Below are 57,671 nucleotides of genomic sequence, written 5' to 3' on the forward strand. Positions count from 1 at the left end.
AGTGCCGATCAATGCCGGCACTTTCAGGCCTTACTGCCAGAATGCCGGAGCACTGGCGCAGGCTGCTTTGATCAGTTGAACCGCTTGGTCGATATCCTGCTCTGTGGTGAAACGGCCGAGACTCAAGCGAATGGTGCGACCCGCCGAACGCGTGTCATGCCCCAGCGCCAGCAGCACATGGGACGGCGCATTGCTGGCGGAGTTACAGGCCGAGGTCGCGGAAAACGCGATCGAATGGCTCAACGCCGCAGAATTGAACTCGCCTTCGTTGAACGTCAGGCTGAGGGTGTGGGGAATGCGTTGGGTCGAACTGCCATTGAGCCGAACACCGGGGATGCTCAGCAGTTGTTCGAGCAAGCGTTCGCGCAGCCGCACAATCGTGGCTTTTTCGTCCTCGAACGCAGCGGCCGCCAAGGCGAAGGCGACGCCCATGGCGGCGATCTGGTGAGTCGCAAGGGTCCCGGAACGCAAACCGCCTTCGTGACCGCCACCGTGAATCTGCGCCTGCAAACGCTGTTGCGCGCGCGGGCCGACGTACAGGGCACCGATGCCTTTGGGGCCGTAGATCTTGTGCGCCGAAAATGACATCAGGTCGACAGGCAGGCGGGCAAGATCGATCACCACTTTGCCCGCGCCCTGGGCCGCGTCGACATGGAACAGCGCATCACGATCACGCACGATCTGGCCGATGGCCGCGATGTCATTGACCGTGCCCAGCTCGTTGTTGACCAGCATCAGCGACACCAGAAAGGTGTCCTCGCGCATTGCCTCACTGACCGCTTGCGGGGTAATCAGGCCCTCGGCGTCAGGCACCAGGTAAGTCACGGCGACACCGGTGTCCTGCAACTGCTTCGCCGTGTCGAGGATGGCCTTGTGTTCGATCTGGCTGGTAATGAGGTGGCCGCCGGATACGCCGCGAGCCTGGGCTACGCCCTTGAGGGCAAGGTTGTTCGATTCGGTGGCGCCGGAGGTCCAGACGATCTGTTCCGCCTGGGCGCCGACCAGTTCGGCGACCTGGCGTCGAGCCTGCTCGACCGTTTGCCGGGCCTGTTGGCCGAAGGCATGGGAGCTGGACGCCGGGTTGCCGAAGTTTCCGTTGAAACCCAGACACTCGACCATGACCTTGATGACCCGCTCATCCACCGGCGTGGTGGCGGCGTAGTCAAAATACAGAGGACGTTTATTCATAGAAAACTCGCAGAGCATGTTCCGGGATCAGGAGGCTCGTCACTGAACGATCAAGGCGCAGCCTCGTGAGCTGCGCAGACCGTTCAGAACGTTAGAAATACCTGATCGGAGGCCGTTAAAGAAGAACAACTTCATTTAAAAGTGCGTAGGAACGCTCCTGAAGTCGAGCTTAACAGGCATCGGCCAACCGGTTGAAGCGAAGTGTCAGCTAAAGCTCTCGAGCAACAACGGGTACAACGAAGCCACCAACAGCAAAGCCATGCCCCAGTTGAACAGGCGCAACCAGCGACGATCCTTCAACACATTGCGCAACAATGTGCCGCACCCGGCCCAGACGCCGACGCTTGGCAGGTTGATCAAGGCAAAGACCGCAGCAATCACGATCACGTTGGTGAAGTAGCCCTGCATCGGCGTGTAGGTGCTGATGGCACCGATGGCCATGATCCACGCCTTGGGATTGACCCACTGGAACGCGGCGGCGCCGAGGTAGCTGATGGGTTTGCTGTCGCCCTGTTCACTCTCGGAGACGGGGCCGGAATGGGCGATTTTCCACGCCAGGTACAGCAAGTACGCCGCGCCGACGTAACGCAGCACCGTATAGAGCAATGGATAGGTTTGAAACACCGCGCCCAGACCGAAACCGACCGCCACGACGAGCACGAAGAAACCGCAAGTGATGCCCAGCATGTGCGGAATGGTGCGGTGAAAGCCAAAATTCACACCCGAGGCCAGCAACATGGTGTTGTTGGGGCCAGGCGTTATCGAGGTGACAAGGGCAAACAGGGCGAAGCCCAGCAGCAGATCGAGCGAGAGCATGAGCGGCAGTCCAATCAGGGTCAGTCAGGTGTTGACCCTATCGCACGGCTCGGGAGAAACCCATGGACAGTTACGCGAAACTTCGAACGGTACAGTTTTCGATCAGCTTGGACGACCGTGAAGCTGTACAGCACGTTCGGCATTCATTTCGCCTTGTTTGTCGAAGCTGAACGATTTTTGCCGTTGGCCAAGCAATTCGGCTTTTTTCGCATGGTATTCCTCGAAGGACAAACCACGACGATTCAAGGCTTCCAACGCCAATTCCCGACTTTCTTCAGCGGTGTAAGGCCGTAATTCAGGGGAAACATGGCTGGCACATCCGGCGAGAACGGAGACCGCGAGCAGCAAGAAAGTGGCGATTAGAGGTTTCATCTGTGGCGTCCTGGCATCTGGGTTCGGGGCAATGAACACAGGCTACCCGCCCCCTTCGACGGGCAGAAATCAACGCTCTCGATAGTGGCTATCGAATTTGGCTAACGACGTTCAGCCAACCCGCTTCATATCTCCTAATGATCTATAAATATTAATTTAAGGTCTTTTACGGAATAACAACCACCCTTTATAACAACCCCATCGCCTCACTCACTGTTGCCCACGCAACTGTTTGCCAGGCAACAGTCATTCAACAAACAGCCCCCAAAATCGCACAGCGTCAACTGACCGATACGCTGCAAGCCGCGTAAAACGGGGCCTGCAAGGATTGGTACAGCTCTTGCTCAAGTCAGTGACTTCCCACTGCTCGCTGAGCAACTGTTTAAAAGGAACTGATCATGTCGCGTCCATTGAAAGTCGTTGCCCTCTCCGGCGGTACCTGGCGTCCGTCTCGCACGCTGGTGCTGACCCAAGCGCTACTGGCCGAGTTGGCCGAGCAATTGCCGATCGAGAGCAAGCTGATCGAACTGGGCGACATCGCCCGGCCACTGGGCGCTGCGTTGTCCCGCCAGGAATTGAGCGCCGAAATCGAAGCCGAGTTGCAAGCGATCGAGAACGCCGACCTGCTGATCGTCGCCGCGCCGGTTTATCGCGGTTCCTACCCTGGCTTGCTCAAGCACCTGTTCGACCTCATCGACCTCAATGCGCTGATCGACACGCCCGTGTTGCTGGCAGCCACCGGTGGCAGCGAACGGCATTCGCTGGTGCTCGATCATCAATTGCGGCCGCTGTTCAGTTTCTTCCAGGCCCTGACCTTGCCGATTGGTGTCTACGCCACCGAAGCCGATTTCGCCGATTACCAAATAACCAGTGAGCCCTTGAAGGCCCGCATTCGTCTTGCTGCAGAACGCGCCGCGCCGCTGTTTGGCGTGCCCCCCAAAAATCTGCTGAAAATCGCTTAAGGATTTCTTCATGGATGTTTTCTGGTTCCTGCCGACCCACGGCGACGGCCATTACCTGGGCACCACTCAGGGCGCCCGCCCGGTGACCCTCAACTATTTGAAACAAGTGGCGCAAGCCGCTGACAGCCTTGGCTACCACGGCGTGCTGATTCCCACCGGACGTTCCTGCGAAGATTCGTGGGTCATTGCTTCGGCGCTGGTGCCGCTGACCGAACGCCTGCGATATCTGGTGGCGATCCGCCCCGGGATCATCTCGCCAACGGTTTCGGCGCGCATGGCCGCCACGCTGGATCGGCTGTCCAATGGCCGCTTGCTGATCAACGTAGTGACTGGCGGTGACCCGGATGAAAACCGTGGCGACGGCATCTTCCTCGATCACAGCGAGCGCTATGAAGTCACTGACGAATTCCTGAAGATCTGGCGCCGCGTGCTGCAAGGCGAATCGGTGGACTTCGAAGGCAAACACCTGCAAGTGCAGAACGCCAAGGCGTTGTATCCGCCGGTGCAGAAACCGTATCCGCCGCTGTATTTCGGTGGTTCCTCCGAAGCCGCCCATGAACTCGCCGCCGAGCAGGTGGATGTCTACCTGACCTGGGGCGAACCGCCGGCAGCCGTTGCAGAAAAACTCGCCGATGTGCGTGAGCGTGCAGCGCGAAACGGGCGTACGGTGAAGTTCGGGATTCGCTTGCATGTGATCGTGCGCGAGACCGCCGAGGAAGCCTGGAAAGCGGCAGACAAACTGATCGAGCACATCAGCGACGAGACCATCGCCGCTGCACAGAAATCGTTCTCGCGTTTCGATTCCGAAGGCCAGCGACGCATGGCCGCATTGCATGACGGGCGCCGAGACAACCTGGAAATCTCGCCCAACCTCTGGGCCGGCGTCGGCCTGGTGCGTGGCGGTGCCGGGACGGCGCTGGTCGGTGACCCGCAGCAAGTGGCGGCGCGGATCAAGGAGTACGCGGACCTGGGCATCGAGAGTTTCATCTTCTCCGGCTACCCGCACCTCGAAGAGGCTTATCGCTTTGCCGAGCTGGTGTTCCCGCTGTTGCCCGAGCCGTACGCGAGCCTCGCGGGGCGCGGCGTCACCAACCTCACCGGACCTTTTGGCGAAATGATCGCCAATGACGTACTGCCCACCAAAGCCACGGCCTGACAAATCTCTCTGAAGGACAGGAATCTTGTGGCGAGGGAGCTTGCTCCCGCTCGGCTGTGAAGCAGTCGTAAACCGGTTGATGCGGTTTTTTCATACATGCCGCGCCGGCCTGTTCAGGGACTGCTTCGCAGTCCAGCGGGAGCAAGCTCCCTCGCCACAAAAGCTCTGTTCCCCCAGGGAATGTGCTTCGACGTCAAAAGAGGAACCCCGCGTGACTGCCAAGCCGCGAAGCGCCCTGTTGTCCCCGTTGCAGACCGCCCGCCAACTGGCCGCCGGGTTTGCCCTGACTGCTGTCGAGCGCGACGAGCGTGGCGGTACGCCCAAGGCCGAACGTGACGCGCTGCGCCACAGTGGTCTGCTCGCGTTAAGCATTCCTGTCCAGTACGGCGGCCTCGGCGCCAGCTGGAGTGACACCCTGGGCATCGTGCGCGAGTTCGCCAGGGTCGACAGTTCGATCGCCCATGTCTTCGGCTTCCATCACCTGATGCTCGCCACCATTCGCCTGTTCGCCAGGCCCGAGCAATGGCAGCCATGGTTCGAACAGACGGCGCGCAAGAACTGGTTCTGGGGCAACGCCCTCAACCCGCTGGACACCCGCACCGTGGTGAAAAACCTCGGAGGCTGGCGCGAGTTCTCCGGCAAGAAAAGTTTCTGCTCCGGCGCCAGCGACTCGGAAATGCTGATCGCCTCGGCCGTTGATGAAAGCGCTGGCGGCAAGCTGCTTATCGCCGCAATTCCCAGCGGTCGCAGCGGCATTACCTTGCACAACGACTGGAACAACATGGGCCAGCGCCAGACCGACAGCGGCAGCGCGACGTTCGAACGGGTGCGGGTCGAGGAATCGGAACTGCTGCTCGATCCGGGTCCGCTGAGCACACCGTTCGCCTGCCTGCGACCATTGATTGCGCAACTGACCTTCACGCACCTGTTCCTCGGCATTGCCGAAGGGGCTTTTGAAGAAGCGCGGCAATACACGCTCACCGAAACCCGGCCGTGGCACAAATCCAGCGCGCAAGATGTGCGTCAGGATCCTTATGTACTCGGCCATTACGGCGAATTCTGGGTCGCTCTCGAAGGTGTCCGGTTGCTGGTGGAACGCGCCGCCGAGTTGCTCGACAAGGCGTGGGCAAAAGGCCCGAACCTCAGCGCCGAAGAACGCGGACAGCTCGCCACCGTCATCGCCACCGCGAAAGTCGCGGCCACGCGCAATGGCCTGGAAATCTGTAGTCGCTTGTTCGAAGTCACCGGCGCGCGTTCGACCCACGCCTCCCTGCGACTGGACCGCCACTGGCGCAACCTGCGCACGCAAACCCTGCACGACCCGGTGGATTACAAACTCCATGAACTGGGTGACTGGGCGTTGAACCAGTCCCTGCCGATCCCGACATTCTATTCATAGCCTTCTATTCAGGGAGCCTGCCTGATGCAACTTCTGACACTACCGCCCTCGCCCGCCCTGGCCACGTCGATCCGCGCCACCGCGCAGGTGTTCGAAGACCCGAAATCCCAGGCCTTGCTCGCGCACATTCAGCAAGTCGCGCCGAGCGAAGCCAGCGTGCTGATCATCGGTGAAACCGGCACCGGCAAGGAACTGGTGGCACGGCATATCCACAACCTCAGTGCCCGGCGCAACCGGCCGTTCGTGGCGGTGAACTGCGGTGCGTTCTCCGAATCCCTGGTGGAAGCCGAGTTGTTCGGCCATGAGAAAGGAGCTTTTACCGGCGCCTTGAGCGCCAAGGCTGGCTGGTTCGAAGAGGCCGATGGCGGCACCTTGTTCCTCGACGAAATCGGTGATTTGCCGATGGCGATTCAGGTTAAGTTGCTGCGCGTGCTGCAGGAACGCGAAGTGGTGCGCCTCGGTTCGCGCAAGAGCATTCCCATCGACGTGCGGGTGCTGGCGGCGACCAACGTGCAGCTGGAGAAAGCCATCAACGCCGGGCATTTCCGCGAGGATTTGTACTACCGCCTCGACGTGGTCAGCCTGGAATTGAGCCCGTTGCGCGATCGTCCCGGCGACATCCTGCCGCTCACCCGCCACTTCGTCGAAGCCTACAGTCAGCGCCTCCGTTACGGCACCATCACCATCAGCAAAGACGCCGAACTGAAACTGCGCAGCTACAGCTGGCCGGGCAACATCCGCGAACTGGAAAACGTCATTCATCACACCTTGCTGATCTGCCGCAATGGCGTGATCGAACGCGATGACCTGCGCCTGTCGAACATGCGCATCGAGCGTCAGGACGATCACCACGCGGGCTTCGACGATTCCCCGGAAGCCTTGCTCGACCGGGCCTTTCAAAAGCTCTTCGAAGAACAGGCCGGCGCCCTTCACGAGAAAGTCGAAGACGCCTTGTTGCGAGCGGCTTATCGCTTCAGCCATTACAACCAAGTGCACACCGCCGCGTTGCTGGGCTTGAGCCGTAACGTCACACGCACGCGGCTGATCAAGATTGGCGAACTGGCGGTGAACAAGCGCCGGCCCACGCAAAACGTGCAAGGCGAGCGCCTGATGCAATTGTCGATCTAAGCACTTACCTCAAATGCACCAGATTGCAGTGCAACGCGTCGTCGTGGCTACGTTCCAGACTGTGCAGCACCTGGAACGAGCCGAAGGTCACGGTTTTCGCCTGATGCGCGCGAATCAGCTGCCAGAAATCCTGCTCGCCGCTTTCAAAGCTCTGAAACGCGGCTTCCCCCGCCTCGCGAGTTTGCCACTGCAGGTAATTGAGCACCCGCCGGCCGTCGTCGCTGGCCTGGATGCTCGCACTCAAAAACCCGCTGTAGCCTTGGGCCAGGCGCTCGGTCTGCTTTGACAATGCCGACACCAACGCGGGTTGCTGATGGGGTTCGATCTCGAATTCGATCAATTGAGTGAAGCTGCGATTTTTCTCTGGCGCTTGCATGAAGAGTCCCCACTGACGTGAAAGTCGGACCTTGCGATCCGAAGGCCTGCAGGGTAAAACCTCAAGTTAACTAGAGGTCAAGAGGCATTTTTCAAATGATCACCCCGGAGCATCTGCACAAGGAACTCACCGTCGGCCAATTGGCGGCGCGCAGTGGCGTGGCGGTCACGGCGCTGCACTTCTACGAGTCCAAGGGTTTGATCAAGAGCAATCGCAATCAGGGCAACCAGCGGCGTTATCCGCGGGAAGTGTTGCGACGGGTGGCGTTGATCAAAGTGGCCCAGCGGTTGGGGATTCCGTTGGCGGAGATTGGCGAAGCGTTGAAATCACTGCCTGATAACCGCGCGCCGACGGCGGCGGACTGGAAGGTGTTGTCGGCGCAGTGGAGCCGGGATCTGGATGAGCGGATCAATCAACTGACGTTGCTGCGGGACAAGCTTAATGGCTGTATCGGGTGTGGGTGTTTGTCGATGGAGGCGTGTCCGTTGCGTAATTCTGGCGATGTGCTGGGGGATCGGGGGCCGGGGGCGCAGCTGCTTGAATCGAGGACAGATCCACAATAGTGGTGCGGGTCAGGATGAACTGCCGAACCTCATCGGAGTTCAACGCCTTGGCCAGTTTCTGCAAACAGTGGCGCTGCTGCTCGTCGGGCACTCGGCTGCGCAAAAGGCGCTGACCTATAGTTATCCGACCGGAAATCGGCGAAGGAACACCTTCAATTCACAACAACAAGGGAGAACCGTCATGAGCGTCAAACCCATTCCAGAGGGTTATCACAGCATCACGCCTTATCTGGGCATTCAGAAAGCGGCCGAAGCCATCGAGTTTTACAAGAAGGCCTTTGGCGCCACCGAGGTTATGCGACTGGCCATGCCGGATGGCGGGATTGGACATGCCGAGCTGAGGATTGGCGATTGCCCGATCATGCTCGGCACGCCGTGCGATCAGGGGCCATTGAGCAATCCAGACAATTCGCCATCCGTGGGCCTGCATTTGTATGTGAACGATGTGGATAAGTCGTATACACAGGCGATTGCAGCGGGCGGCACGGTGGTGTCCGAGGTCAAGGACCAGTTTTATGGCGACCGCTCGGGGACGTTGAGAGATCCCTATGGGCATCTGTGGTTCCTGGCGACGCGCAAGGAGGATTTGACTCAGGAGCAGATTGAGCAGCGGGCGAAGGAGATGTTTCAGCAGGGTTGAATTCTTCCGTGTCTGGGCGGGCCTCTTCGCGGGCAAGCCCGCTCCCACAGGTTTTTGTGTCGTTCGCAAATGCCAGGAACAACACAAAACCCTGTGGGAGCGTGGCTTTCCCGTGAAGGCGTCATCCCTGACACCGCACATCCCTCGAACACATTTCATGAACAAACGCACCACGCTTCGCGCCTTGCCCCCGGCGCGCAACACTTTCAGGATGCGGGCAACTACAACAAGGACTCGCCCATGTTCGCCGGATTCCTGAAAGACCAACGCCACGTCAATGGCGTGGACATTGCCTACCGCATCGGCGGCAGCGGGCCGGGCCTGCTGTTGCTGCACGGTCACCCGCAGACCCACGTCATCTGGCACAAGATCGCTGAACAACTGGCCGAGCACTTCACTGTGATCGCCGCTGATCTGCGCGGTTACGGCGACAGCGGCAAACCACCGGCCAACGATCACCATACAAACTATTCCAAACGAGAAATGGCCAAGGACAGCGTCGAGCTGATGAAGTCCCTGGGCTTCGACCAGTTCTCGGTGCTGGCCCACGACCGAGGCGCTCGCGTGGCCCATCGCCTGGCGCTGGATCATCCCGACACCGTGCAACGCATGGTGCTGCTGGACATCGCCCCCACCCTGTCGATGTACGCGCAAACCAACGAAGCCTTTGCCCGCGCTTACTGGCACTGGTTCTTCCTGATCCGTCCCGCGCCGCTGCCGGAAACCCTGATCGAAGCCGACCCCGAAGCCTATCTGCGCAGCGTGATGGGCAGCCGCAGCGCCGGGCTCAAGCCGTTCACCCCCGAGGCCTTCGGCGAGTACGTGCGCTGCCTGAAACTGCCGGGCACCGCGCGCGGAATCTGCGAGGACTACCGCGCCAGCGCCAGCATTGACCTGGAACATGATCGCGCCGATATCAAGGCCGGTCATTATCTGCACTTGCCGTTGCTGGTTCTGTGGGGCGCCGAAGGGACGGTCGGGCGCTGTTTCGAGCCGCTCAAGGAGTGGCAACACGTGGCCACCGACGTGCGTGGCAAGGCCTTGCCTGCCGGCCATTACATCGCCGAAGAAGCGCCCGACCTGCTGCTCGCCGAAGTGCTGGGTTTCCTGCGCTGATCGCTGCGTCCCGCTGCTATGCTGGCGGCTCATGCCGCCAGTGTTCGTTCTGCCATGACCACCAAGAAAGACAACGTGCCCCTACCCGAAGACCTGCGTGTACTCCTCACCGTGATCCGCAAGAGCGGTTTCGCCGCCGCAGCCGATGAACTGGGCCTGTCGCCCGCCTACGTCAGCAAGCGCATCCAGATTCTCGAAACCACCCTCGGCACCCGCCTGCTGCATCGCACCAGCCGGCGCATCGCACTGACCGAGGACGGTGAACGGGTCCAGCGCTGGGCGCTGCGCATTCTTGATGATTTCCAGCAACTGCACGACGAACTCTCCGACGCCCACGACAGCCCTCGCGGGCGTCTGCACCTGTGCAGCAGTTTCGGTTTCGGCCGCCATCACGTGGCACCGGCCGTTTCATTGCTGGCCGAACGTTATCCCGACCTGGAGATTCGCCTCGACCTGTTCGACCGCGTGGTGGACATCGTCAATGAAGGCTTCGATCTGGAGATCCGTGTCGGCGACGACATTCCCGGCCAGCACATCGGCCGACGGCTGGTGAGTAATCGACGGGTCGTCTGCGCGGCGCCCGGTTACCTGCAACGTCAGGGCGTGCCACAGACGTTGAGCGAACTGGAGCAGCATCATTGCCTGGTAATCAAGGAGCGCGACAACGCCTTCGGCATCTGGAACCTGGAACGCAACGGGGTTCAAGAAAGCGTGCGGGTCAGCGGACCGCTGTCGTCCAATAACGGCGAGATTGTCTTGCAGTGGGCGCTGGACGGGCGCGGCGTTGTGTTGCGGTCGTTGTGGGATGTGAAACCGTTGCTGGACCAGGGTCGGCTGGTGCAGCTGTTGCCCGAGTACAGCCAGAGCGCCAACGTCTGGGCGGTGTACCCGACGCGGCTGGCGTATTCGGGGAAGTTACGCGCGTGTGTGGAGTTTTTGCAGGAGCATTTCAAGGGATTGTCGGTGTAGCCGAAGCCTCAACTGGGAGTTGTGCCTGGCAGAGATCAACTGTGGGAGCGGGCTTGCTCGCGAAGGCGTCCTGTCAGTCAACATCAGCTTTGACTGACACACCGCCTTCGCGAGCAAGCCCGCTCCCACAATTGGATTTGTGTTTCAGCTCAGCCAAGGGTTGGCAGCCAGGTGAGCACGCTCGAAGGCTTTGATTTGTTCGCTGCGCTGCAGTGTGCTGCCGATGGCGTCGAGGCCCAGCAGCAACGCGGTTTTGCGCAAGGTATCGATCTCGAACGGGATGACCCGACCGTCGTGGAGGCGTATCTCCTGATCTTCCAGATCGACATTGATCAACGCGCTGTCCGGTTCACTGACCACTTGCCCCAGCCGCTGTGACACCGCCTCATCGAGGGTAATCAACAACACCCCGTTACGCTGGCAGTTGTCATAGAAAATCCCGGCAAAGCTACTGCCGATCAGCGCCCGGATCCCCATCTGCTTCAAGCCCCACACCGCATGTTCGCGGCTCGACCCGCAGCCGAAGTTCGGCCCGACCACCATGAAACGTGCGCCCTGCCATGCCGGTTTGTTCAGCACGAACTGGGGATTCAGCGAACCGTCCGGCAAGAACCGCAGGTCAAAAAACAAGCCACGATCCAGCCCTGCGCGGTCGATGCCCTTGAGAAACTGCTTGGGCATGATCACGTCGGTGTCGATATTGGCGGCGAGCATCGGCGCCGCCTTGCCGGTGACCTGAGTGAAAGGTTGCAGGCTCATGCGCGGTCTCCAAAGTGACGGATGTCGGTCAAGCGGCCGGTGATCGCGGCGGCGGCGACCATCGCCGGGCTCATCAGGTGCGTGCGCGCGCCCGCACCCTGGCGGCCTTCGAAATTGCGGTTGGTGCTGGAGGCGCAGCGGTCGCCCGGCGCCAGCACGTCGTCGTTCATCGCCAGGCACATCGAGCAGCCGGACTGGCGCCACTCGAACCCGGCTTCGATAAAGATCGCCGCCAGGCCTTCGGCTTCAGCCTGATTGCGCACTTCGGTGGAGCCCGGCACGATCATCGCCCGCACGTGCCCGGCGACGTGTTTGCCGCGCACCACGCTGGCGGCATCGCGCAGGTCTTCGATGCGCGCATTGGTGCACGAGCCGATAAAGGCGTGGCTGATGACAATGTCGCTGAGCGGCATGCCGGCTTCGAGGCCCATGTAATTCAGGGCGCGGCGCATGTCCTGACGCAGGATCAGGTCGCTGATGTCTTGCGGGTCCGGCACGCGCGCGCCAATCGGGGAGGCCTGGTCCGGGCTGGTGCCCCACGTCACCATCGGTTCCAGGGTGCTGGCGTCGACCCGGACTTCGCGGTCGAAGTGCGCGTCCGCGTCGCTGTGCAAGGCGCGCCATTTCTCCACTGCTTGCTCCCACAACGCGCCTTTGGGTGCGCGAGGTTTGCCCTTGAGGTAGGCGAAGACTTTCTCGTCCGGGGCCATGAATGCGCCTCGCGCACCGGCCTCGACGGCCATGTTGCAGATGGTCATGCGCGCTTCGACGCTCAAGGCATCGATGGTCGAACCGCGAAACTCGATGGCGTACCCGGTGGCACCCGACGCGCCGATCTGGCCGATCAACGCCATGATTACGTCCTTGGACGTCAGCCCCGGCGCCAAAACCCCATCCACCGTCACCCGCATGCTCTTCAAGCGCTTATAGACCAGGGTCTGGGACGCCAGCAGATGCTCGATTTCCGAAGTGCCAATACCGAACCCGAACGCACCGAGGGCGCCATACGTGGTGGTGTGGCTATCGCCCGCAGCGATGACCATGCCCGGCAGAATGAAGCCCTGCTCAGGCGCGATGACGTGTTCGATGCCCTGGCGTTTGTTGAGGATGTCGATCAGTTCGATGCCGAAGTCCCGGCAGTTTTCCGCCAGGTACGACACCTGCCGCGCACCACCGGGGTCCGGCATGGCGGCGATGCGCACCGGGGCGGTGGGGTTGACGTGATCGACCACCGCCAGCGCGGTCCCGGCACGCCAGACTCCGCGCTTGGCCTCGCGCAAACCGCTGAATGCCTGGGGGCTGGTGTATTCGTTGATGACCTGGCGATCGATGTACAACAGGACGTGGCCCTGGTCATCGAGGCGACACACCGTGTGGGAATCGATGTGTTTGTCGTAGAGGGTTCTTGCTGGCGTCATTGAGTGGCTCGCTCAGGCTCGCGGGTGAAAGGCGTCTGAGCTCCATCTTAGGGAGTGGGCCCTGCTCATCAATGGCCGGAGAGTGATCCCGTGAACCATGGTTCGTGTTGGATCGGTTTCCCTGCTACCCCAAGTGAATACAAATCCCCTTGTAGGATTGAGCCTGTGTGGCGAGGGGATTTATCCCCTCGCCACAGAGGCTCACTCTCACAGGGGTTATGTGTGTTGGCAGGAACGCGAAACATTTACTTTCACATTGCCCTTCGGGATTTCTGTCCCTCATCCGTCCTATAGAGATGCAGTCAGTCCGCGTAGGCAAAAGCCACGGGCCGGCCTTTCATGGACCTCATCGCTGGGAAGCCCGCAGCAGAGGCCCTCTCATCGATACAAGATCTTTAATCATGTCGAAGAAATCCCGCTCAAAACTCTGGTTTCTGGTCCATAGCTGGCTGGCCTTGCCGATCTGGTTTTTCGTGCTGATCGTCTGTGTCACCGGCACGCTGGCGGTGGTCAGCCAGGAAATCGTCTGGCTGGCAAACCCGCAAATGCGCGCCAGCCAACCCACGGATGATGCACCGCTACTCAGTTATGACCAGATCATCGCCGCCATCAAGAAGGCGGAACCGAACACGCTGGTCGAAGGTATCAGCCGGCCCGACGAGTCGCACTTCGCGCTCGATGTCGATGTCAGCTACCCCGATGGCCGCTCGGTGAAGGTTTACGTCAACCCGTACAGCGGCGTGATTCAGGGCACCGCCCCCCAATTCAATTTCCAGGCGTTCACCCGTGCGTTGCATGGCTGGTGGCTGGTGCCGTTCACCAATGGCTACAGCTGGGGCTGGTATCTGGTGTCGTTCCTGAGCCTGCCTTTGCTGGCGTCTTTGGTGACCGGGCTGGTGGTCTACAAGCGTTTCTGGAAAGGCTTTTTCCGGCCGACGCTGCGTATTCGTCATGGCGCGCGGATTTTCTGGGGCGACTTTCACCGCCTGAGCGGCATCTGGTCGATCTGGTTCATCGCGGTGATTTCCATCACCAGCACCTGGTTCCTGATTCAGGCGTTCATGTTCGACAACCAGGTCTCGATTTCCACCGCGCCCGTGGCGCTTGTGGTCCCGCGTGAGAGCGTTCCGGTGAGCACCGACGGCTCGCCAGCGTCGATGATCAGTCTCGAAGCCGCGATTGCCCAGGCAAAGGAACGCATTCCCGGCCTGGAAGACAGCTTCGTCAGCATGCCCGCCAATGCCTACAGCTACCTGACGGTCGGCGGTCGCAGCTGGTATCCGTTGATGTTCCAGACCGCCGAAATCAACCCGTACACCGGCGATGTCGCCGCCACCCGCCTGCTGTCGGACCGTTCCGGCCTGGAGTTGGTAACCGAATCCATGCGGCCGCTGCACACCGGTGATTTCGGCGGCATCTGGATCAAATTGATCTGGTTCTTCTTCGGTCTGATCCTGAGCATGATGGTGCTGAGCGGCCTGTTGATCTGGACCAAACGCACCGCCCTGGCCACGGCCAACGCCCTCAAACGCAAAGACAAACGTCCGCGCACCGCCGCCGTCACACGCCGTGAAACCACGGAGGTCAGCCAATGAGCCTGTTCGCCGCTGAGAAACCCTCCTCGAAACTGAGCCGCTTCTGGCACAAATGGCGCTTCCACATCAACGTCCTGCTGTTGCTGGTGCCACTGGGGTTCATGCCCAAATACTTTGCCGACGCGGCGCTGTTTCGCGGTGACACCGGGCTCGGTGAGCGGGAAATCGGTGAAGTGCAGGTCGGGCCCTGGAGCCTGCGCCTCGCCGAACTGCGCAATGAAGCCCCGACCCTCGATGGCCCGGCCGGCCACATGAAGAGCTTCAACGCGGCGTTGTGCGACAGCTGCCGCGACCAGGTCAAGGCGACGTACCTGCGCATAGGCAAACCGCGCAGCTTGCGCGCCGCCGGGGTGATTTTCTTCGGCACGCCGTACCGCATGGGCGCCATGCTGCCGATCCCCGACAAGACCAAAACCGACGCCGAACTGTGGATCACCATGGAAGGCTGGGACGGCGCGATGCATCAAGCATCGATCCCCCTGAGCCAGGCATCCCCCGCCACCCTCGCGTGGCTGAACAAACAAGGAGGCAAACCATGACGCTACGCTCTCTGAACGCGGCTTTGCTTGTGCTCTGCGCCGGTTTCAGCGCCAGCGCCCTGGCCCACAACCCGATGTGCGAATGCAAAGCCATCGACGCCGAACAAATCAAATGCACCGGCGGTTTCTCCGACGGCAGCGGCGCGCCAGGCGTGACGCTGGATGTGATCGGCTACGACGAAACCATCCTGGTGCCGGGCAAGCTCGGCGCCGATTCGACCCTGACCTTCAAAAAGCCCGGTGCCGAATTCTACGTGCTGTTCGACGCCGGCCCCGGCCACGTCGTCGAGATCGACCAAGCGGACATCGAAGCCCCATGAGTACGCCTACTACCCACGTCGTCCGCCCGGCCGGTGCCGGCCATGAAACCCTGTATGTGTTGCTGTTGTGCCTGATGATCCTGGCGGTGGCCGGTTCGGTGGTTGCCTGGCGCCATGAGTCCCAGGAAGTCAGCAGTGTTAACAGCCATCAGCTGGATGCGCGCCGCGACTTGAGCGCATCCGAGCAAGGGATCTACGCCGACCTGCGGGTGACCCTGGACGAAATCCACTTGCTGCGCCAGGAACAGCAGGCGCTGCCGACACCCGCAGCGCTTGCCGATGAAGGCTTTGCACCGTTTGCCCAGGACGCCAGTTCCGTCAGTCGTGGCGGCCATGCCTGGCAGTTGCTCAACGCCAAGGCTTACTTCGGTCAGAGCCAGACACCTGCCGTGGCCGGCTCGTTTCTGATGCGCCTGACTGCCGGCGACGATGCGCCGGACGTCTGGCTCAACCGCGGCAAAGCCCTAGCAGCCCCGACCGATCTCACTGACGCCGCGCTGGAAAGCGCCGGCTGGCAGCAGATCGTCGCGCAATTCGATGCCGGCGTGACCCGCCAGCACCGGCACTGAACCCTCGCCTTCACCCGAGAGAAGACCGCTTTCCCATGCCTAGTTCATCTCAACATTCTTTCCTGCGCCCGCTGCTGGTCGGCCTGCTCGCCTTGCTGCTGACGCCACTGGCCAGCGCCGACGAAACCAAGCGCCTGCGCATCGGTATAACCCTGCACCCTTATTACAGCTACGTGGCCAACATCGTCGGTGACAAGGCCGAGGTGGTGCCGCTGATTCCGGCCGGTTTCAACCCGCACGCCTACGAGCCACGCTCAGAAGACATCAAACGCATCAGCGGGCTCGACGTAATCGTGCTCAACGGCGTCGGTCATGACGACTTCGCCGACCGCATGATCGCCGCCAGCGAAACGCCGAATGTCCCGGTGATCGAAGCCAACGAGAACGTACCGCTGCTGGCCGCCACCGGCGTCGCCGCACGCGGTGCCGGCAAGGTCGTGAACCCGCACACCTTTCTGTCGATCAGCGCCTCGATTGCCCAGGTCAACAACATCGCCCGGGAACTGGGCAAGCTCGACCCGGCCAACGCCAAGACCTACACCCAGAACGCCCGCGCCTATGGCAAACGCCTGCGGCAGATGCGCGCCGACGCCCTGGCGAAACTGACCCAGGCACCGAACGCCGAATTGCGGGTCGCCACGGTTCACGCTGCTTATGACTATCTGTTGCGTGAATTCGGCCTGGAAGTGACCGCTGTTGTCGAACCGGCCCACGGCATCGAGCCGAGCCCGAGCCAGCTGAAAAAGACCATCGATCAACTGCGTGAACTGGACGTGAAAGTGATCTTCTCGGAGATGGATTTCCCGTCCTCCTATGTCGACACCATCCAGCGTGAATCCGGGGTCAAGCTGTACCCGCTGTCGCACATTTCCTATGGCGAATACACCGCCGACAAGTACGAAAAAGAAATGGCCGGCAACCTCAACACGGTGGTTCGGGCGATTCAGGAGTCGGGGCAATGACGGCTAAAGAAACCATCAGCGAATCCCCTGTGGGAGCGAGCTTGCTCGCGAAGGCGTCCGGTCAGTCAACATCATCGCAAAATGACACACCGCAATCGCGAGCAGGCTCACTCCCACAGGGTTCGGGGCCGACGCTGGATTTTGCAGAGGTCAGTCTGACGCTGGGGCGCACGACGATCCTCGACAACGTGACCTTCCAGGTCCAGCCCGGCAGCGTGCATGCGCTGGTGGGCCCGAACGGTGGCGGCAAGAGTTCGCTGATCAAGACCCTGCTCGGGCAGATGCCCCATCAGGGTCGATTGAGCCTGCAATGGCCGGGCACACCCGGAACCATCGGCTACGTGCCTCAGGCACTGGAATTCGATCGCGGATTGCCAATGACCGTCGACGATTTCATGGCCGCGATGTGTCAGCGCCGTCCCGCGTTCCTTGGTTTGAGCAAGCATTACGCAGCCGCGATTGGTGAAGCGCTGGAACGGGTCGGCATGCAGGACAAACGCAAGCGCCGCATGGGCGCGCTGTCCGGCGGTGAGCGTCAGCGCGTGTTGCTCGCTCAAGGGCTGATCCCGGCGCCGCAGTTGCTGGTGCTCGACGAACCGATGTCGGCCCTCGATGAGGCCGGCATCCAGGTGTTCGAACGGCTGCTCGGCGACTGGCGCCAGAGCGGCATCACCGTGCTGTGGATCGAGCATGATCTGGAAGCGGTCGGACGTCTGGCCGATCGCGTCACCGGGCTTAATCGCCGGGTGCTGTTCGATGCCACGCCCAAACAGGCGCTGACCCCGGATCGCTTGCTGACCCTGTTCTCGACCCATCCACGGAGCGCTGCCTGATGAGTTATGAAGCCTTTCGTTTGATGGTCCAGGGCTGGGCGTCCTCGGGTTACCTGCCCGAAGCGTTGGCCTACGGCTTTGTGGTCAACGCGCTGCTCGCCGGCTTGCTGATCGGCCCGGTACTGGGCGGCTTGGGCACGCTGGTGGTGGTCAAACGCTTCGCGTTTTTCTCCGAAGCGGTGGGTCACGCGGCACTGACCGGCGTGGCCATCGGCATCCTGCTCGGCGAACCTTACACCGGGCCTTACGGCAGCCTGTTCGGTTACTGCCTGCTGTTCGGCATCCTGCTTAATTACCTGCGCAACCGCACCGGGCTCGCGCCGGATACGTTGATCGGCGTGTTTCTCTCGGTGTCGCTGGCGCTGGGCGCGAGCCTGCTGCTGATCCTCGCGGGCAAGATCAACGTGCACATCCTCGAAAACGTGCTGTTCGGTTCGGTGCTGACGGTCAACGGTAATGATCTGCTGGTGCTGGCCATCGTCGGCTCACTGGTCATGGCGCTGGCCTTGCCGCTGTACAACCGCATCATGCTCGCCAGTTTCAACCCGCAACTGGCGGCGGTACGCGGTGTGGCGGTGAAGACCCTGGATTATCTGTTTGTGATTCTGGTGACCCTGATCACCGTGGCCGCGGTGAAAGTCATCGGCGCGATCCTGGTCGGTGCGCTGCTGGTGATTCCGGCCGCGGCGGCACGCTTGCTCAGCCAGTCGCTGAAGGGTTTCTTCTGGTGCTCGGTGTTGATCGCCACGGTCAGCACGCTGTGCGGGATCCTCGCGCCAATCGTCTTCGACCTGCCTATTCCGTCCGGTGCCGCGATCATTCTGGTGGCCGGTATCGCCTTCGCCCTCGCCGCCATTGCGCGTGGCGTCGTCCCAAGCCTGAAAGGGAATCTCGGATAAATGTCTTTTTCTCTGCGTCAATTGACCCTGGCCGTCGCCCTGAGCGGGCTGGTCACTACCACCTTTGCGGCGGACACAAAACCACTGCGCGTGCTGGCGTCCTTGCCCATCACTTACGGGTTGGGCGAAGTCCTGCTCAAGGGCACCGACGTCAGTCTTGAGCGTGCCGCGCCGGCAAACCTGCCGGGCAGCCGCCAGACTGCGTACTTCACCGGTCGTGGCGCTCCGGCGCTGGCCAAACTGGCGACCGACGCCGATGCGGTGATCGGTCTGCGTTCGCTGTGGGCGGATGATCCGCTGTACCCGATTTCCCGGCGCAGCAATATTCGTATCGTCGAAGTCGACGCCGCCCGCCCGGTGGACGGCGCCCTGCCCGGCATCGCCGTGCAGCCGGGCAACAAGGTCGACGGGTTGAACAGCCAGCCGTGGTTTTCCAGCAACAACATGGGGCGGATGGCAGATGTGATGGCGGCGGACCTGGTGCGCCTGGCGCCCAAGGCCAAGCCTGCGATCGAGGCCAACCTGGCGGCGTTGAAGCAGCGTTTGCTCAAGCTCAGTGCGGACAGCGAAGCGCGATTGGCCAGCGCCGATAACCTAAGTGTGATGAGCCTGAGCGATCACTTTGGCTACCTGATCGGCGGGCTGAACCTGGAGCTGATCGGCCTCGATGCGCGGCCGGATGCCGAGTGGACACCTGAAGCGCTGAAGCAATTGGGCGCGACGCTGAAAGACAATGACGTGGCGGTGGTGTTGCATCATCGCCAGCCGTCGGAGGCGGTGAAAGCGGTGATTGCCGAGGCTGGCAGTCGGTTGGTGGTGTTGAGTGTCGATGCGGCGGATCCCGTGGCGGAGCTGGAAGGGAATGTGGATCTGGTGATCAAGGGGTTGAGCGGGGTTTAACGTCAGTTAGTCCGCGTTATCGTTCATCGCGGGCAAGCCCGCTCCCACAGGTTCAATGTGCCCTTGCGAACAATACAAATCCTGTGGGAGCGGGCTTGCCCGCGATGACGGCCTGACAGGCGAGACACATCCCGGACATGAAAAAAAGCCCGCTGACTGTTTCCAGTCCAGCGGGCTTCTTTTTGCGCCGTGACTTAGTTCGCCACAGCCGCCTGCTCGTCCATCTTCTGGCGCAAGCTCAGCGGGCGCATATCGGTCCAGGTTTCTTCGATGTAGGCCAGGCATTCCTTTTTCAGGCCGCTCTTGCCCACGGTGCGCCAGCCGGCTGGCAAGGCTTTGTAGTCGGGCCAGATCGAGTATTGCTCTTCGTGGTTGACCACGACCTGAAAGAGGATGTCCTCGCGGTCGAATACTGACGTCATGGTGTGTCTCCATCGCTGTAGGGTGGGCTGCACTGCGTGTGCAGCCGGTCTGTAGAAGGAACGTTCCAGAGGTGGAAAAATTTAGAGGCTTACAGTGGCAGCAGCCATGGCCCGGCCAAAAATCTCCGCTACTCGATCGATTTCCGCAGCGGTAATCACCAGCGGCGGCAGGAAACGCACCACGCCGCCATGACGCCCGCCCAGCTCAAGAATCAACCCGCGCTTGAGGCATTCACGCTGCACCAGTGGTGCCAGGCGCCCAAAGATCGGCGGATGACCCAGTGCATCAGGTGTGCCCGTCGGATCGACCAGTTCAACGCCGAGCATCAAGCCGCGACCGCGAATGTCGCCCAGTTGCGGGAAGTCCCGCTGCAGAATGCGCAGGTGCTCGCTCAATCGCTCGCCCATCGCGGCGGCGTGCTCGCAGACCTTGTGTTCGGTCAGGTAACGCATCACCGCAGAACCCGCGGCCATGGCCATCTGATTGCCGCGGAAGGTCCCGGCATGGGCGCCCGGCAGCCAGGTGTCGAGCCAGTCGCGGTAAACCACGACTGCGAGCGGCAGACTGCCACCGATGGCTTTGGACATCACCACCACGTCTGGAATAATCCCGGCATGCTCGAAGGCGAACATCTTGCCGGTGCGGGCAAAACCGCTCTGGATTTCATCGACGACCAGCGCCACGCCGGCCTGTTCGGTGATACGTCGCAGGCCGCGCAGCCAATCCAGATCGGCCGGGATCACCCCGCCCTCGCCCTGCACTGCTTCGACGATCACGGCCGCCGGCAATTGCACGCCGGCCTCGGGATCATTCAGCAGGTTTTCCAGGTAGCTGAGGTTGACCTTCACCCCTTGCGCGCCGCCGAGTCCGAACGGGCAGCGGTAATCGTAGGGATACGGCATGAACTGCACGCCGTTGCTGAGCAAGGCGCCCAATGGCTTTTTCGGCCCCAGGCTGCCCATCAGGCTCAGCGCGCCCTGGCTCATGCCGTGATAACCGCCCTGAAACGACAACACAGTGCTGCGCCCGGTGGCGGTGCGCACCAGTTTCAGCGCGGCTTCCACCGCGTCGGTGCCGGTCGGGCCACAGAACTGGATCTTCGCTTGCGCGGCCAGGGCCGGTGGCAGCAGACCGAACAGGTCCTGGACGAACTGGTCCTTGACCGGCGTCGTCAGGTCGAGGGTGTGCAGCGGCAACTCATCGGTCAGCACCTGCTGAATCGCTTCGATCACCACCGGATGGTTATGCCCCAGGGCCAAGGTCCCGGCACCAGCCAGGCAGTCGATGAAACGGCGGCCTTCGACATCTTCAACATAAATGCCCTTGGCGCGTTTGAGCGCCAGGGGAATGCGCCGCGGGTAGCTGCGGGCATTCGATTCCTGCTGGTTTTGACGGGCCAGCAGCGGCGATTCGTTGAACTGATAAAGCGTCTCGGCCGGCGCCGGGGTGATCCGGGCCGACTGATCTTCCATAAGGCTGGTAGCGACTGACATCTCTCGACCCCTCAATAAGGTTTTCCTGTTCTGGAAACGCATCAGGGTGCCGAGGATTTAGACCCTCGATCAGCTTTCTATGAGGGCGGTGTCAGCGCTTTGTGCATGGGGATGGCGTGGAGCCCGGCGACGGTGAAGGTTTCGGCGCAAGGCCGGTAGCCCAAATGACGGTAAAAAGCCTCGCTGGTGCGGGTGCTGTTGAGCCGTGCCTGAGCCAGCCCCTGATGGATCAACCAGCCTTCGAGGTCGTGAACCAGCGCCTCTCCGGCACCGCGACGAAACCATTCCGGCTGCACGTAGCAGAACGCGACCTTGCCACTGATTGCCGCCATGGCGACACCGACCGGTTTGTCCTGCAACAGGGCGATGTTCAGGTACAACCGTTGGTCGGCCAGCCAGGGCTGCACGTGTTCGATGGTTTTGTTGTGGGTCCAGGTGGCGACGGTTCGCGGGTCGTTGCGGTGGTCGAGCGCGCAGCCGACGCGAATGGAACGCTCGACGATCCGGCTGATGATGCCGGCGTCGGCGGGGGTTGCCTTGCAGATGTGAATCGATGCATCCATGGCGCTGTTACCTCAATCCATTGAGAAAAAGCTGCCGGGGACGATAGCGCCGTTCGAACCGCACGACTAATGGAGAGAAGTTACTTTTGATGTGCAACACAGAACTTCATGTGGGAGCGGGCTTGCCCGCGATGAGGTCATAACTGCCAACATCCATGTTGACTGTTACACCGTCATCGCGGGCAAGCCCGCTCCCACAGGTTTTTGGGGTGTTGGTTAGAGGGGTTGCAACGGCATGGTCAGCTCAACCCGCAACCCATCCGGGCGGCTGTCGAAATGCAAGGTGCAGCCGCACCGCTGGACAATTGCCTGGACAATCGCCAGGCCCAATCCGCAGCCGGTGCTCTGGCCGTTGCGCCAGAAACGTTGGGTCAGGTGTTGCAGATCGTCTTCAGCAATGCCCGGGCCGTGGTCGCGGACCAGAAAGCGTGCGCGACTGCCGGTGGTTTCCAGGCTCAGCTCCACCGATCCGTCCCCCGGGGTATGGCGCAGGGCGTTGTCCAACAAGTTACGCAATGCGGCGATCGACAGGACCGCGGGCATTTGCACCGGTGCATCGGAGAACTTCGCCGGCATTTTCAGCTTGATGCGCCGACGATCACCGCTGGCCGCATCCTGAATCGCCAGTTTTGCCACTTGCTCGGCGCTGCATTGCACGCCGTCATCGAACGACAGACTGCCCTCGACCCGCGCCAGCAACAGCAATTGTTCCAGCGTGCGGTGCATGCGGTCGGCGCCCTCTTCGGCCCGGGCCAGGGACTGATCCCGGGCCGCGCCGTCGGTCATGCGCGCCACTTGCAGGTGGGTTTTGATCGCCGTCAGCGGGCTGCGCAATTCGTGGGCCGCGTCGCCGGTCAAGCGGCGTTCGCGCTCAATGGTCTTGCCGATGCGCTGGAACAGCTGATTCTGAGTGTCCAGCAACGGTTGAAGCTCGCTGGGCAGCGGCTGGATCTGCAAGGGTTCCAGCGAATCGGCACTGCGGCGCATCAAGGCATCGCGCATCCGGTTCAGCGGTGCCAGCCCCTGACCGATCCCCAACCACAACAGGCACAGGCAGCCAAGCAACGCCACGCCCACCGGCACCGAAGCGGCCAGCAGGATCGACATGTTCAGCGCCTCACGCTCGATCTGCCGGTCAGCGGTGGTGATACGCAAATCACCGCGGGCCAAGGTAAAGCTGCGCCACGGCGCGCCGTCGATCATCTGATCGTGGAAGCCCATTTTCTCGGCTTCGAGAGTTTGTTGCGGGTCAGTGTGACTGCGGGCGAGGATTTCGCCGCGCAACGAGCTGACCTGGCAGGCCATGCCACCCGGAATATTCAATTGCTCAGCGCTGAAGTGGGTGCCCTCGCCCTTGCTCGGCAACGCCGGCAATTGCTCCATCAGGCCGGCGACCATGCGCGCCGACGCCACCAGCCGCTGGTCGAGGGAAAACATCATCTGGTTGCGCAGATCGCTGAGCATCCAGGCTGCGGCCAGGGCCCAGATCAACGCAAAAGCGGCGCCGAGCGTCAGGCTCAGGCGCAAACGCAGGCTCATCACTTTTTCAGTTCCTCGCCGCCATCGGCCGGCCCCAGGCGATAACCCAGGCCGCGCACGGTCTCGACAATGCCATTGCCGAGTTTGCGCCGCAGATGATGGATATGCACGTTGAGGGCGTTGCTTTCCAGCTCATCGTTGAAACCGTAGACGCTGTCCTTCAACTGTTCGGTGGACAGCACCCGGCCACGGTTATGCAACAAGGCCTGCAACAGCGATTGTTCACGACGCGAAAGGTCGACGGACTGACCGCCGAGCATGGTTTCCCGGCTGCTCGGGTCGTAGGTCAGACTGCCATGCTCGATCAGGTTGACGCTACGACCCGCCACTCGTCGCAACAACGTGTGCAGGCGCGCGGCGAGTTCACGCAGATCGAACGGCTTGAGCAGGTAATCGTCGGCGCCGGCCTGCAAGCCATCGACGCGGTCGGTGACCGAGTCCCGCGCAGTAAGAATCAGCACCGGAATCTCCAGGCCACTGTGACGCAACTGCTGCAACAGCTTCAGGCCATCCTCATCGGGAAGGCCAAGGTCGAGCACCATGACGTCGAACTCAGCCACCTTGAGCATTGCTCGTGCAGACGACGCCGTGGCGACGTGCTCGACGGTCAGGCCTTGCGCGGTCAGGCCCGCAACAATGCCGCTGGCGATCAGCTCATCGTCTTCGCAAACCAGTACATGCATGGTGAGCCCCGTAGAAAAAAGGCAATTAAGCCGTTGGCCGATTAAGCGGACATTATGCCGCAAGCGCCATAGCCACAAGGCCGTCGCGGTTAATCATCGGTTAATCGCCGCCTCACATTGTGCACCTCACTTGCACAGGGATAAGGCTTACCCATGCGTCGACTGTTTTTGTTTTTTGTTCTCTTGATCTCGGGTGTGGCCCAGGCAGGGACCAATCCGTTCGATACCAAACCTGAATTCCTGCCAGTGGAAAAGGCCTTTGTCTTTACTTCCGAGCGGCTTGAATCGGGTGAAACACAGCTCTATTGGCAGATTACCGACGGCTATTACCTTTATCAGAAACGCCTGAAATTCGAGGGGTTGCCCCCGGAGCAGCATCCGCCATTACCTGAAGGCGAAGCCCACAGTGATGAGTTCTTCGGCGAACAACAGGTCTATCGCCAAGGCCTGGAGCTGAAGATTCCGGCGGGCGCCACCGGTCAGATCAAGGTGGGCTTCCAGGGCTGTGCCGATGCCGGTTTGTGTTATCCGCCGCAAACCCAGGTCGTGGATCTGGGCGGCAGCGTCGCGGTCACCACCAACGAAGCACCGGATCAAGCCCTGGCCAGCGGCCTGCAACAACGGGCGCTGGGCTGGAGCTTGCTGGTGTTCTTCGGTCTGGGCCTGTTGCTGGCCTTCACCCCTTGCTCGTTGCCGATGTTGCCAATTCTAGCCGGGTTGATCGTCGGCAGTGGTGCCACGCCCAAACGTGGTTTCGCCCTGGCGACCAGCTACGTGGTGAGCATGGCGCTGGTGTATGCGGCGATGGGCGTGCTGGCTGCGTTGCTCGGGGCGAACCTTCAGGCGCTGTTGCAGAACCCGTGGCTGCTGGGCAGTTTCGCGGCGATCTTTGTCCTGCTGGCGTTGCCGATGTTCGGTTTCTTCGAGCTGCAACTGCCGGTGGCGGTGCGTGATCGGCTGGAAAATGTGTCGCGCAACCAGCGTGGCGGCAGTTTGATCGGTGCCGGTGTGCTGGGTGCCTTGTCGGGGTTGCTGGTCGGCCCGTGCATGACCGCGCCCTTGGCCGGCGCTCTGCTCTACATCGCACAAAGCGGCAATGCGCTGCATGGTGGGCTGATTCTGTTCGCCATGGGCATCGGCATTGGTGTGCCGTTGTTGTTGCTGGTGACCGTGGGTAATCGCTTCCTGCCCAAACCCGGCGCCTGGATGAACCTGCTCAAAGGCATCTTCGGTTTCCTGTTCCTCGCCACTGCGCTGTTGATGCTGCGTCCGGTGCTGGATCAATCGCTGTGGATCGGTTTGTGCGGCGCCTTGCTGCTGATCGCCGCCTACAGTGCCTGGAAACAGTCGGAAGGTTTCGGTCGCGTCGCCCATCTGTTCGGCGCCAGTGCGCTGTTGCTCGGGATCTGGGGCGGTCTGCTGCTGATCGGCGCCGCCGGTGGCGGTGATGATTTGCTCAAGCCGTTGCAGGTCTACAGCGCCTCAGCTTCTTCCGGTAATGCCGCTCGCCCGACCGGCCATGAGGCGTTCACCACGATCAACAGTCCGCAAGCGCTGCAACAGGAACTGGACGCCGCCCAGGCCAAAGGCCAATGGGTGTTGCTGGACTACTACGCCGACTGGTGTGTGTCGTGCAAGGTCATGGAAAAACAGGTGTTCGGCAAAGCCAAAGTGATGGAGGCGCTGAGCGATGTGCGCTTGCTACGGCTGGACGTGACCGCCGACAATGCCGCCAGCCGCGAACTGCTCGGCCGTTATAAAGTGCCGGGGCCACCGAGTTTTCTGTGGATCGGCGCGGACGGCCAGGAGCGTCGCAGCCAGCGCATCACCGGCGAGGTTGATGCCGACACCTTCCTGCAACGTTGGACCACCACCCGAGACGCCCGTTAATGCTGACCTTTACCCTCGGCACCTTTGCCATCGCGCTTAACCATTTGCTGCTGATCAGTGCTTTGGCGCTGGCGACATTTGTCGGCTGGCGGGTGGCCAAGCGTGGTGGCGAAAACCCGGAGTCGGCGCTGTTCAGCCTGTTTTTGCTGGGCATGCTGGCGGCGCGGGTCGGTTTTGTGGTCGCCTATTGGGCCCACTATCGCAACGATCCGTGGCAGATCATCGACTTGCGCGATGGCGGTTTCCTCGCCTGGCCCGGGGTGATCGTGCTGCTGCTCACCGCGTTGTACCGCGGCTGGCGTCGCCCCGGTTTGCGCCGCCCGCTGGGTTTCGGCGTGGCGAGCGGATTGGCGTTCTGGCTGCTGGCGACTTTTTCCCTGAGCATTTACGAACAAGGCACGCGCCTGCCGGAGATCGCCCTGCGCAATGCCGCCGGCGAAACCGTGCAACTGGCGGATTACAAGGGCGGGCCACTGGTGATCAACCTCTGGGCCACTTGGTGCCCGCCATGCCGCCGGGAAATGCCGGTGCTGGAAAACGCCCAGCAACAGCGCCCGGACCTGACCTTCCTGTTCGTCAATCAGGCCGAAAGCATGCAAAGCGTCAGCACCTTCCTCGAAACCCAGGGCCTGAGCCTGACCAACGTGCTGTTCGACGGCAGCGGTCGATTGGGTCAGGCCGTGGGTTCCATGGCGTTGCCGACTACGCTGTTCTATAGCCCCGACGGTCGATTGCTGGGCAGCCACCTGGGCGAACTCTCGGATGCCAGCCTGGCCCGCGCCCTGGAAAACTTCGACACCCCTTCTCCTGCCGTACCGGCCACCTCTTCAAGGAAACTGCCATGCCCCGCCTCCGCCACCTGCTGACGCTGACTTTAGGCGCAGCGTTGCTGCACCTGCCGTCGGTGCAGGCCGCCGAAGAATTGCCTGAAGCGATCAAGAAGATCGAAGCCAAGGGCGCCAAAATCGTTGGTCAGTTCGACGCGCCGGACGGTTTGCGCGGTTATGCCGCGCAGTACCAGAACCGCGGCATGGCGCTGTACCTGACCCCGGACGGCAAGCATGTGCTGCTGGGCAATCTGTACGACGCCGAGGGCAATGACCTGAGCAGCGCGCCGTTGCAGAAACTGGTCTACGCACCGATGTCCAAGGAAGTCTGGGGCAAGATGGAAGCCAGCAACTGGATCGGCGACGGCAAAAAAGACGCGCCACGCATCGTCTATCTGTTTAGCGATCCTAACTGCCCTTACTGCAACATGTTCTGGGAACAGGCGCGGCCGTGGGTGAATGCCGGCAAAGTGCAGTTGCGGCACATCATGGTCGGGATCATTCGCGAAGACAGCCCGGGCAAATCCGCCGCGCTGCTGGCCGCCAAGGACCCGAGCAAGGCCCTGGAAGATCACGAAAAATCCGGCAAGGGCAGTTCGCTCAAAGCCTTGAAAGACGTGCCGCCGGCGATTCAGGCGAAACTCGCGGCGAACATGCAGCTGATGGAAGACCTGGAGCTGCAGGCCACCCCGGCGATTTTCTACATGGACGACAAGGGCGAGCTGCAACAACAGCAAGGCGCGCCTTCGCCGGACAAGTTGGTGAAGATTCTCGGGCCCAAGTAGTTTGCTTCAGAGACTTGGTGACCACACCGGCCCCATCGCGAGCAGGCTCGCTCCCACAGGTGATCGCGTATCCCTGTGGGAGCGAGCCTGCTCGCGATGGGGCCAGCAAGATCGACTAATTCCTCTCGGCTAAAAACTTCAACAACGCCTCAGTCACAAACTGCGGATTCTCCAGATTGGAGATATGCCCCGCCTCTGGCACCAACACATACGGGCAACCCATCAACTCGGCCATTTCCTTCGTTTCCGACGGCGGCCGCGGTTTATCCTGATCGCCGCACATCACCAGCGTCGTTTCAGCATTCAACTCGCCCAGACGCGGCAACAAATCATCCCGACCAAACGTAATCCGCCCCATCGGCACCACGCTTTCACGTAGACGCTCCGGCGGTAACGCAGCCAGTTTCGCGCGAAAATCCTGATACAGCGCCGACTGCGGATCGATCCCCGGACGGAAGAAGATCGGCACCACGATATCGAGCAACTGCGGCGCGATGACGCCGGTGTCTTCGATCTGCTTGAACAGCGAGAAATAGTATTGGCGAGTCGGTTCCGGCTCGACGCCGAGGTAGGTGTCCATCAACACCAGGCCGTTGATCCGCGATGGTGCCGACAGCGCCAGTCGAGCGCCCCACATGCCACCGACCGACAGACCGACCAGCGTGACCCGATCAATGTCCAGATGATCGAGTAGCGCCAGGGCTTGACGGGCGATGTCGTCCAGCGATTGGGTGTTTTCGGGAAGTGCGCCGGATTCACCGTGGCCCCACAGGTCCAGGGCTATGACACGGTATTGCCGGGACAGCGCGGCGATCTGCGGCGCCCACATGGTCTGGTCCCAGAGGTAGCTGCCGGCGAGCAATACGGCAGGGCCGGTGCCTTGATCGATGTAGTGAAGAGGTTGTCCGTCAATCGTTACGAAGGGCATTAGCTGTCTCCTTTGTGAAGGGAATTCAACAAAAAAAGCAGAGGCAGCCTGAGCCGGTCCGAAGCGGCAGTCAACGCGCAAATTCGCGCAAATTTCGATGACGCCATCGCGGGCAAGCCCGCTCCCACAGGTATCTAAGGTGTCCACAGATTAGGTGTACACCGTCGATCCTTGTGGGAGCGGGCTTGCCCGCGATGAGGCCCACACAGACGCTGGAGAATCAAAGCCCCTCCAGCTCTGCCATCAGATCATTGAGGCGATCCACCTTCTCCTCGGTGATGTCACTCGCCGCCAACCCGTCGATGTATTCGGCCAATTGCGCCACCGTGCTGCACTCGAACATCGCCCGCAGAGGCACATCACGTTGCAAGGTTTTCTGCACCCGCGACGCAATCTGCGTCGCCAGCAACGAATGCCCGCCCAGCTCAAAGAAGTTGTCCTGAACGCCGACCTGCTCGACCTTCAGCACCTCAGCCCAGATACCCGCCAGCGTCTGCTCCAGCTCAGTTCGCGGTGCCTGATAATCCTGGCTCTGCAACTGCCCGATCTCCAGCGCCGGCAGTGCCTTGCGGTCGAGTTTGCCGTTGGCATTGAGCGGCATCCGCTCCAGCCACAACCAGTGCAGCGGCACCATGTATTCCGGCAGTTCGGCGCGCAGGCGTTGCTTGATGCGCTCCAGGCGTTCGGCCGGGTTCAACGCCGAGTCAGCCGCCACCAGGTAGCCGACCAGATGCTTGCCGTTCACGCCTTCCTGCACGCCGACCGCCGCTTCGCGCACTTGCGGTTGCTCATGCAGACGCGCTTCGATTTCACCCAGCTCGATGCGGTAACCGCGGATCTTCACTTGATGGTCGATACGCCCGACGTATTCCAGCACGCCGTCACTGCGACGTCGGGCGAGGTCGCCGGTGCGATACAGACGATCCCCCGGCGCGCCGAACGGGTTCGGCACAAACACCTGAGCCGTGCGCAGCGGATCGCTGACATAACCGCGCCCGACGCCAGTGCCGGCGACGCACAACTCGCCCACCGCACCCAACGGCACCAGTTCCAGCGCGCCATCGAGCAGGTACAAACGGTTGTTGTCGGTCGGCGTACCGATCGGCAGATAACTGCCACGGGTCGAGGCCATGTCCACGCGGAAGAACGCCACGTCGTCCGAGCATTCCGCCGGGCCATAAGCATTCACCAACCCGATCTCCGGGTAGCGCAACAGCCACTGATGCGCCAGTTCCGGCGGCATTGCTTCACCGGTCGGCAACATCCAGCGCAGGCCGTCGAGGCTCATGCGTTCCTGGGCGAGCATGCCTTGAATCAGCGACGGCACGCTTTCCAGCACCGTGATGCCCTGGGCCGACACGTGCGCCAGCAACCCTTGCGGATCGTGGGCGATGGTGTTCGGCACGATGTCCACCCGCGCCCCGAACAGCGGCGCGGCGAGGAACTGCCACACCGAGATGTCGAAGCTTTGCGAAGCGGTCTGGGCGATCACGTCGGCGTCGCTCAACTTCAGGTACGGCACCTTGCTCAACTGGTTGTTGAGCATGCCGCGTTGCTCGACCATCACGCCTTTGGGCAAACCGGTGGAACCTGAGGTGTAGATCACATAGGCGAGATTGTCCGGGCCGCTGTAGATACCCGGATTCGCCACCGATGCATCGCTCGCCTGCACCGCTTCCCACACCAGCAATTTCGGCCGGTTGGCGCAACTGAATTCATCCAGCAATGCGACCGCCTGTTCACGACAGGCCTCAGTGCAGACCAGCAACGGCGTGCGGCTCAGGTCGATGATCCGGCTCAGACGCTGACTCGGCAGCCCCGGGTCCAGCGGCAGATAACCGGCACCGGCCTTGAAGCTGCCGATGATCATGCCCAGCAGATCGAGGTTACGTTCAGCCAGCAACGCCACTGGTTGATCCAGCCCGACACCCGCCGCGATCAACGCATGACCGAGGCGGTTACTGCGTTGGTTCAGCTCGACATAAGTGTGTTGCTGATCCAGGCAACTGGCGGCAATCCGCTGCGGATGCTGGGCAACCTGCGCTTCGAACAAGGCGACGTAGCTCTGCTCCAGCGGGTAATCATGCTCACTCTGGTTGCAGCCGTGGATCAGGAAGTCCTGCTCCTCGGCGCCCAGCAACGGCAAGTCAGCCATGTCGCCATGGAAGCCTTCCACCAGCGCCAACAACAAACGTTTGAATTCACCGAGCATGCGCTCGACGGTCGATTCGTCGAAATAACGCTGGTCGTAAGACAGGTGCAGCCCCAGGTCATCGCCCGGATAGCAGACCGCCGTCAGCGGGAAGTTGGTGTGGGTGCGGCCCGAATCCGAGGTCGCATTGAGGCTTTGCGCACGGTCCAGCACCGAGACTTCTACCGGGGCATTTTCAAACACAAACAGGCTGTCGAACAGCGGCTGGCCCTTGGGCAGTTCGCTATTTTCCTGAATGCTCACCAGCGGCAGGTATTCGTACTCGCGCAGTTGCATGTTGCTGTCGAGCAAACCGCTCAACCACTGGCGCACGCTGCAACGCTGATCGTCCTCAGGCATCTTCACCCGCAGCGCAATGCTGTTGATGAACAGCCCGACGGTGCGCTGCATCTGCGGCATGTCCACCGGACGCCCGGCCACCGTGACGCCGAACAGCACGTCGCGATCACCGCTCAAACGCCGCAGCACCAAGGCCCACGCAGCCTGGGCGAAGGTGTTGATGGTCAGTTGATGGGCCTGCGCCAGTTCGCGCAGTTGCGCACCGTCGCGAGCATCAAGCCTTGTGTAGCGGTCACCGACGATCATGCCGCCGCTTTCACCGGCATGCTCACGCAGGAACGGCCGGTCGCTCGGGATCGGCGTGGTCCGCTCGAAACCTTGCAGGTTGGTTTTCCACCACTGCCGCGCCTCGGCCAGGCTTTGGCGTTGCAGCCAGCCAATGTAGTCGCGATAACGCGACACAAGCCCAAGCTGTGCGTCGCGGCCTTCGCCGAGGGCGGTGTAGATCTCGAAGAAATCGTTCATCAGCAGCGAGCGGCACCAGGCATCGATGAGGATGTGGTGGTTGCTCATCATGAACCAGTAACGCGCCGCGCCGACCTTGATCAAGCGCAGGTGGAACGGTGCCTGATTGAGCAGATCGAACCCGGCTTCGCGCTCGCTTTTGAGCAGTGCTTGCAGCTTCGGCTCTTGCTCGGCCTCGGCAATCGCCGTCCAGTCGAGGACCTCGATCGGCGTGCTACCGGGTTTGTGGATCACTTGCAGCATGTCTTCGCCGACGTTCCAGCAGAACGATGCGCGCAACGCTTCGTGGCGGGCGATCACCGCTTGCCAGGCCTGGGCGAAACGCTGCGAATCGAGTTCGCTGTTGATCCGGTAGCGATCCTGCATGTAGTAAAGGCCGGTGCCCGGTTCCAGCAAGGTGTGCAACAGCATGCCTTCCTGCATCGGGGTCAGCGGGTAGACGTCTTCGATGGCGGCGGCCGGAATCGGCAGCGCATCCAGTTGTGGCTGAGTCAGTCTGGCCAGCGGGAAGTCCGACGGCGTCAGGCCGCCGGCATCGTCTTGCAGGCAATGCTCGATCAGGCTTTGCAGTTCGCCCAGGTAAGCGTTTGCCAGGTCGGTGATGGTGTGCGGATCGTGGCGTTCGGCGCTGAAGGTCCAGCGCAGCACCAGTTCACCGCCGTAGACCTGACTGTCGACGCTCAGCTCATTGGGCAGCGGCGCATGCGGGTCGTGGGCCGCGCCGACGGGCTCGTCCAGCGGACGGAACAACGCGTCCGCGCCGAAGCTCTGGTCGAACTGACCGAGGTAGTTGAAAGTGATCGGCGCCACCGGCAACGCGGCCAGGGTCTGGCGACTCTGATTATCGGCCAGGTAACGCAGCACGCCATAACCCAAGCCTTTGTGCGGCACGGCGTGCAGTTGTTCCTTGATCGCCTTGATCGAAGCGCCCTGCCCGTCCGCCGGCACCAGGCGTAATGGATAGGCGCTGGTGAACCAGCCGACGGTGCGGGTCAGGTCGATCTCGTCGAACAGGGTTTCGCGGCCATGGCCTTCCAGTTGAATGAGCGCCGATTCCTGTCCGCTCCAGTGGCACAACACTCGGGCCAACGCGGTCAGCAGCAGGTCGTTGACCTGGGTGCGATAGGCACTCGGCGCCTGTTGCAACAACTGGCGAGTCCGCTCGGCATCGAGGCGCACGCTGACGGTTTGTGCATGCCGGTTCTGCCGACCGCCGTCGGGACGATCACACGGCAACTCGGCGTTCGGCCCGGCCAGTTGCGCCTGCCACCAGCTCAGTTCTTCACGCAGGGATTCGCTGCCGGCATAGGCCTGCAAGCGCGCGGACCAATCCTTGAACGCACTGGTTTTCGCCGGCAGTTTGACCGAGTGCTGAGCGTCCAGTTGACGGTAAACGGTTTGCAGATCGTCCAGCAGCACCCGCCACGAAACGCCGTCCACCACCAGGTGGTGAATGGCGATGAATAGCCGTTGTTCGCTCTCAGGACCATCGACCAGCAGCACGCGCATCAACGGCCCCTGCTCGAGGTCGAGGCTGCGCTGGGCATCGGCGAACAGTGCGGTGCATTTGTCCATGGACGAAACACGCACTTGCCACAGCACCGGCACGTCGTCAATCGCCTGATGCTCGGCGCGCCATTGCGCGCCGGTTTGAGTGAAGCGCAGACGCAAGGCATCGTGTTGCTCGATCACCGCCAGCAGCGCTTGCTCCAGGCGATGGGGTTCCAGCGCGACGGTCGGCTCCAGCAGCAACGCCTGGTTCCAGTGCTGACGCTCGGGAATGTCGGTATCGAAGAACCAGTGCTGAATCGGCGTCAAACGCGATTCGCCAGTGAGCAAACCTTGCTCGGCGGTGACCTGCTCGGTGCGGGTCGCCACGGCGGCCAGGGTCTGCACCGTTTGGTGCTGGAACAGGTCACGCGGGCTGAAATGAATGCCCTGCTGCCGCGCACGGCTGACCACCTGGATCGACAAAATCGAATCGCCGCCCAGTTCGAAGAAGTTGTCGTTGAGGCCCACTTGCTCAACGTTCAGCACTTCGCACCAGATGCCGGCCAAGGTCAGTTCCAGCTCGTTGCTCGGCGCGACGTAGTGCTGACGGTTCAGTTCCGGGTCCGGTGCCGGCAAGGCGCGACGGTCGAGTTTGCCGTTGGCGGTCAGCGGCATGCTGGCCAGCAGGATCAGGTGCGTCGGCACCATGTAATCCGGCAGTTGCGATTTGAGGTGATGCTTCAAGGCTTCACGCAGTGCCGCTTGTGGCGCTTCGTCCTGCTCGGCGACCTCGGTCACCAGATAGCCGACCAGTTGTTTGCCGCTCGGTGCGTCGAGGGCCAGGACCACGGCTTCGCGGATCGACTCATGCTCCAGCAGACGGGTTTCGATTTCGCCCAACTCGATGCGGAAACCGCGAATCTTCACTTGATGGTCGATGCGCCCGAGGTATTCCACCAAGCCATCGGCACGCTGGCGCACCAGATCGCCGGTGCGGTACAGACGCCCGCCATCAGCGGTGAACGGATCAGCCACGAATCGCTCGGCGGTCATGCCCGGACGCTGGTGATAACCCTGCGCCAAGCCGGCACCGCCGACGTACAACTCGCCGGTCGCGCCTTGCGGCACCAGGACCAGATCGGCATCAAGGATGTACGCCACGCGAGCACCAATCACGCTGCCGATCGGCACGCTGCCCAGGCCTTCTTCAAGCTGTTCCGGCGCCAGACTCGCCAATGGCATGACCACGGTTTCGGTCGGGCCATAGGCGTTGAAGAACAGGATCGGCTTGAACGCCGCACGGATTCGCGCCAGGTGCTCACCAGTCAGGGCTTCGCCGCCGGTGATGCACATGCGCACCGGCAAGGTTTCGCCCTGGGTTGCCAGCCACTGCGCCAATTGGCTGCCGTAGCTTGGGGTGAAGCCGAGAATGTTGATGTGGTGACGACGGATCAGCCCGCAGATTTCTTCCGCATCCCATTGGCCTTGGGCACGCAAAACCACTTGCGCACCGCTCAACAACGGCACCAGCAAACGCTCGGTCGCAGCGTCGAAGTTGATCGAATAGAAATGCAGCTCACAGTCGTCCGGACGCATGCCGAAGCGCTCAATGACCGCTTGGCAATGCATGGCGATTTCACCGTGGGACACCACCACGCCTTTTGGCTTGCCAGTGGAGCCCGAGGTATAAATCAGGTACGCCTGATGCTGCGGCAGGCTGATAAACGGCAGCTCGGTGGCCGGGTAGTGGGCCAACGCGGCGGCGTCCTCTTCAAGGCACCAGCGGGCGACCGTTGCCGGCAACTCACCGAGTGCGGAGAACATTGCCGCATCGCTGAGCAGCAAACCAATGCCGCTGTCTTCGATCATGTAGTGCAGGCGATCGAGCGGGTATTCCGGGTCCAGCGGCACGTAAGCACCGCCGGCCTTGAGGATCGCCAGCAAGCCGACGACCATTTCCAGCGAACGCTCAAGCGCCAGGCCGACGCGAACCTGCGGGCCGACACCGCGCTCGCGGAGCATCCAGGCCAGGCGATTGGCGCGGCTGTCGAGTTCGGCGTAGCTCAGGGTTTCACCCGCAAAGGTCAGCGCCGGAGCGTCCTTGCGCGCCAGTGCCTGCTCGCTGAACAGGTGATGGATGCACTGGTCGAGGCGATGCTCGCCCGGTTCGACGCCAAGGCTGTCCAGCAGCTTTTGCTGTTCGCCGGCTTCGAGCAACGGCAGTTCGCTGAGGCGCTGTTGCGGATCGGTCAGCAGCGCTTCCAGCAGGTTGCGCCAGTGCCCGGCCATGCGCGCAATGCGCGGTTCATCGAACAAATCGGTGCTGTAGGTCAGGCAGCAACCCAGTCGATGATCGAGGTCGGTGACTTCCAGGTTGAGGTCGAACTTGGTCGCCCGCGCGTCGTTAGCCAGGTACTCGACGGTCATGCCGGCCAGGGTGCGGCTCTGCTGGAATTCCCAGCGCTGCACGTTGCACATCACCTGGAACAGCGGGTTGTACGCGGCGCTGCGCGGAGGCTGCAACGTTTCGACCAAGTGATCGAACGGCAAGTCCTGATGGGACTGGCCTTCGATCACTGTGTGGCGCACCTGCTCGAACAATTCGCCGACGGACATCTGCCCGTCAAGCTGGCAACGCAAGACCTGGGTGTTGAGGAACGCACCGATCAAGCCTTCGCTTTCCGGGCGAATCCGGTTGGCCACCGGCGCGCCGATGCGCAGGTCGGTCTGGCCGCTGTAGCGGTAAAGCAGCACGGCCAACGCGGCGGTCATGGTCATGAACAGGGTCAGACCGTTTTGCGCGTTAAAGGCGCGGACCCGTGCAGCGAGGTCATCGCTCAGGTCGAAGCGGAACAATTCACCCTGATGGCTTTGCACCGGCGGACGCGGACGGTCGGCGGGCAATTCCAGCAGTGGATGTTCGCGCCCCAGTTGCGCGGTCCAGTAGTCGAGCTGGCGCTGGCGCTCGCCGGACTCCAGCCACTGGCGCTGCCAGACGCTGTAATCCAGGTACTGCACCGGCAGCGGTGCCAGCGGCGATTCGCGGTCATCGACGAACGCTTCGTACAGCGCGCTCAGTTCCCGGGCGAAGATGTCCATCGCCCAGCCTTCGGTGACGATGTGGTGCAGGGTCAGGACAAAGTAGTGCTCCTGCTCAGCGGTCTTGACCAGACAGGCGCGTAGCAGCGGACCGGTTTCCAGATCGAACGGCAGGTGTGCTTCATCGTCGGCCAGTTGCTGCACGCGCTGCTCGCGGATGTCAGCGGCCAGTGTCGAAAAATCCTTCCAGTCCATGCGCACGCCCGTCTCGGCATGCACCTGCTGACGGGCCACGCCGTCGACGCTCGGGAACGTGGTGCGCAGGGTTTCGTGCCGCATGATCAGCGCTTGCAGCGCCGCTTCGAAACGCCCGACATCGAGCACACTGCGCAGTCGCGCCATGCCGCCGACGTTGTAGGCCGGGCTGTCCGGCTCCATCTGCCAGAGGAACCACATGCGCTGCTGGGAATAGGACAGCGGCACCGGTAGGCGGCGGTCGACTTTCTCGATCGGCGGCTGCTGGTTGGTTTTACCGCTGGCCTGGATCTTTTGCACCTGATCGGCGAAGGCACCCAGCTCACTGTTTTCGAACAGCGCCCGCAGCGGCAACTCGACGTCGCAGGCCTGACGGGTACGGGAAATGATTTGCGTGGCCAGCAACGAATGGCCGCCGAGGGCGAAGAAATCGTCGCGCAGGCCGATCTGTGCGAGGCCCAACACTTCGCGCCAGATGCCGGCGACTTGTTGCTCCAGCGCCGTGGCCGGCTCGACGTGTTCGCGCACTTGCCATTGCGGTTCGGGCAAGGCACGACGGTCGAGTTTGCCGCTCGGGCTCAGGGGCATTTCGTCCAGACGCATCAGCTGCGCCGGGACCATGTAGTCCGGCAGTTCAGCCGCCAGTGCGGTTTTCAGGCGCGCCGTTTGCGCGTCTTCAGTTTCGCGGGTTTCGGCTGCGGTGTAGTAACCGATCAACTGGCCACCGGCGGCGGTCTCGCGCACCAGCACCACGGCTTGAGCGACGCCATCCTGGGCCAGCAAACGGGCTTCGATTTCTTCGGGCTCGACACGGAAGCCACGCAGTTTGACCTGCTGATCGAGACGACCGAGGTATTCGATCACGCCATCGGCGGTCCAGCGTGCGCGGTCGCCGGTGCGGTACAGACGCGCGCCCTGCTCGCCCAGTGGATCGACGACAAACCGTTCGGCGGTCAGGCCCGGACGGCCCAGATAGCCACGGGCCAGGCCGATGCCGCTGATGCACAATTCGCCCGGCACACCGGCCGGCACCGGATTGAGGTCGCTGTCGAGGACGCGGCACAGCACGTTGCCCAACGGACGGCCAATCGGCGAGCGCTCGCCATCGGCGCTAGTGCAGTGCCAATGGGTGACGTTGATTGCGGTCTCGGTCGGGCCGTAGCGGTTGTGCAGTTGCACGGCGGGCAGTTGTTCCAGCACACGGTTGCGCAGTTCGGCGGGCAAGGCTTCGCCACCGGAGAACACACGGCGCAGGCTGGTGCATTCGGCGGTCAGCGGCTCATCGATGAACAACGAAAGCAGCGGCGGCACGAAGTGCAGCGTGGTCACGCCGTATTGCTGGACCAGCTGCGCGATGCGATGCGGATCGCGGTGCTCGCCGGGGCCGGCGATCAGCAAGCGTGCCCCGGTGATCAGCGGCCAGAAGCACTCCCACACCGACACGTCGAAACTGATCGGGGCTTTTTGCATCAACACGTCGGTGTCGTTCAAACCGTAGGTGTTCTGCATCCATTGCAGGCGCTCGGCGAGCGCCGCGTGGGTGTTGCCGACGCCCTTCGGCTGACCGGTCGAACCCGAGGTGTAAATCACGTAGGCGAGGTTGTCGCCGTGCAGGTGCAGGCCCGGCGGCTGGCTTGGCCAGTTCTCCAGATGCAAGGCGTCCATGGCGATCACGCTGACGCCGTCAGTGTCCGGCAGGCGTTCGAGCAATTGGGTCTGGGTCAGCAGCAATTCGACGCCGCTGTCGCTGAGCATGTAGGCCAGGCGCTCGGCCGGGTAATCCGGGTCCAGCGGCACATAGGCGCCACCGGCCTTGATGATCGCCAGCAGGCCGATCAGCAATTGCGGTGAACGCTCGGCGGCGATGGCCACGCAGACGTCCGGGCCGACGCCTTTGTCGCGCAGGTAATGGGCCAGGCGGTTGGCCTGGGTGTGCAGCTCGGCGAAATCGAGGCTGCCGCCGTCCCACATCAACGCCGTGCGTTCCGGGGTTTGGCGCGCTTGTTCGTTAAGCAGCTCCGGCAGCCATTGGCTGGCCGGCGTGCAGGGTGCAGCGCTCCAGGCAGTTTGTTGGTCGTACTCGCTTGCGGTCATCAGTGGCAGGTCGCCGATGGCGGCGGACGGTTGCTCGCAAATGGCCCGCAGCAGGTGGCTGAAATGCTCGGCCAGACGCTCGATGGACGTCGTATCGAACAGCTCGCTGGCGTAGTCGAAGGACAGGCTCAGGCGCCCCTTCTGGTCTTCTTCGCTGTGCAGTTGCAGGTCGAACTTGGCTTCGCGGCTGTGCCACGGCAGTTCTTCGGCAAGCAACCCAGGCAGGCGACGCAACGCGCTCAAATCCAGTTGCTGGTGGTTGAACATCACCTGGAACAGCCCTTGTTCGCGCGCTTGCGGGAAGGCTTCGAGCAGTTGTTCGAACGGCAGGTCCTGGTGCGCTTGAGCGCCCAGCGCGGCCTGACGGGTTTGCGCCAACAGCTCCACGAATGGCAGCCGCGAATCCACTTCGGCACGCAGCACTTGGGTATTGATGAAGAAGCCGATCAGCCCTTGGGTTTCCAGGCGCGGGCGGTTGGCATTCGGCACGCCGATGCGGATGTCGCGCTGGCCGCTGTAGCGGTGCAACAGGCTCTGGAACGCGGCGAGCAACAGCATGAACGGCGTCGATTCATGCGCCTGGGCAGTCTGGCGAATGGCATCGCTCAAGGTCGCAGCCAGCTTTACGGAATGGCGGGCGGCGCTGTGAACGTGCTGCGCCGAGCGCGGGTGATCGGTGGCCAAGGTCAGGGTCGGATGCTCGTCACCCAACTGTGCTTTCCAATAGGCCAGTTGACGCTCGCCCTCTCCTTGCGCCAGCCATTGACGCTGCCAGCTGCCGTAGTCGGCGTATTGAGTTGGCAGGGCCGGCAGCGTCGCGGTCTGTCCTTGGGACGCGGCGGCATACAGGCGCGAGAACTCGTCGATCAGCACGTTCAGCGACCAGCCATCAGCGATGATGTGGTGCATCGTCACCAGCAGTTGATAGTCCTCATCATCGAGGCGAACCAGTGTCACCCACAGCAGCGGGCCTTTCTCCAGATCGAACTGGGTGCGGGCTTCGTCCTCACGGATTTGCAGCGCGCGGGCTTCACGCTCGGCGATGGGCAGGTCGCTGATGTCGATCAATTGCAGATTGAAGTCGCCCACGGCATCGACCTGTTGCAGTGCCACACCGTCACGCTCGAAGAACCGTGTGCGCAGGGATTCATGACGCTCGATCAATTGCTGGAAACTGGCGCGCAAGGCGTCTTCGTCCAGTTCACCGCGCAGGCGCAAGGCACCGGGAATGTTGTAGGCGTTGCTCTGTGGATCGAGTTGCCAGGTGATCCAGAGGCGGTTTTGCGCCAGGGATTGCGGCATCGGTTCGTGGCGCGACAGCGGGGTGATCGCGCCTTGGGCCAGGCCGCCGTCCTGTTGCAATTGAGCGACGGCGGCGGTGAACGCACCGAGGGTTGGCGCTTCGAAGAGCAGGCGCAGGTTCAGCTCCAGACCCAGTGCTTCACGCAGTCGCGCGACCACTTGAGTGGCGGCGATGGAGTTGCCACCGAGCAGGAAAAAGTGGTCGTCAGCGTTGATCGGCTTGACCTGCAATTGTTCGCACCAGATCTGGCCGATCAAGGCTTGCAGCTCGGAACTCGATTCGGTTTTGGCTTCGCTCTGAACATCTGCCGAAGGGAACCGCGCATAGCTGTCGAGGCTGCCGTCCGCCAGGCGATTGCGGCAGGCCGAACGTTGCAGCTTGCCGCTGGAGGTCTTGGGCAATGCGCCCGGATTGAGCAGCGCCACCACGCTCGGCGCTTCCTGATACGCCTCGGCCACGGCTTGGCGAATCGCTTTGATCAATGCGTCGGGCGGGAGGATTTTCTGCACGCTGCGGCTGATTTCCGCAGCAATGCCGATGCCTTCCTGACCGTCGACAGTGACCGCGAAAGCGGCGACGCGACCTTTGCGCACCACTTCCACTTCGCGTTCGACGGTCTGCTCGATGTCTTGCGGGTAAAGGTTGTGGCCGCGAACGATCAGCATGTCTTTCAGGCGTCCGGTGATGAACAGTTCACCGTCACGCATGAAGCCCAAGTCGCCGGTGCGCAGCCAGGTCCGGTCGTTGTGCTGGACAAAAGTCTTGGCGCTGGCCTCGGGGTTTCGCCAGTAGCCATGAGCGATGCTCGGCCCGGCGGCCCAGACTTCGCCGACCGCGTTGTCCGCGAGTTCATTGAGCGCGACCGGGTCGACAATCAGCACCGCATGATCCGGCTGACTGATGCCGCAACTCATGATCGCGCTGCCTTCGCCCGCCTCTGCACGGTTTTGGGCCAAGGCTTGATCGTCCACGCGCAGGTTGCCGATGCCCTGACCGCGCAGGGTCCCGGCGACGAACAAAGTGGCTTCGGCCAATCCGTAAGACGCCATGAAGCTGTCGGTGGTGAAACCGCACGCCGCGAACTTCTCGCCGAAGCGATCGAGGGTGTCGAGACGGATCGGTTCGGAGCCGGAATACGCCACGCGCCAGCCGCTCAGGTCGAGGCGCTCCAACGCTGATTCGCTGACGCGTTCGCTGCACAGGCGATAGGCGAAATCCGGTCCGCCGCTGATGGTGCCGCCGTATTCGCTGATCGCTTCCAGCCAGCGCAACGGCCGGCCGAGGAAATAGGCCGGCGACATCAACACGCACGGCACGCCGCTGAAAATCGGCTGCAACAGGCCGCCGATCAGGCCCATGTCGTGGTACAGCGGCAGCCAGCTGACGATCACGTCGTCCGGGTTCAGGTCGATACCGAAACCATGACGGATCAGCATTTCATTGGCCACCAGATTACCGTGGCTGACTTGCACCCCTTTGGGCAACGCGGTGGAACCGGAGGTGTATTGCAGGAAGGCGATGTGGTCGTCGGCCAGGTTCGGTTCGCTCCAGCGTTCGGCCAAGGCGCCGTCAAGGGTATCGACGCACAGCAACGGCGGCGCGCCTTCAATGTGTAGCAAGGCGTCGCGCAGGCCGGCACTGGTCAGCAACAGACGCGGCTCGGCATCGCTGATGATCGACAGCAGACGTTCCTGGTGATGACGTTTGGCCGACTCCGGCGGATAAGCCGGCACCGCAATCACCCCCGCGTACAGGCAACCAAAAAACGCCGCGACGTAATCCGGGCCACTCGGGAACAGCAGCACGGCGCGATCACCGAATTCAGCCTCGGCCTGCAACGCACCGGCAATGGTTCGCGCCCGCCGATCCAGCTCGCGATAACTGAGGACCACAGCCTGATCCGGGGTGTCGGCGAGAAAACGCAAGGCCACTCGATCCGGCGTCAGGGCCGCGCGGCGCTGGAGGGCTTGGACCAGATTGCTTGGGAGTTCGAACGCGTCGGTCATGAGGTTTCCTGCCTGAATTCGGCTTGCAAATGGAATCGGTTTTCTTACGTCACACCCACTAAAGGGCATGCAGGACGCGGTCTTCGCCGACTGCGCAAGGCATTGGGAATGCGGTTTTGGTCGGGATTTACCCGGCACCTTTCACCAATGAGAACGGATGGCGTCTTGAAATAATTAGTCGGCAGGCTTGATCGCCAACGGGGCTGGCATGCGACAGCGTGTCGCAGTTCTCACTCTGCACCTTTGAGGAGCATTAGTTATCTTTCTCAATTGACAATCATTATCATTCAGCATAATTTGTCGCTCGATGTGTAGGACGCCCCCCCCCTCGGCCTCCCACCCAACCTATTGGCAGCAAGGTGATTTCCATGACGGAACAAGTATCCACAAGCAGGTGCGATTCACCGCTACTTCAGGCCTTCGTCGACAACCGACTGATTCTGGTGAAAATTGCAGCGCGGATTACCGGCTGCCGGTCGCGTGCTGAAGACGTGGTCCAGGATGCGTTTTTCCGGCTGCAATCGGCGCCGCAAATCACGTCGTCCTTCAAGGCTCAGCTCAGTTATCTGTTCCAGATCGTGCGCAACCTGGCGATCGACCACTATCGCAAGCAGGCGCTGGAGCAGAAGTATTCCGGGCCGGAAGAGGAAGGTCTGAACGTGGTGATTCAGGGCGCTTCGCCGGAAACCTCGCACATCAATTTCTCGACCCTGGAAAACATTGCCGATGCGCTGACGGAGCTGCCGAGCCGCACCCGCTACGCCTTCGAGATGTACCGTCTGCACGGCGTGCCGCAAAAGGACATCGCCAAGGAACTCGGCGTCTCGCCGACCCTGGTGAACTTCATGATTCGCGATGCGCTGGTGCACTGCCGCAAGGTGTCGGGCAATCGTGTGGATACCTTTGCCCGTCGCTAAGATCTGAAATTTGCGTCGCCCCCTTCGCGAGCAAGCCCGCTCCCACATTGGTCCTGCGAACACAGGTCAAATGTGGGAGCGGGCTTGCTCGCGAAGGCTGACTCAAGGTCGGTGCAGACCTTGAGTCTTGCGCATCACGCCAACTTGCACCGATCAAAAAACCGCTCACGCCCCAGCATCATCAACGCCGCGCGCTTGTGCGGAAAGTCGAACTCTTTCTCGCAGTGGTAACCCTGGTTCTGCATGTACCCGATCATCTTCGCGTTATCGGCACGAGGCTCGGCGACCACTCGCTGAGTGCGCGGATCATCGAGAAACAGGAAATGCGTTAGCGCCGATAACCAGCTCGCCACCTTGTGCGGGCCGCGGTGATTTTCTTCACCCACCAGCATGTGGATACCGCGGTCGTAATCGCCAGCGTCATAGAACGGCGCTATGCGATCTTCCTTGGCCCAATAGGCTTCGAAATAGGCAAACGGCTGATCATCGAAACAACCGATCAGCGTCAGGGTGTGCGGGTCGGCGTCGAGTTTGCTCAGGTATTCACGGTGCTGTTCGAGACTGCCCTCCTCCTGCCAGAAACTGGCGACCCGCGGGCTGTTCTGCCAGCGATTGAAACGTGCCACGTCCAGGTCGATGTCCACCGTGCGCAGGGAAATCCAGGCACCGAGCCGTGCATCGAAACGCCGATAGACTTCACCGCTTGGTTTTAGCGGACGCCGTGGATGGCGCTTGCCACCACTGATGACCATTTGCTGCGGATAAATGTCGTTCAGCGCCTGGCTCAACCACGGCGGAGGCAACTGCCAGAACAGCGTGCGTTCGCAGCGGTATTGGCCGGTGGTGTCGGTGGGAATCAGCAAACCGCTCGCCAAGGCGTCGGAGGGTGATTGCGGCAGTTGGAACGTCAGGTGCTGGCACGCCGGATCACGGGCAAACATCCAATAACAGGCTGCCCAGAGCGCCTGACCTTCAGACGTGTCGAAGCGCTCTTCGACGTGCACCGTCAATTCGGGTTCGCGGGTCAGGCGCAGCTCGATCAGCGGCTGCCCTTCCAGGCTGAGGTGCAGGCGATTCTCGGTTTCATCGGCTACAAGACGGCTTGCGTCAGGCAAGGCCAGGGCAGTCAGGTCATTCAGATTGGGCATGGGTCGGGCTCACGATAATCGTCGACAGTTCAACCATGTGACGTGAGCCGGGGCAGGAAATTTAAGCGAAGTCGCGAATGACGCGACCTGCGGCGGTCTTCAGGGTTTGGGTACGGGCACCACCGCGATCTTGTACGGATCGAAAATCTTCAGCATCTGGCCATTGTCCCGCAACCCTTGCAGCAACTTGCCGAACGCCTCGCCGCTGATGGGCGCGGCCGGACGCAGGATCGCGTAATGGTGATACACCTGATCGATGCCTTGCGACACCAGCAGCTGATCGGCCACTTGCTCGTTACGCAGCAGGTAATCGCTCAGGTAGGAGCGCGTCACCAGGGCAATGTCGGCCCGCCCGCGCAGGACCATCAGCAGATTGCTGTCATGGGAATAGGTCAGCGTGGCGTTGTAGTTCTGCGCGAGGAATTTCGGGTCGGCATTGAAGTTGGCGAACTCATAGTGATAGCCACTGAACACGGCCAGACGCTTGCCGGTGAGGTCGGCAAAATAGTTCTGCTGCCGATCCGGTATCCGTTGCGCGACAAAAATCTCGGCGTCTTCCAGCCCCATGTCGACGCTGGTGTGGGGAATGTCCTTCCAGCCCCAGTCCGGGTTCTCGAAAATCGCCATGTCGACACGGCCTTGCTTGAAATCACCGAATCGCCGGGGAATCGAAGTCGGCACCAGAACGAACTGATAGTCGCTCTGCAATTGATTCAAGGCTTCCACCAATTGCGGCAGCAGGCCGGTGTCGGCACCGGATTCGGGGCGCACGGTATAGGGAGGGAAATGTGCGGCACCGACCCGCACCAGTTGCGCAGCCTGGGATGGCAACACCCAGACTGCCACGAGCGACGCCAGCAAAAGCCGCGTGGCCGTCCTAATTGGCGAAGACATCAAAACTACCCACTCCCCAAAAAATACGCATCAATGCATTCAAGCTAGGCGGTTTCGGCCACTTAGCCAGTTTCCTGCCGGATCATGACAACTTATTGCTTTTCTTCGAGTACCAGAATCAAGGCTTCATCGGCCAACTGATCAAGGCTCATGCTGCCGTCGGCACGAAACCAGGTGGTGGTCCAGGACAACGCGCCCGTCAGAAAACGACGCGTAATGAACACATCGCCGCGGATAAAACCGGCGTCCTTGGCTTCCCCCAACACCTGCAACCACAGCGCTTCATAAATATCGCGCAATGCCAGCACCTGCGCCTGCCCGTCTTCGGACAGCGAACGCCATTCATACACCAGCACCGCCATGGCCTCGCCGCTGCCGCCCATGATCGACTGCAATTCGCAACGAATCAGCGCCAGCACCCGCTCGCGTACATTGCCGGCCTCGGCCAGGGCGGCGCGCATCAACGCCGTGTTGTAACGGATGGTCTCTTCCATCACCGCCCGCAGGATCTCGTCCTTGCTTTTGAAATGATGAAAGATGCTGCCCGACTGAATGCCCACGGCACCGGCCAGATCGCGCACCGTAGTGCGTTCATACCCTTTGTTGCGGAACAGGTGAGCCGCCACTTGCAGCAGTTTGCCGCGGGCGCTGTCAGGGTCGGTCAATTGGCCGTTGTCGACCAATTCGCGCATGACCCCCAGGGCTTTTTGCTCGTCCACCCGTTCTCTCCTACAGTCGATCAATCAAATGCACCGCCCACCGCTAAAACAGCGGGGTTGCGCGGGCAATTTAAGCTGGCGACGGCAACCAAGCAAGCGCTCGGGCAGAAGATATTTCAGCCGTTTACAAACCAAGCGCTTGCTTGGTAGTCTCGATGCACTTCTGTCGGAGGTGGTTATGGAATGGGTTGCGCCTGAAACGATTCGCATCGGATGCGCCAGCGCGTTCTGGGGCGATACCTCGACCGCTGCCGCGCAACTGGTGGACGGTGGGCGTCTGGACTATCTGGTCTTCGATTACTTGGCCGAAATCACCATGTCGATCATGGCCGGGGCACGGATGAAAGACCCGCAGGCGGGCTATGCCGGCGACTTCATCGAAGTCCTCAGCCCGTTGCTGGGGCAACTCGCCGAACAAAAAATCCGTGTCATCAGCAACGCCGGCGGGGTCAATCCACAAGCCTGCGCCGCCGCACTGCAAGCAGCGTGCGACAAGGCTGGCGTCTCGCTGAAAATTGCCGTGCTGCTGGGCGACGATCTGCAACCGCAGTTCAAACAGCTGAGCAGTCGCGGCGTCCATGAAATGTTCAGCGGCGCGCCCCTGCCATCGATGTGCGTCTCGACCAACGCCTACCTCGGCGCACCGGGCATTGTCGAAGCCCTTCGCCTGGGTGCCGACATCGTCATTACCGGACGCGTCGTCGACAGCGCGGTGGTCAGTGCCGCGCTGGTGCATGAGTTCGGCTGGTCCTGGCATGACTACGACAAGCTGGCCCAGGCCGCATTGGCCGGGCACATCATCGAATGTGGCGCCCAGTGCACCGGCGGCAATTTCACCGACTGGCGCGACGTGCCCGATTACGAACACATTGGCTTCCCCATCGTTGAAGTCAGCGCCGACAGCCAGTTCATCGTCAGCAAACCCGAGGGCTCCGGCGGCCTGGTCACGCCACTGACCGTCGGCGAACAAATGCTCTATGAAATCGGCAACCCCCAGGCCTACTTGCTGCCTGACGTGGTCTGCGATTTCACCCAGGTCAAACTCGTGCAACAAGGTAAAAATGCGGTCCGGGTGCATGGCGCCAAAGGCTTGCCGCCGACCGATCAGTACAAGGTCAGTGCCACGTACCCGGACGGTTTCCGCTGCACTGCCAGTTGCCTGATCGCCGGGATCGATGCGGTGGCCAAGGCGGAACGGGTCAGCCGGGCGATCATCAACAAGACCTCGGATATTTTCAGCCAGCGCGGCTGGGCGCCCTACAGCGAAGTGAACATCGAACTGCTCGGCAGCGAAGCCACGTACGGCCCCCACGGCCAACGCCAGGACAGCCGTGAAGTGGTGATCAAACTCGCGGTACGCCATCCGAGCAAACAGGCATTGATCGTGTTCTCCCGGGAAATCGCCCAGGCCGCGACCGGCATGGCACCGGGGCTGACCGGGATTGTCGGCGGACGGCCGACGGTGTATCCGCTGATCCGGCTGTTCTCGTTCCTCATCGACAAAACCGCTTGCACGCTGGACATTGATCTCCAGGGCCAGCGCCACCCATGCGCCCTGCCCGCCGTCGATGTGCTCGACCCAAACGACTTGCCGGTTCCATACGACCCGCCGCAACCCACCGGCCGTGCCGATGCCAGTGTGCCCCTGATCAAACTCGCCGTGGCGCGCTCCGGCGACAAGGGCAATCACAGCAACATCGGCGTCATGGCCCGGGAGCCCGAGTTCCTGCCATGGATCGCCGAAGCCCTGACGCCCGAGGTGATGGTCGACTGGATGAGTCATGTCCTCGACCCGGTTCACGGACGTGTCGAGCGCTGGTATTTGCCCGGCACCCACAGCTTCAATTTTCTCCTGGAGAACGCCCTCGGCGGTGGCGGCGTGGCTAGCCTGCGGATCGATCCGCAAGGCAAAGCCTTCGCCCAGCAGTTGCTGGACATCCAGATTCCGGTGCCCCAGCGCATCGCCGACCAGGTCAACTAGAGGACTGTCGCCATGGCGTACGATTCGATTTTCAAAGCCGATCTGTTTGCAGGCCAAACCATCATCGTCACCGGTGGCGGCAGTGGCATCGGCCGCTGCACCGCCCATGAGCTGGCGGCACTCGGCGCCCATGTGTTGCTGATCGGGCGCAAGGCTGACAAGTTGAAAAACGTCGCCGCCGAGATTGCCGAAGACGGTGGCAAGGCGGATTGGGCAACCTGCGATATCCGTGAAGAGGAAGCGGTCACGCATCTGGTCAGCGAATTGATTCGCAAGCACGGCCCGATTCACGGGCTGGTCAACAATGCTGGCGGGCAATACCCGTCGCCGCTGGCCTCGATCAATCAGAAGGGTTTCGAAACCGTGATGCGCACCAACCTGGTGGGCGGCTTCCTGATGGCCCGGGAAGTGTTCAATCAGTCGATGAGCAAACACGGCGGCGCCATCGTCAACATGCTCGCGGACATGTGGGGCGGCATGCCCGGCATGGGTCACTCGGGGGCGGCGCGTTCGGGCATGGACAACCTGACCAAGACCGCCGCTTTTGAATGGGGTTATGCCGGGGTGCGGGTCAACGCGGTGGCGCCGGGCTGGGTGGCGTCGAGCGGCATGGACACCTATGAAGGTGCGTTCAAAGCGGTGATTCCGACCTTGCGCGAGCACGTGCCGCTCAAGCGTATCGGCACAGAATCGGAGGTCAGCGCGGCGATCGTTTTCCTGCTCAGCCCGGCGGCGGGCTTCATCAGCGGCAGCACGCTGCGCATCGACGGTGCGGCGAGCCTTGGCGGGCGGGCGTGGCCGATTCACAAGGCGCAAAACAGTGAGTCGTATAACGGTTTCCATCGCGCGTACTTACCAGAAGTGCTCAGTCCCGATGTGCTTAAGGACAAGGAATAAGCCATGCCGGTGATCCAGTCACAAGTAGACCCGTTCAGCGAACAGTTCGCGCAGAACCGCACTGCGATGCTGGTCGGCATCGAACAGGTCCGTCAGCTTGAACAAAACCTGCTGAACAAGGCGGCCGAAGCCAAACCCAAATTCGACAAGCGCGGCCAATTACTGCCCCGGGAACGCCTCAATCTGCTGCTCGACCCCGGTGCGCCGTTCCTCGAACTGGCGAGCCTGGCCGGCTACAAACTGCACGACGACAAGGACGGCAGCTCGGCCGGTGGTGGCTTGATCGCCGGGATCGGCTACGTGTCCGGTGTGCGCGTGCTGGTGGTGGCGAACAACAGCGCGATCAAGGGCGGGACCATTTCCCCCAGCGGCCTGAAAAAGTCCCTGCGCCTGCAACAGATCGCCATGGAAAACAAACTGCCGGTGATCACCCTCGCCGAGAGCGGCGGCGCCAACCTCAATTACGCGGCGGAGATTTTCGTCGAAGGCGCACGCAGCTTCGCCAATCAGGCGCGGATGTCGGCCCTGGGGTTGCCGCAGATCACCGTGGTTCACGGCTCGGCCACGGCGGGCGGCGCTTATCAGCCGGGGCTCTCCGATTACGTGGTGGTGGTGCGTGGCAAGGCGAAGCTGTTCCTGGCCGGCCCGCCGCTGCTCAAAGCCGCCACCGGCGAAGTCGCCACCGATGAAGAACTGGGCGGCGCCGAGATGCACGCGCAAACCGCCGGCACCGCCGAATACCTCGCCGAGAACGATGCCGATGGCGTGCGCCAGGTGCGCGAGATCGTCAGCCTGCTGTCGTGGAATGCACGGTTACCGGCAGCGCCCGCCCGCTACTGGGAAGACCCGCGCTACCCGATCGACGAGTTGCTCGGGCTGATTCCCGACGACCCGAAAAAACCCTATGACGTGCGCGAAATCATCGCGCGGATTGCTGACGGTTCGAGCTTCCTCGAGTTCAAGGGCGAGTTCGATCAGCAGACCATCTGCGGGCATTTGCACATTCAGGGCCGCGCTTGCGGATTCATCGGCAACAACGGCCCAATCACGCCCAAGGGTGCGAGCAAGGCGGCGCAATTCATTCAGCTGTGTGACCAGAGCCGCACGCCGCTGCTGTTTTTCCACAACACCACCGGGTTCATGGTTGGCACCGAATCGGAACAGCAAGGCGTGATCAAGCATGGCGCGAAGATGATTCAGGCGGTGGCCAACGCCCGGGTGCCCAAGCTGACCATTGTCGTCGGCGGCTCCTATGGCGCCGGCAACTACGCGATGTGCGGCCGCGGCCTCGACCCGCGTTTCATCTTCGCCTGGCCTAACAGCCGCACCGCCGTCATGGGCGGCGCACAGGCGGGCAAGGTGCTGCGCATCGTCACCGAAGCCAAACAGCTCAAGGACGGCCTGGTGCCCGACCCGAAAATGCTCGACATGCTGGAACAGGTCACCGCACAGAAACTCGACAGCCAGTCCACCGCACTGTACGGCAGCGCCAACCTGTGGGACGACGGGCTGATCGATCCGCGGGATACCCGGACCTTGCTCGGTTACTTGCTGGACATCTGTCACGAGGCCGAAGTGCGGCCGCTGCAAACCAACAGTTTTGGCGTCGCGAGATTCTGATCGCGGATCACAGGAGAACAATAAAAATGATCTTCACCCAGGAACACGAAGCACTGCGTCGTACGGTCCGCCAATTCGTCGAGCACGAGATCAATCCGCACGTCGAGGAATGGGAGAAGGCCGGACGCTTTCCGATCCACGAGATCTTCCGCAAGGCCGGCGACCTCGGTTTGCTGGGGATTTCCAAACCGGAAAAATTCGGAGGGATGGGACTCGACTACAGCTATTCGATCGCAGCCGCTGAAGAGTTCGGCACCATTCACTGCGGCGGGATCCCGATGTCCATCGGCGTGCAGACCGACATGTGCACCCCTGCCCTCGCCCGCTTCGGCTCCGATGAACTGCGCGAAGAATTCCTTCGTCCGGCGATTACCGGCGAACAGGTCGGCTGCATCGGCGTCTCCGAAGTCGGTGCCGGCTCGGACGTGGCGGGATTGAAAACCACCGCCCGCAAGGACGGCGACGACTACGTGATCAACGGCAGCAAAATGTGGATCACCAACTCGCCGAGCGCCGACTTCATCTGCCTGCTGGCCAACACCTCTGACGACAAACCGCACGTCAACAAGTCGCTGATCATGGTGCCGATGAACACCCCCGGCATCAGCCTCAGCTCGCATCTGGACAAGCTCGGCATGCGCAGTTCGGAAACCGCCCAGGTGTTTTTCGACAACGTGCGCGTGCCGCAGCGCAACCGCATCGGCCACGAAGGCGCGGGCTTCATGATGCAGATGCTGCAATTCCAGGAGGAGCGTTTGTTCGGCGCGGCGAACATGATCAAGGGCCTGGAATACTGCGTCGACAGCACCATCGAGTACTGCAAGGAGCGCAAGACCTTTGGCAGCGCGCTGATCGACAATCAGGTCATTCACTTTCGCCTGGCCGAACTGCAAACCGAAATCGAATGCTTGCGGGCGCTGGTCTATCAGGCCACCGAGCAGTACATCAAAGGTCAGGACGTCACGCGCCTGGCGTCGATGGCCAAACTCAAGGCCGGGCGCCTGGGCCGTGAAGTCAGCGACAGCTGCCTGCAATATTGGGGCGGCATGGGCTTCATGTGGGACAACCCGGTGGCCCGCGCTTACCGTGACGTGCGGCTGGTGTCGATCGGTGGCGGCGCCGACGAAATCATGCTGGGGATCATCTGCAAACTCATGGGCATCCTGCCGGGGAAAAAGAAATGAGCGCCCTGCCGGTGTGCCAGACCTTGCTGCTCGAATCCCATAACGGCGTGCTGCACATCACCCTCAACCGCCCGGAAAGCCGCAATGCCATGAGCTTGCAGATGGTCGCCGAACTGCGTGCGGTGCTGGCCGCGGTGCGTGATGATCGAGCCGTTCGTGCGCTGGTGATCGGTGGTGCCGGTGGGCATTTTTGTGCCGGCGGCGACATCAAGGACATGGCCAATGCCCGCGCTCAAGGTGCGGACGCCTATCGCGATTTGAACCGGGCGTTCGGCGCGCTGCTGCAAGCAGTGCAACACGCCCCGCAAGTGGTCATCACGGTGCTGCAAGGCGCAGTGCTCGGCGGTGGGTTGGGGCTGGCCTGCGTCAGCGATGTTGCCCTGGCCGATCACAACGCGCAGTTCGGTCTGCCGGAAACCAGCCTCGGTCTGCTGCCCGCGCAGATCGCGCCGTTCGTGGTCCAGCGCATCGGCCTGACCCAGGCACGTCGACTGGCACTGACGGCCGCGCGTTTCGATGGCACCCAGGCGCGGCGCATGGGATTGGTACATTTCGTCGAGCATGACGCGCAAGCCTTGGCCGAGCGCCTCGATGAAATCCTCGCCCATGTGTTGTGCTGCGCACCGGGGGCGAATGCCACAACAAAAAGACTGTTGCTGGCGAGTGCGGGACAGCCTTCGGATGCGTTACTGGATGAGGCGGCCGAGTGGTTCAGCGAAGCGGTGACCGGGGCGGAAGGGGTCGAGGGGACGATGGCGTTCGTGCAAAAACGTAAACCGGGGTGGGCCATTTAGAAGCTTCGCGGGCAAGCCCGCTCCCACATTGAAATGCATTCCAGGTGTGGGAGCGGACGTGCTCGCGAAGAGGCCATCACATTCACCGCAATAACAAGGGAACAACCCATGCCCGGACTCAGCAAAATCCTCATCGCCAACCGCGGTGAAATCGCCTGCCGCATCCAGCGCACCGCCCAATCTCTGGGCTACCGTACCGTTGCCGTGTTCAGCGATGCCGACGCCGACGCCTTGCACGTCCAAATGGCCGACGAAGCGGTCAACATCGGCCCTGCCCCGGTGCAGCAGTCCTACCTGAACATCCCGGCGATCATCGACGCCGCGCGGCGCAGCGGTGCCGACGCGATCCATCCCGGCTATGGCTTCCTCTCGGAAAACGTCGAGTTCGCCCTCGCCTGCCAACACGCCGGCATCACCTTCATTGGCCCGAGCCCCGAAGCGATTGAGTTGATGGGCAGCAAGCGCCTGTCGAAACTCGCCATGCTCGCGGCCGGCGTGCCGTGCATCAAAGGCTATCAAGGCACCGAACAGGACGACGCAACCCTGAGCCGCGAAGCTGAAAGCATCAGTTACCCGCTGATGATCAAGGCCAGCGCCGGCGGTGGCGGGCGCGGCATGCGCCTGGTGCACAGCGCCGACGAGTTGCTGGAACAGCTGCGAACCGCGCGCTCCGAAGCGATGCACGGGTTTGGCAGCGATGAACTGATCCTTGAGCAAGCGCTGATCGATCCGCGTCACATCGAGGTTCAGGTGTTCGGCGACCAGCATGGCAACCTGATCTACCTCGGCGAGCGCGACTGTTCGATCCAGCGCCGCCACCAGAAAGTCATCGAAGAAGCACCCTGCCCGGTGATGACCAGCGAGTTGCGCCAGGCCATGGGTGAAGCGGCGCTCAAGGCCGGGCGTGCGGTGAATTACGTGGGTGCCGGCACTGTGGAATTCTTGCTGGATGCACGCGGGCAGTTCTACTTTCTAGAGATGAACACTCGGCTGCAAGTGGAACACCCGGTGACCGAATTGATCACCGGCCTTGATCTGGTGGCCTGGCAGCTGCATGTCGCCGAAGGCCTGCCGCTGCCTTTGAAACAAGAGGAAGTGCAGCTCAACGGGCATGCCATGGAAGTGCGTTTGTACGCCGAAGATCCGGCCCAGGGCTTTTTGCCGCAAACCGGTCGAATCGAGACGTGGGAGCCTGCCTTGCAGAACGGTGTGCGCATCGATCATGGCTTGATCGAAGGCCAGGACATCAGCCCGTTCTACGATCCGTTGCTGGGCAAAATCATCGCCCACGGCACCACCCGCGAAGAGGCCCGGCGCAAACTGCTGCGGGCCGTGCAGGACAGTGTGCTGCTGGGCGTGCAAAGTAATCAGCGCTTGCTCGCCAGCCTGCTGCAACACCCGCAATTCATCAGCGGCGAATTCAGCACCGGCTTCATCCCGAGCTGTTTCGCCGACCATCCTTGCCTGCATCCGCCGGTGCCGAGCGCCGAAGAGCTGGCCATTGCTGCCGCGCTGTTCTACCACGCTTCGGCGCAAGCCCATCCCGCCCCGCTGGCCGGTTGGCGGAATAACGCCAGCGTGCCTCTGCATTTTCGAATCGGCCTGGAGGATCAGGACTGGCCGGTGGAATTGAACGCAGTGCCTGACGCACCGTACCGTTTGCAAACCGGCGACCGAACCCTCGAATTGAAGGTCATCCAGTGCGACGGGCATTGGGCAACGCTGGTGATCGACGGCATTCGCCAACGTCACGCCTACCGCCTGACGGCCGGGCAACTCTGGCTGTTCACCCGTCCGGGCAGCCTGCGCCTGGTTGATCGGACCCAAGCCTTGGTCAGCAGCCAGGCCAGCGTCAGTTCCGGCACCCTCAAGGCGCCCATGGACGGGGCGATCGTCGACGTGCTCGTCAGCGAGGGCAGCCCGGTCAGCAAAGGTCAGCTGCTGGTGGTGCTTGAAGCGATGAAAATGGAACACCCGCTCAAATCAGGTATCGACGGGGTGCTTAAACGCTTGCAGGTGCGGGTCGGCGATCAGGTCAAAAATCGTCAGATTTTGTTGGAGGTCGAATAAGGCGCTAGGCGGATCCGCCGGCTTTGGCTACGCTCAAGCCCTATCAGGACGCGGATACCAGGAACCCTGCGATGCCTCACTGGCTGGTGATTGATCTGGAAGCCACCACCGATGACGGTGGCTGGCCAGTTACGGAAATGGAAATCATCGAAATCGGTGCCACCCTGGTGGACCGCAAAGGGCGCGAAGTGGATTACTTCCAGTGCTTCATACGGCCATTGCGGCGTCCGCTGCTGACGCCGTTTTGCCGGGAACTGACGCACATCACCCAGGCCAACGTCGACGCCGCGCAGACGCTGAGCGAGGTCTGGCCGTCGTTCGAGCAATGGCTCGGGCAGCATAAATCGAAGCTGGAGGGCTGGGCCAGTTGGGGCGATTACGATCGCAAGCAACTGCTTCAGGAATGGCAGCGGCTGCAACTGACCAGCGTTCTGGCCAGCGTGCCGCACATGAATCTCAAGCAGCGCTTTGCCAAGGCCCGGCGCCTGGAGCGTCCGCTGGGGCTCAACGGCGCGTTGCAACTGGCGGGCATGCAGTTCAACGGCCAACAGCATCGGGCGCTGGAAGATGCGCGCAATACGGCGCGTCTGTTGCCACAGGTTCTCCCGCCGGAGAGGTGACGGCGTTCAAGGCCTTGTGCATACTGGCCGGCCCTTTTTAGCCCTTTTCGAGGAATCGCCCATGTTTAAAGTCAACGAGTACTTCGACGGCACCGTCAAGTCGATCGCCTTTGGCACCGCTGAAGGTCCTGCGACCATTGGCGTCATGGCTCCGGGCGAATACGAATTCGGCACCAGTCAGCGTGAAATCATGCACGTGGTGACCGGCGCCCTGACCGTCAAACTGCCTGACAGCACCGATTGGGAAACCTTCGCCGCCGGCAGCCAGTTCAACGTGCCTGCCAACAGCAAGTTCCAGCTGAAAGTGGCCGTCGACACCGCTTATCTGTGCGAATACCGCGGCTAAACCCCCGGGTTTTCACAGCGACACAAAAATGCCCGGGTCCTTTTGGGACCCGGGCATTTTTTCATCCAGAGTGTTTACTCCAGGATGGTGACTTCCATACCGACTTCAAGTTGGCCGTTGCTATCGTTGACCAGATTCTGGCCGAACATCGCGCCGTCGGCTTCGGAACGGTATTTCTGCAACGTCGCCAGAGGTTCGCGATCATCGCTGCGCAAACCGGTTTGCGGGTCGATGGTGGTCAGAATGCAGCGTGAGCAGGACTTCACCACCCGGAACTCGACATCGCCGATGCGGATACGCCTCCAGCGGTCTTCGGCAAACGCCTCGCTGCCCTCAATCACCAGATTTGGTCGAAAACGCAGCATCTCCAGCGGTCGCCCGACTTTTTGCGACAAGTCTTCCAGGGACGCCTGCCCGATCAGCAGCAGCGGGAAGCCATCGGCGAACGCCACTTGATCGGCATCCCGACCATAGCCCGCTTGCGTGGTGCGCGCGCGATCCAGAGGAATTTGCACCAGGCGCGTCGACTTTCCAATGAACTCGCTGACCCAGGCACCGGCCTCATCACCGGCATCGGGCACCCGCAGACTGTCTTTGAAGATCGTCACGCCGCGCAGTTCAGCGTCGCTGGTTGGCAATGCAATGTCGATGGCTGCGCGTCCGGGAGCACTGAGGGTCAATCCGCCGTCGGCATTCCACAACGCCGACAACTGACTCATTTGCCCCACTGCGCGCTGGGTCAGGAAACGCCCGCTGGCCTCGTCCACCAGCATCCAGCGTCGATCACCATCCAGTCCCAGCTTGTCGAGGCTGACCTGTTGCAGGGTCTCGCCCTTGCCGGATTTCAACGGATAACGGTAAAGCGCGCTCAGACGCAGCATGGCCAGCTCCCTGGTGGGCAAAAAACGCCACCCTATACGAGCTTGATCGCCAAATCAAAGGCTGAAAACCGCTCCGTGTTTACCTTGTGGGAGCGGGCTTGCTCGCGAACGTGGTTAAACATTCAACATTTATGTCGACTGTTCCGCCGCCTTCGCGAGCAAGCCGGCTCCCACAGGTTGACCGTGGGTAACCGTTAAATCGTGATCAGGCCGGCACTTCGTCGAGCATCAGGCGCTGGCGAACCACGTCGACGAGTTTGTCCGGCTGGAACTTGGAGAGGAAGTTGTCGCAGCCGACCTTCTTGACCATCGAATCGTTGAAGCTGCCCGACAGCGACGTGTGCAGCACCACGTAGAGGCCGCGCAGGCGCGGATCGTTACGGATTTCGGTGGTCAGGCGATAGCCGTCCATTTCCGGCATTTCCGCATCGGTAAAGACCATCAGCAGTTTGTCAGTCATCGACACGCCGGTATCGGCCCAGGCCTTGAGCATGTTCAGCGCCTTCAAGCCGTCGCTGGCAATGTGCATCTTCACGCCCAACTGGCCCAGGGTGTCGCGCAATTGCGACAAGGCCACGTTGGAGTCGTCCACCAGCAGCACTTCACGGCCACGGGCGCGTTCCAACACCGGATCGTCGAGTTTCTCGCGCGAGACCTTGGCGTTGTACGGCACGATTTCGGCCAGGACTTTTTCCACGTCGATGATTTCCACCAACTGATCGTCGACCTTGCTGATGGCGGTCAGGTAGTGCTGGCGGCCGGCGCTGGCCGGTGGCGGCAGAATGGCTTCCCAGTTCATGTTGACGATGCGGTCCACGCCGCCCACCAGGAACGCCTGCACCGAGCGGTTGTACTCGGTGACGATGATCGTGCTGGTAGGGCTGGGCACCAACGGACGCATGCCGATGGCCTGGGACAAGTCGATCACCGGCAACGTCTGGCCACGCAGGTTGACCACGCCGCATACAAACGGGTGCCGCTGGGGCATCAGGGTCAGCTTTGGCAGCTGCAACACTTCCTGCACTTTGAAGACGTTGATCGCGAACAATTGCCGACCGGCCAGCCGGAACATGAGAATTTCCAGGCGATTCTCACCCACCAGTTGCGTGCGTTGGTCTACCGTGTCGAGAATGCCGGCCATTAATGACTCCTGGGCTTGTACTGATGAATTCACTAAAGAGGGTTATCGGCTGTTTTCACCAGACCTTGACCCTGGGACAAAATGCCACGATCGGGCATTGATGTCACATTAACATCATGCTTTACTGGCGCTGTGATTTCATCTGCTTCATTCCCTGCGGCGCGACCTCGGTTTGCACGTTAGGTTCCCCTGTGTAAGGGATTCCCCTAGTAACAATCAGGCCCAACCTGATATTCGCAATATCCAATAGCCATTAATGTGACGCCATTCTCATTGCATGAACGGAGTCAGGCTTTTGTGTGCGATCGCAGGTAAGTGGCCATCCACCTTCTCGAGTTCCCCAGCCTGCGCCCAGGCCTGCCGGAGCGCGATCTCATGCCGGCACGGCAGCGTCGAGACGTTGGACATCTTCGTCGACACACACGACATCCCCTCATTTGACATGACGTTGTGGAGATAAGCATGCCGAACGACCCTAAACTGTGGGCTCAGCGCTTTCCGGAGTTCCTCGTCGAGGCGGAAACACTCCTGGCCAAATCGGAGGAGTGCCTTAGCCACCTGCAGTTGATCAGCAATGACAAGGACGCAATCGATTGCATGCTCAGCAACCTCCTCAAACTGGCCAGCAAAGCCGATGCCCTGGCA

Annotated in this window: 47 protein-coding genes (1 of these 47 only partly in view); 29 read left to right on the plus strand and 18 right to left on the minus strand. The window is 61.7% G+C overall.

Features of this window, described 5'->3' with window-relative positions:
* Positions 1-30 precede the first annotated feature (30 nt).
* The 3 genes from DJ564_RS22630 to DJ564_RS22640 all read right to left on the minus strand — a co-directional run bounded on the left by DJ564_RS22630 (position 31) and on the right by DJ564_RS22640 (position 2,376).
* The gene (locus tag DJ564_RS22630) at positions 31-1,188 is read right to left on the minus strand and encodes an aminotransferase class V-fold PLP-dependent enzyme (protein ID WP_109633485.1); all 1,158 of its coding nucleotides are present in this window, start codon (positions 1,186-1,188) and stop codon (positions 31-33) included.
* 204 nt (positions 1,189-1,392) lie between these two features.
* Complete coding sequence (locus tag DJ564_RS22635) at positions 1,393-2,004, minus strand: LysE family translocator (protein WP_109633487.1); 612 nt, start codon at positions 2,002-2,004, stop codon at positions 1,393-1,395.
* A gap of 102 nt (positions 2,005-2,106) precedes the next feature.
* Positions 2,107-2,376, minus strand: a complete 270-nt coding sequence (locus DJ564_RS22640; RefSeq protein ID WP_109633489.1) for a hypothetical protein — start codon at positions 2,374-2,376, stop codon at positions 2,107-2,109.
* 398 nt (positions 2,377-2,774) lie between these two features.
* Here DJ564_RS22640 and msuE point away from each other — a divergent pair, with 398 nt between their 5' ends.
* The 4 genes from msuE (at position 2,775) to DJ564_RS22660 (ending at position 7,021) form a co-directional block, all read left to right on the plus strand.
* Positions 2,775-3,338, plus strand: a complete 564-nt coding sequence (gene msuE, locus DJ564_RS22645; protein WP_109633490.1) for an FMN reductase — start codon at positions 2,775-2,777, stop codon at positions 3,336-3,338.
* Between the two features lie 10 nt (positions 3,339-3,348).
* Complete coding sequence (gene ssuD / locus DJ564_RS22650) at positions 3,349-4,494, plus strand: FMNH2-dependent alkanesulfonate monooxygenase (RefSeq protein WP_033059220.1); 1,146 nt, start codon at positions 3,349-3,351, stop codon at positions 4,492-4,494.
* A gap of 211 nt (positions 4,495-4,705) precedes the next feature.
* Positions 4,706-5,893, plus strand: coding sequence for an acyl-CoA dehydrogenase family protein (locus DJ564_RS22655; RefSeq protein WP_109633492.1), 1,188 nt, complete (start codon positions 4,706-4,708; stop codon positions 5,891-5,893).
* A gap of 24 nt (positions 5,894-5,917) precedes the next feature.
* Positions 5,918-7,021 (plus strand): sigma-54-dependent Fis family transcriptional regulator, encoded by a 1,104-nt coding sequence (locus DJ564_RS22660; RefSeq protein ID WP_109633494.1) that lies wholly within the window; start codon positions 5,918-5,920, stop codon positions 7,019-7,021.
* 4 nt (positions 7,022-7,025) lie between these two features.
* Here DJ564_RS22660 and DJ564_RS22665 read toward each other — a convergent pair whose 3' ends face one another.
* On the minus strand, positions 7,026-7,397 hold the full coding sequence (locus DJ564_RS22665; protein WP_109633496.1) for an antibiotic biosynthesis monooxygenase: 372 nt from the start codon (positions 7,395-7,397) through the stop codon (positions 7,026-7,028).
* Positions 7,398-7,492: 95 nt separating this feature from the next.
* Here DJ564_RS22665 and soxR point away from each other — a divergent pair, with 95 nt between their 5' ends.
* The 4 genes from soxR to DJ564_RS22685 all read left to right on the plus strand — a co-directional run bounded on the left by soxR (position 7,493) and on the right by DJ564_RS22685 (position 10,685).
* Positions 7,493-7,960 carry a redox-sensitive transcriptional activator SoxR gene (gene soxR / locus DJ564_RS22670; protein ID WP_109633497.1) on the plus strand — a complete coding sequence of 156 codons (468 nt, stop codon included), beginning with the start codon at positions 7,493-7,495 and terminating at the stop codon, positions 7,958-7,960.
* A 181-nt stretch (positions 7,961-8,141) separates the two neighbouring features.
* On the plus strand, positions 8,142-8,600 hold the full coding sequence (locus tag DJ564_RS22675) for a VOC family protein (protein ID WP_109633499.1): 459 nt from the start codon (positions 8,142-8,144) through the stop codon (positions 8,598-8,600).
* Positions 8,601-8,840: 240 nt separating this feature from the next.
* Positions 8,841-9,716, plus strand: a complete 876-nt coding sequence (locus tag DJ564_RS22680; protein ID WP_109633501.1) for an alpha/beta fold hydrolase — start codon at positions 8,841-8,843, stop codon at positions 9,714-9,716.
* 18 nt (positions 9,717-9,734) lie between these two features.
* A complete protein-coding gene (locus DJ564_RS22685) occupies positions 9,735-10,685 on the plus strand; it encodes a LysR substrate-binding domain-containing protein (protein ID WP_109633503.1) in 951 nt (316 codons plus the stop codon).
* 144 nt (positions 10,686-10,829) lie between these two features.
* On the opposite strand, the gene leuD is transcribed toward DJ564_RS22685, so the two are convergent.
* Together leuD and leuC are read right to left on the minus strand one after the other, a co-directional pair.
* A complete protein-coding gene (gene leuD / locus DJ564_RS22695) occupies positions 10,830-11,444 on the minus strand; it encodes a 3-isopropylmalate dehydratase small subunit (RefSeq protein WP_109633507.1) in 615 nt (204 codons plus the stop codon).
* Positions 11,441-12,862, minus strand: a complete 1,422-nt coding sequence (gene leuC, locus DJ564_RS22700; protein ID WP_109633509.1) for a 3-isopropylmalate dehydratase large subunit — start codon at positions 12,860-12,862, stop codon at positions 11,441-11,443. Before leuC ends, leuD begins: the two co-directional genes overlap by 4 nt.
* 401 nt (positions 12,863-13,263) lie before the next feature.
* Between leuC and DJ564_RS22705 the strand changes: the two genes are divergently transcribed.
* Genes DJ564_RS22705 through DJ564_RS22740 form a run of 8 tightly spaced genes read left to right on the plus strand, consistent with a single transcriptional unit; the run spans position 13,264 to position 19,479 of the window.
* Entirely contained in the window at positions 13,264-14,457 is a 1,194-nt protein-coding gene (locus DJ564_RS22705) for a PepSY domain-containing protein (protein WP_109633511.1), read from the plus strand.
* The gene (locus tag DJ564_RS22710; protein WP_109633512.1) at positions 14,454-14,996 is read left to right on the plus strand and encodes a thiamine pyrophosphate-binding protein; all 543 of its coding nucleotides are present in this window, start codon (positions 14,454-14,456) and stop codon (positions 14,994-14,996) included. The genes DJ564_RS22705 and DJ564_RS22710 overlap by 4 nt, the downstream gene beginning before the upstream one ends.
* Positions 14,993-15,316 (plus strand): hypothetical protein, encoded by a 324-nt coding sequence (locus DJ564_RS22715; RefSeq protein ID WP_109633514.1) that lies wholly within the window; start codon positions 14,993-14,995, stop codon positions 15,314-15,316. Before DJ564_RS22710 ends, DJ564_RS22715 begins: the two co-directional genes overlap by 4 nt.
* Positions 15,313-15,885: a DUF6162 family protein gene (locus DJ564_RS22720; protein ID WP_109633516.1), complete on the plus strand. Its 573-nt coding sequence runs from the start codon at positions 15,313-15,315 to the stop codon at positions 15,883-15,885. Before DJ564_RS22715 ends, DJ564_RS22720 begins: the two co-directional genes overlap by 4 nt.
* Before the next feature lie 35 nt (positions 15,886-15,920).
* Positions 15,921-16,847, plus strand: coding sequence for a metal ABC transporter substrate-binding protein (locus DJ564_RS22725; RefSeq protein ID WP_109633517.1), 927 nt, complete (start codon positions 15,921-15,923; stop codon positions 16,845-16,847).
* Complete coding sequence (locus tag DJ564_RS22730; protein ID WP_109633519.1) at positions 16,844-17,680, plus strand: metal ABC transporter ATP-binding protein; 837 nt, start codon at positions 16,844-16,846, stop codon at positions 17,678-17,680. Before DJ564_RS22725 ends, DJ564_RS22730 begins: the two co-directional genes overlap by 4 nt.
* The gene (locus tag DJ564_RS22735) at positions 17,680-18,579 is read left to right on the plus strand and encodes a metal ABC transporter permease (protein ID WP_003226663.1); all 900 of its coding nucleotides are present in this window, start codon (positions 17,680-17,682) and stop codon (positions 18,577-18,579) included. Before DJ564_RS22730 ends, DJ564_RS22735 begins: the two co-directional genes overlap by 1 nt.
* Positions 18,580-19,479: a metal ABC transporter solute-binding protein, Zn/Mn family gene (locus tag DJ564_RS22740; RefSeq protein WP_109633521.1), complete on the plus strand. Its 900-nt coding sequence runs from the start codon at positions 18,580-18,582 to the stop codon at positions 19,477-19,479.
* A 194-nt stretch (positions 19,480-19,673) separates the two neighbouring features.
* On the opposite strand, the gene DJ564_RS22745 is transcribed toward DJ564_RS22740, so the two are convergent.
* The 5 genes from DJ564_RS22745 to DJ564_RS22765 all read right to left on the minus strand — a co-directional run bounded on the left by DJ564_RS22745 (position 19,674) and on the right by DJ564_RS22765 (position 24,180).
* Positions 19,674-19,901: an MbtH family protein gene (locus DJ564_RS22745; protein ID WP_109633523.1), complete on the minus strand. Its 228-nt coding sequence runs from the start codon at positions 19,899-19,901 to the stop codon at positions 19,674-19,676.
* Between the two features lie 81 nt (positions 19,902-19,982).
* On the minus strand, positions 19,983-21,395 hold the full coding sequence (locus DJ564_RS22750; protein ID WP_109633526.1) for an aspartate aminotransferase family protein: 1,413 nt from the start codon (positions 21,393-21,395) through the stop codon (positions 19,983-19,985).
* Between the two features lie 77 nt (positions 21,396-21,472).
* Positions 21,473-21,958 carry a GNAT family N-acetyltransferase gene (locus tag DJ564_RS22755; protein ID WP_109633527.1) on the minus strand — a complete coding sequence of 162 codons (486 nt, stop codon included), beginning with the start codon at positions 21,956-21,958 and terminating at the stop codon, positions 21,473-21,475.
* A 216-nt stretch (positions 21,959-22,174) separates the two neighbouring features.
* Complete coding sequence (locus DJ564_RS22760; protein WP_109633529.1) at positions 22,175-23,500, minus strand: ATP-binding protein; 1,326 nt, start codon at positions 23,498-23,500, stop codon at positions 22,175-22,177.
* A complete protein-coding gene (locus DJ564_RS22765) occupies positions 23,497-24,180 on the minus strand; it encodes a response regulator (RefSeq protein WP_109633531.1) in 684 nt (227 codons plus the stop codon). The genes DJ564_RS22760 and DJ564_RS22765 overlap by 4 nt, the downstream gene beginning before the upstream one ends.
* 153 nt (positions 24,181-24,333) lie before the next feature.
* On the opposite strand from DJ564_RS22765, the gene dsbD reads away from it, so the two are divergent.
* From dsbD to dsbG, 3 genes are read left to right on the plus strand one after another with little or no spacing between them, the layout of a single operon-like run.
* Positions 24,334-26,070, plus strand: coding sequence for a protein-disulfide reductase DsbD (gene dsbD / locus DJ564_RS22770; RefSeq protein ID WP_109633532.1), 1,737 nt, complete (start codon positions 24,334-24,336; stop codon positions 26,068-26,070).
* Entirely contained in the window at positions 26,070-26,936 is an 867-nt protein-coding gene (locus DJ564_RS22775; RefSeq protein WP_109633534.1) for a TlpA disulfide reductase family protein, read from the plus strand. The genes dsbD and DJ564_RS22775 overlap by 1 nt, the downstream gene beginning before the upstream one ends.
* Entirely contained in the window at positions 26,912-27,682 is a 771-nt protein-coding gene (gene dsbG / locus DJ564_RS22780) for a thiol:disulfide interchange protein DsbG (protein ID WP_109633536.1), read from the plus strand. Before DJ564_RS22775 ends, dsbG begins: the two co-directional genes overlap by 25 nt.
* Positions 27,683-27,797: 115 nt before the next feature.
* Here dsbG and DJ564_RS22785 read toward each other — a convergent pair whose 3' ends face one another.
* Positions 27,798-28,610: an alpha/beta fold hydrolase gene (locus DJ564_RS22785; protein WP_109633538.1), complete on the minus strand. Its 813-nt coding sequence runs from the start codon at positions 28,608-28,610 to the stop codon at positions 27,798-27,800.
* Between the two features lie 220 nt (positions 28,611-28,830).
* Positions 28,831-41,814: a non-ribosomal peptide synthetase gene (locus tag DJ564_RS22790; protein ID WP_109633539.1), complete on the minus strand. Its 12,984-nt coding sequence runs from the start codon at positions 41,812-41,814 to the stop codon at positions 28,831-28,833.
* Between the two features lie 368 nt (positions 41,815-42,182).
* Between DJ564_RS22790 and DJ564_RS22795 the strand changes: the two genes are divergently transcribed.
* Positions 42,183-42,731 (plus strand): RNA polymerase factor sigma-70, encoded by a 549-nt coding sequence (locus tag DJ564_RS22795; protein WP_010461205.1) that lies wholly within the window; start codon positions 42,183-42,185, stop codon positions 42,729-42,731.
* Positions 42,732-42,865: 134 nt separating this feature from the next.
* On the opposite strand, the gene DJ564_RS22800 is transcribed toward DJ564_RS22795, so the two are convergent.
* From DJ564_RS22800 to DJ564_RS22810, 3 genes are all read right to left on the minus strand, one after another.
* Positions 42,866-43,879: a GNAT family N-acetyltransferase gene (locus tag DJ564_RS22800; RefSeq protein WP_109633541.1), complete on the minus strand. Its 1,014-nt coding sequence runs from the start codon at positions 43,877-43,879 to the stop codon at positions 42,866-42,868.
* Positions 43,880-43,978: 99 nt separating this feature from the next.
* Positions 43,979-44,773, minus strand: a complete 795-nt coding sequence (locus tag DJ564_RS22805) for an ABC transporter substrate-binding protein (RefSeq protein WP_178082319.1) — start codon at positions 44,771-44,773, stop codon at positions 43,979-43,981.
* A gap of 92 nt (positions 44,774-44,865) precedes the next feature.
* Positions 44,866-45,492: a TetR/AcrR family transcriptional regulator gene (locus DJ564_RS22810; RefSeq protein WP_109633544.1), complete on the minus strand. Its 627-nt coding sequence runs from the start codon at positions 45,490-45,492 to the stop codon at positions 44,866-44,868.
* 178 nt (positions 45,493-45,670) lie between these two features.
* Here DJ564_RS22810 and DJ564_RS22815 point away from each other — a divergent pair, with 178 nt between their 5' ends.
* The 8 genes from DJ564_RS22815 (at position 45,671) to DJ564_RS22850 (ending at position 55,004) form a co-directional block, all read left to right on the plus strand.
* Complete coding sequence (locus DJ564_RS22815; protein WP_109633546.1) at positions 45,671-47,473, plus strand: acyclic terpene utilization AtuA family protein; 1,803 nt, start codon at positions 45,671-45,673, stop codon at positions 47,471-47,473.
* Positions 47,474-47,485: 12 nt separating this feature from the next.
* Positions 47,486-48,370: an SDR family oxidoreductase gene (locus DJ564_RS22820; RefSeq protein WP_109633548.1), complete on the plus strand. Its 885-nt coding sequence runs from the start codon at positions 47,486-47,488 to the stop codon at positions 48,368-48,370.
* A 3-nt stretch (positions 48,371-48,373) separates the two neighbouring features.
* On the plus strand, positions 48,374-49,990 hold the full coding sequence (gene atuC / locus DJ564_RS22825) for a geranyl-CoA carboxylase subunit beta (RefSeq protein ID WP_109633550.1): 1,617 nt from the start codon (positions 48,374-48,376) through the stop codon (positions 49,988-49,990).
* 26 nt (positions 49,991-50,016) lie between these two features.
* On the plus strand, positions 50,017-51,174 hold the full coding sequence (gene atuD / locus DJ564_RS22830) for a citronellyl-CoA dehydrogenase (protein ID WP_109633552.1): 1,158 nt from the start codon (positions 50,017-50,019) through the stop codon (positions 51,172-51,174).
* The gene (locus DJ564_RS22835) at positions 51,171-51,968 is read left to right on the plus strand and encodes an enoyl-CoA hydratase/isomerase family protein (RefSeq protein ID WP_109633553.1); all 798 of its coding nucleotides are present in this window, start codon (positions 51,171-51,173) and stop codon (positions 51,966-51,968) included. Before atuD ends, DJ564_RS22835 begins: the two co-directional genes overlap by 4 nt.
* 108 nt (positions 51,969-52,076) lie before the next feature.
* On the plus strand, positions 52,077-54,038 hold the full coding sequence (locus tag DJ564_RS22840) for an acetyl/propionyl/methylcrotonyl-CoA carboxylase subunit alpha (protein ID WP_109633555.1): 1,962 nt from the start codon (positions 52,077-52,079) through the stop codon (positions 54,036-54,038).
* A 71-nt stretch (positions 54,039-54,109) separates the two neighbouring features.
* On the plus strand, positions 54,110-54,658 hold the full coding sequence (locus DJ564_RS22845; protein WP_109633556.1) for an exonuclease domain-containing protein: 549 nt from the start codon (positions 54,110-54,112) through the stop codon (positions 54,656-54,658).
* Between the two features lie 61 nt (positions 54,659-54,719).
* On the plus strand, positions 54,720-55,004 hold the full coding sequence (locus DJ564_RS22850; RefSeq protein ID WP_010461229.1) for a pyrimidine/purine nucleoside phosphorylase: 285 nt from the start codon (positions 54,720-54,722) through the stop codon (positions 55,002-55,004).
* Positions 55,005-55,078: 74 nt separating this feature from the next.
* Here DJ564_RS22850 and DJ564_RS22855 read toward each other — a convergent pair whose 3' ends face one another.
* The gene (locus DJ564_RS22855) at positions 55,079-55,885 is read right to left on the minus strand and encodes an MOSC domain-containing protein (RefSeq protein WP_109633559.1); all 807 of its coding nucleotides are present in this window, start codon (positions 55,883-55,885) and stop codon (positions 55,079-55,081) included.
* A 205-nt stretch (positions 55,886-56,090) separates the two neighbouring features.
* Positions 56,091-57,026, minus strand: a complete 936-nt coding sequence (locus DJ564_RS22860) for a chemotaxis protein CheV (RefSeq protein WP_109633560.1) — start codon at positions 57,024-57,026, stop codon at positions 56,091-56,093.
* 462 nt (positions 57,027-57,488) lie between these two features.
* Here DJ564_RS22860 and DJ564_RS22865 point away from each other — a divergent pair, with 462 nt between their 5' ends.
* On the plus strand, positions 57,489-57,671 hold the start of the coding sequence (locus DJ564_RS22865; protein ID WP_109633562.1) for a hypothetical protein. The gene runs 288 nt beyond the window's last position; 183 of the gene's 471 nt are visible here — the first part of the coding sequence; the start codon lies at positions 57,489-57,491; its stop codon lies beyond the right edge, outside the window.

This window comes from Pseudomonas sp. 31-12 (assembly GCF_003151075.1).
Lineage (GTDB): Bacteria > Pseudomonadota > Gammaproteobacteria > Pseudomonadales > Pseudomonadaceae > Aquipseudomonas.

Bases quoted from the DNA above. Each gene is read 5' to 3' on its own strand.
- DJ564_RS22630 (WP_109633485.1), bottom strand. From the start codon at position 1,188: ATGAATAAACGTCCTCTGTATTTTGACTACGCCGCCACCACGCCGGTG.
- DJ564_RS22635 (WP_109633487.1), bottom strand. From the start codon at position 2,004: ATGCTCTCGCTCGATCTGCTGCTGGGCTTCGCCCTGTTTGCCCTTGTC.
- DJ564_RS22640 (WP_109633489.1), bottom strand. From the start codon at position 2,376: ATGAAACCTCTAATCGCCACTTTCTTGCTGCTCGCGGTCTCCGTTCTC.
- msuE (WP_109633490.1), top strand. From the start codon at position 2,775: ATGTCGCGTCCATTGAAAGTCGTTGCCCTCTCCGGCGGTACCTGGCGT.
- ssuD (WP_033059220.1), top strand. From the start codon at position 3,349: ATGGATGTTTTCTGGTTCCTGCCGACCCACGGCGACGGCCATTACCTG.
- DJ564_RS22660 (WP_109633494.1), top strand. From the start codon at position 5,918: ATGCAACTTCTGACACTACCGCCCTCGCCCGCCCTGGCCACGTCGATC.
- DJ564_RS22665 (WP_109633496.1), bottom strand. From the start codon at position 7,397: ATGCAAGCGCCAGAGAAAAATCGCAGCTTCACTCAATTGATCGAATTC.
- soxR (WP_109633497.1), top strand. From the start codon at position 7,493: ATGATCACCCCGGAGCATCTGCACAAGGAACTCACCGTCGGCCAATTG.
- DJ564_RS22675 (WP_109633499.1), top strand. From the start codon at position 8,142: ATGAGCGTCAAACCCATTCCAGAGGGTTATCACAGCATCACGCCTTAT.
- DJ564_RS22680 (WP_109633501.1), top strand. From the start codon at position 8,841: ATGTTCGCCGGATTCCTGAAAGACCAACGCCACGTCAATGGCGTGGAC.
- DJ564_RS22685 (WP_109633503.1), top strand. From the start codon at position 9,735: ATGCTGGCGGCTCATGCCGCCAGTGTTCGTTCTGCCATGACCACCAAG.
- leuD (WP_109633507.1), bottom strand. From the start codon at position 11,444: ATGAGCCTGCAACCTTTCACTCAGGTCACCGGCAAGGCGGCGCCGATG.
- leuC (WP_109633509.1), bottom strand. From the start codon at position 12,862: ATGACGCCAGCAAGAACCCTCTACGACAAACACATCGATTCCCACACG.
- DJ564_RS22705 (WP_109633511.1), top strand. From the start codon at position 13,264: ATGTCGAAGAAATCCCGCTCAAAACTCTGGTTTCTGGTCCATAGCTGG.
- DJ564_RS22710 (WP_109633512.1), top strand. From the start codon at position 14,454: ATGAGCCTGTTCGCCGCTGAGAAACCCTCCTCGAAACTGAGCCGCTTC.
- DJ564_RS22715 (WP_109633514.1), top strand. From the start codon at position 14,993: ATGACGCTACGCTCTCTGAACGCGGCTTTGCTTGTGCTCTGCGCCGGT.
- DJ564_RS22720 (WP_109633516.1), top strand. From the start codon at position 15,313: ATGAGTACGCCTACTACCCACGTCGTCCGCCCGGCCGGTGCCGGCCAT.
- DJ564_RS22725 (WP_109633517.1), top strand. From the start codon at position 15,921: ATGCCTAGTTCATCTCAACATTCTTTCCTGCGCCCGCTGCTGGTCGGC.
- DJ564_RS22730 (WP_109633519.1), top strand. From the start codon at position 16,844: ATGACGGCTAAAGAAACCATCAGCGAATCCCCTGTGGGAGCGAGCTTG.
- DJ564_RS22735 (WP_003226663.1), top strand. From the start codon at position 17,680: ATGAGTTATGAAGCCTTTCGTTTGATGGTCCAGGGCTGGGCGTCCTCG.
- DJ564_RS22740 (WP_109633521.1), top strand. From the start codon at position 18,580: ATGTCTTTTTCTCTGCGTCAATTGACCCTGGCCGTCGCCCTGAGCGGG.
- DJ564_RS22745 (WP_109633523.1), bottom strand. From the start codon at position 19,901: ATGACGTCAGTATTCGACCGCGAGGACATCCTCTTTCAGGTCGTGGTC.
- DJ564_RS22750 (WP_109633526.1), bottom strand. From the start codon at position 21,395: ATGTCAGTCGCTACCAGCCTTATGGAAGATCAGTCGGCCCGGATCACC.
- DJ564_RS22755 (WP_109633527.1), bottom strand. From the start codon at position 21,958: ATGGATGCATCGATTCACATCTGCAAGGCAACCCCCGCCGACGCCGGC.
- DJ564_RS22765 (WP_109633531.1), bottom strand. From the start codon at position 24,180: ATGCATGTACTGGTTTGCGAAGACGATGAGCTGATCGCCAGCGGCATT.
- dsbD (WP_109633532.1), top strand. From the start codon at position 24,334: ATGCGTCGACTGTTTTTGTTTTTTGTTCTCTTGATCTCGGGTGTGGCC.
- DJ564_RS22775 (WP_109633534.1), top strand. From the start codon at position 26,070: ATGCTGACCTTTACCCTCGGCACCTTTGCCATCGCGCTTAACCATTTG.
- dsbG (WP_109633536.1), top strand. From the start codon at position 26,912: ATGCCCCGCCTCCGCCACCTGCTGACGCTGACTTTAGGCGCAGCGTTG.
- DJ564_RS22785 (WP_109633538.1), bottom strand. From the start codon at position 28,610: ATGCCCTTCGTAACGATTGACGGACAACCTCTTCACTACATCGATCAA.
- DJ564_RS22790 (WP_109633539.1), bottom strand. From the start codon at position 41,814: ATGACCGACGCGTTCGAACTCCCAAGCAATCTGGTCCAAGCCCTCCAG.
- DJ564_RS22795 (WP_010461205.1), top strand. From the start codon at position 42,183: ATGACGGAACAAGTATCCACAAGCAGGTGCGATTCACCGCTACTTCAG.
- DJ564_RS22800 (WP_109633541.1), bottom strand. From the start codon at position 43,879: ATGCCCAATCTGAATGACCTGACTGCCCTGGCCTTGCCTGACGCAAGC.
- DJ564_RS22805 (WP_178082319.1), bottom strand. From the start codon at position 44,773: ATGTCTTCGCCAATTAGGACGGCCACGCGGCTTTTGCTGGCGTCGCTC.
- DJ564_RS22815 (WP_109633546.1), top strand. From the start codon at position 45,671: ATGGAATGGGTTGCGCCTGAAACGATTCGCATCGGATGCGCCAGCGCG.
- DJ564_RS22820 (WP_109633548.1), top strand. From the start codon at position 47,486: ATGGCGTACGATTCGATTTTCAAAGCCGATCTGTTTGCAGGCCAAACC.
- atuC (WP_109633550.1), top strand. From the start codon at position 48,374: ATGCCGGTGATCCAGTCACAAGTAGACCCGTTCAGCGAACAGTTCGCG.
- atuD (WP_109633552.1), top strand. From the start codon at position 50,017: ATGATCTTCACCCAGGAACACGAAGCACTGCGTCGTACGGTCCGCCAA.
- DJ564_RS22835 (WP_109633553.1), top strand. From the start codon at position 51,171: ATGAGCGCCCTGCCGGTGTGCCAGACCTTGCTGCTCGAATCCCATAAC.
- DJ564_RS22840 (WP_109633555.1), top strand. From the start codon at position 52,077: ATGCCCGGACTCAGCAAAATCCTCATCGCCAACCGCGGTGAAATCGCC.
- DJ564_RS22845 (WP_109633556.1), top strand. From the start codon at position 54,110: ATGCCTCACTGGCTGGTGATTGATCTGGAAGCCACCACCGATGACGGT.
- DJ564_RS22850 (WP_010461229.1), top strand. From the start codon at position 54,720: ATGTTTAAAGTCAACGAGTACTTCGACGGCACCGTCAAGTCGATCGCC.
- DJ564_RS22855 (WP_109633559.1), bottom strand. From the start codon at position 55,885: ATGCTGCGTCTGAGCGCGCTTTACCGTTATCCGTTGAAATCCGGCAAG.
- DJ564_RS22860 (WP_109633560.1), bottom strand. From the start codon at position 57,026: ATGGCCGGCATTCTCGACACGGTAGACCAACGCACGCAACTGGTGGGT.